The sequence below is a fragment of the Nonomuraea gerenzanensis genome, from assembly GCF_020215645.1.
Lineage (GTDB): Bacteria > Actinomycetota > Actinomycetes > Streptosporangiales > Streptosporangiaceae > Nonomuraea > Nonomuraea gerenzanensis.
In genome coordinates, this window is the sequence record NZ_CP084058.1 from 11,493,916 (window position 1) to 11,550,034 (window position 56,119).

Genomic DNA, 56,119 nt, shown 5'->3' on the forward strand with positions numbered 1-56,119 from the left:
GCCCAGCGCCAGGACCGACAGCCCCGCCAGGCGCACGAGCGCCGGCTGGTCGTCGAGGACGCGTCCCGTCCAGCGTGTGATCACGTCGACGATCGTAGGTGGCCGTCCGCCGGCGGCGGCTCCCCCAAGTGGCCTGTACGGCTCCTCCTTGTAGCCGGGCAGGCGAGCCGCCCGGCGGAAGCGGCGGCCCCGGCCCACCCGGGACAGTCGGTCACGACCATTTCGACTGACTTCGCAAGGGGGACAAAATGGAAGACGACAAGGTGCCGGTCGACAAGCTGCCAGGCGACAACGGGCGGGTCGACAACGGGCCTGAGCGGCCGGTCGGGGTGCGGCGCGGCCGGCGGGCCTTCTTCGGTCTCGCCGCCGCCGCGGCCGGTGCGGCGGGCCTGGCCGGTGCGGCGGTGATCCCGCCGTACCTGACCGGCACGCCGACGAGCGCGCCGCCCCCGGCCTCGCCGCGCGGCCGCTTCGCCGGCAAGGTCGTCCTGATCACCGGCGCCACCTCCGGCATCGGGGAGGCCACGGCCAGGGCGTTCGCCGCCGAGGGCGCGAAGGTGGGCTTCTGCGGGCGGCGTGCCGAGCTGGGCCGCCAGGTCGAGCAGGACATCCGCAAGTCAGGCGGCACCGCCCGGTACCAGCAGGCCGACGTCCGCGACCCCGACCAGTTGCGGCGCTTCGTGGACGAGACGGCCGCCGCGTTCGGACGGCTGGACGTCGCCTTCAACAACGCCGGCATCACCAGGACGGCGCCCCTGCACGAGATGACGCTCGACGACTGGGCCGACGTCCAGCACACCAACGCCAGAGGCGTCTTCCTGTCGATCAAGTACGAGGTGCCGCACATGCTGGAGAACGGCGGCGTCATCATCTGCACCGCCTCGGAGTCGCGACGCCCGGGTGGCGTGGCCTACACCTCCAGCAAGCAGGCGATCAAGGGCATCGTGGAGACCGCCGCCATGGACTACGGCCCCAAGGGCATCAGGATCAACGCCATCTCCCCCGGAACGACCGACACCGCGCTGGTGCGCCCGGCCTCCCTGCCGGACGCGATCTGGGAGGCGTTCAAGCGAGCCTGGGGTCCGTTGAACGCCCCCGGCACGCACCGGATGGCCACGCCGGAGGAGATCGCCGGCTCCGTGGTGTCCCTGGCAGGTGCCGAGTTCGCCTACATGGCCGGATCGACCGTCCTGGTCGGCGGCGGCCCGCTCGGGGGCGGCCCGATGAACATGCCGCCCGGCTTCCCCTCCAGGTGATCGCCTTGCAGGCTTCGGCTCACCGGACGGATGGCGCGCGGAGGGGTTCCGTCCTGTGCGAGGCCCCCGGACCGTGGCCTCAGCGGGCACCGGGGTGATCGGCGCCGCGGTGCAGCAGCTCCCGGGCCAGCGCCTCGGCCCACCAGCGCTCGACGCGATCGGGTGGCCAGCCGCGTTCGTCGGTGAGGGTGCGGTAGACGTCCACGTTGCACAGGCCGGCGTAGACGTCGACCGCCGTCGCCACGTCCAGGTCTTCACGCAACACACCGGCCGGCCACGCGGAGAACACCGCCAGCCGGGTCCGGTCGGCCTTGCGGCGGCCGTCGCGGTAGACCGCCGCCAGTTCGGGCTCGGCACGTCCGGCCTCGCGTAGCAGCATGATGACGTCTCCGGCACGCTCGTACAGGCGCCGGTCGAAGCCGGCCATCGCGGCCAGTTGCCGCTCGGGGTCGCCGCCCGCCGCCTCCAGCTCGGCCAGTTGGCAGGCCGGGTCGCCGGACAGATCGGCGGAGTCGGCGAGCGCCTGGGTGAGCCCGTTCTTGTTGCCGTACACGGCGTAGACCGTCGGCGCGGAGACGCCGGCCTCCCGCGCCACGTCCCGCACGGTGGTGGCGGCCCAGCCGCGGCTGACGAAGAGCCGGCGCGCGGCGTCGGCGATCTCGGCGCGCGTCCGCAGCGCTTGTGCCGTACGGCGCAGCGAGTCGTAGGTGCGCCGTTCCCCCTCTGCTCCCATGGCTTGCACCTTAGCCAGCCCGACGCTTTACACTGCTTCTATTGAATATAAGTGACGTAAATCGAGAGAGGCAGGCACGTGAAGCTTGTGATCTTCGGGGCCAACGGCCCGACCGGACGGCTCACCACCGCGCAGGCACTCGCCGAGGGCCATTTCGTCACCGCGGTCACCCGGCACCCCGAGACGTTCCCCTTGAGTGGTGCGGCGCTGCGGGTCGCCCGGGCGGACGCGCTCGACCCCGAGGCGGTGGACCGGGTGGTGGCCGGGCATGACGCCGTGATCTCGACCCTCGGCGTGCCCTACGGCTCCGAGGCGCCCACCACGTTCTCCGAGTCCGCCGAGCACATCGTCGCGGCCATGACCGCGCACGGCATCCGGCGCCTGGTGTGCGTGACCTCGACCGGCGTGCCGATGAAGCCCCCGCCAGGGGAGACCCTCCTCTACCGCAAGGTGGTCGTGCCGATGCTGCTGAAGATGGGACGCCCCCTGTACGAGGACGCCGGCCGCATGGAGGAGATCGTGGCCGGCAGCGGCCTGGACTGGACCGTCATCCGCCCCTCGGGGTTGTTCGACGGCGACCGGGTCACCCGCTACACCGTCGGCGCGCCGCAGATGGTGGGCCGGTTCACCTCTCGGCGCGACCTGGCGGACGCGCTCATCCGGGAGGCCGTCGAGGGGCGCAACCTCCGTTCCGTCGTTGAGGTCATCACCACCGAGGGCACGCCGAGCGTCTACCGCGTGTTCCTGAAGGAGGCGCTGCGCATCGGCGGGGCGCACTAGGTCCACGGCCAGCTGTCGCCGGCCTCGCAACGATCCCCGCCACGCCGCCCAAGGACGGGTGCGCCACCTGGTTCTTGCCGCCCTTGGCCCGCTGCTGCTGCTCGTCGTCCCCATGGCGCTGGTCGCGCTCATCGGCGAACGGCTGCCCGAGCAGGTGACCGTGCAGGGCTGGGCCTTCGCCACCCAGATCGACCTCACCTGGCGGGAGTGGTCGGCGCAGCCGGTGTTCGGGGTGATGGTGTGGGCGGAGGCGCTGCTGATCGTCGCGTTCCAGTCCTACTGGCATGTGCCGTCGGGCGACCGCGCGCCCGAGGGCCGGTACAAGTTGGACGACGGCAGCTGGGACGGGGTGTGGTCCACGGCAAGGGGCCGGTGCTGGCGTTGTGGCTGGCCGATGGTCGCCGGCTGGTCTATTCGACGCCGGAGGCGGACACCGGGACCGCGCTGATCAACGGCTGGCTCGACCGGATCAGGCAGCCGAAGGCCGACTGATGCTGATCACGGTGGACTTCGCCGCCGCCCGGCCGCTGTCGGAGCAGGTCGCCGACGCGGTGCGGGCCGCACTGGCCAGCGGGACGGTCAAGCCTGGAGACCGACCGCCGTCGGCCCGCAACGTGGCCTCCTCCCTGGGGATCAACCTGCACACGGTGCTGCGGGGCTATCAGCAGCTGAGCGATGAGGGGCTGGTCGAGCTGCGACGCGGCCGCACCGCGGTCATCACGGGCACGACCGACCGGCTGCGGCTGTGCCTGGAGAGCGCGGCGCGGGAGTCCGCCACAGCGGCACGCCAGGCCGGAGCCTCGGACGAGGAGGCCCTCGCCGCTGTTCAGCAGGCACTGCGCGGCACCATCTGATCGACGGACCGCGAGCCGGGGCTCCGCCATCCGGCAGCGGCTGACGAGTGATGCGGTGACGGCGGGCATTTCTGCAGCCGCGCGATGCGCGTCAAGAAAGCGAGCTGCCGGCCACCCCCGGCCGCTCTGCGCTGACCGGGCCGCACGTCCGAATGGAACGTGACAAGCATCTTGACAGCGCTATCCCTGCAGCCGATCCGTCTGCTGCCCACCCTTTCTGAGCTGGCCATTCACTGAGCGTCTCCAATGGTGACAGCGCCGTTCACGCACTATCGGCATCCGGCGCCGCGACCGCGGGTCAGACGCCACTCAGGATTCACCCACAAACATCAACCAAGCCACTGCAAATTTGACAGAACGTGGTATAGCATCCAATCGTTACAAGAGAGCCCAGCGAGACGGGAGTTCCAACGTTGTCTGGTGAGGTCCTTGACACCGCTGCTCGTCCGCGCCGTCAAGACGGAACGCGCGTCCGTCGCGTCGGCGGCCGAGTAGTACTCATCCTTGAATCCGGCGGACTGGAGCTCAATCAGACCGCGGAATCGGTCTGGATGCTGTGTACGGGCACCGCCTCCGTGGCCGACATCATCACCCAGATAACCGAGGAATACGACGCCGACGAGGAAGACATCCGTGCGGACGTGGTAGAACTCCTCGAAGAGCTGGAAAGCCTCGGCGCCCTAGAGATCGTCGCGCCCGCGTAGCCGAGACCGGTCGCGACCTCGATGGATTCCATCAGCAACGGCTTCCTCGCAGTTCTGCTCGGCCCTGACGGCGCCGGCAAGACCACGCTCACCACGCGGATGAAATCGCTCGCCCCGGAATGGCGATTCACGTCGTTGCAGCCGGAGGACCTGTATCCCATCGAGCAGCTGGAATGCTACAACTGGGCATTGCAGACGCACCCGCGCGAATATGTTCAGCATATGGCGCCCATGGTGCGGACGTCCTACTTCCTGCATATCATCGCGCTTGAGTGGGAATACCATATCCGCCCCGCCCTGGCCGAGAACCGCATCGTCCTGAGCGATTCTTACTGGTACCGGCCGGCGGCCAAGGAATTCATTCACAACCCGTCCAGCGGCTCCATCATGGACGGGCTCGCGGACCTGCTGCCGGAGCCGGATCTGATCGTCTGGCTCGATGTCCCGCTGGAAGAGGCGTGGCGGCGCAACGGCCCGCCCACCGTGTTCGAGGTGGCCGGCGACGACACGACCTATCCCGCGTTCGCGGACTTCCAGCAGCAGGTTCTGGACGACCTGCACGACCAAGTCAAAGGCATTCCACAGATGGTCCTGGACGGGACGATGGCCGCCGACGAGCTCGCCAGATCCGCGGTCGACGGCATCCGCACGATCGCGCGCAGCCGCGGCACTCGTGCGGCGGACAACCGGAAATGAGGCGGTAGTGCCTCCACGCCTCGCTCGGGTCTACCCGCCGCCACGCACGACATCCGCACCTCCTCCCATCTTCACGACGCGCACCGTCGCGCTGCCGGCGGCCGTGACACTCGGGGCGATCGTCTTCTGGGTGGCGCAGGCGCCCGCGGTGGCCACGGTGCTGGCCGCCGTGGCGACCGTCTGGGCCATGCAGTTGATCGCACCCGCCGTCCGGCGGCGAAGTCTGTCGATGGACGGCTGGGCGTCGGAGATCCTCTTCGCCTCGCCGTTCGTCCTGTTCTTCCTGCCCTACGTGGCCTGGACCGTGGTCGCCCGCCCGCCGTTGACCTGGGACTGGGTCGGCGCCGCCCTCGCCGTCGCCACCGCAGTGGCGGTGTACGCCAGCAACTGGCGGCAGCTGCGCGTCGGCTTCGACCGGGAGTTCCTCGAGATCATGCCGCCGCTGCACCTCACCACGGCGGTGCTGCGCAGCTACCAGTTGCAGGCCGCGGCGATCGGGCAGGAGCTGTTCTACCGGGGGGTGGTCTTCGAGTTCCTCAGGCCGGGCATCGGGTGGGCGGTGATCGTCGTCTCGACCGTGCTGTTCGTCGTGGAGCACCTGGGCAACCGCTGGGCCGGCGCGGTGCTCGACCGCGCCTACGTCGTCCGGATCACCGTGCTGTCCACGGCCCTGGCCACGATCATGTTCATGACGGGATCGTTGTGGGCGGCCCTGCTCGGGCACGTGGTCTACAACCTCTTCCCGGTGGCGCAGGTCGCCTGGCGCTACCACGTCAACCCCCACCGCCGCGGTGAGGCGTGATGCGGCGGTCACGGCGCGGCTCAGGCGGCGAAGTCGACCCCGAGGATCTCGGTCGCCGCCTGCTTCGGCTGCGGGCCGACCAGGTCGGCCGTCAGGAGGAACAGGTAGGAGACCGCCGACCAGTCGCCGTCCGTGCCGGCTCCCGCCGCTTCGAGGGCGTTCGCCCAGGTCAGGAGCGTGAACGTGGCCAGCTCGGCCGCGCCGACCACCCACTCCCTGCCGGTGAAGCGATCGCGCCAGGTCACGTCGGCACCGTTGCCGAGCTGGGGATAGACGAACTTGCGGTCGCAACAGCCGTACAGATGGACGGCCGACTCCGCGGCCTCGCCGATGAGCGCGCTCAGCTTCGGCCGGTCCGCCAGCTCGACCAGCGGCGCGACGAGACCGTCGGTCCCGTACACGGCGTGGCACAGGCCGGCGATGGCGACATCGTCCGAGCAGCCCCAGCTACGCAGCAGTTGCTCGGTCCCGGCCAGGTGGTCCAGCAAGGAGCGATGATGCAGCTTGATCCGCGCGGTGCCCCGTTCCTCCAGGAACTGCACGACGGCGTTTCGATCGATATTGGTCACTGCCCGACGCCTCAGATCGCCTTCAGAATGATTTCGTCACCGAACTGCAGACACCGCTGGGTCAGGGCCAAGATGTCTCCCTGGATCGGCCCGCCGATGGCTTCGCAGTCAAGGAAGTGGTCAGCGAGAGAAGTGTCGTCCGCCAGCAGCCGCCTGAGCTTCTTCCACCGCCATTTGTCGACCCGGGTGTTGGTCTCGCCGTTCGCGGCGAGATACATGTCGACGGCGGCTTCCACCCGCTGTCTGGCGACAAAGTACGCGGAGATGACGTCGCCTTCGTCGAGAAGCCCCTGAGCGTCGTCGAACAGGCCGTCGGCGCGGTTCTGGTAGAAACGCATCAGGTACTGGCGGAACTTCATGAAGTCCACGCCCCGCTGAATCTCGTCGAACCGTTCGGTGTTCGCCAGCGGCACCCCGATGCTCAGCCGGTGCACGAACTCCCGGAAGTTGTCGCTCCACGCCGTGGGGTAATCGGTCTCGCCGTTGAATGCCGTGAGGAAGCCATTTAGCGTGTCCAGCAGCTCGACCGGGACCACGGTGAGGTCTATCTTGGTGCGGCCCGGCGTGAGCGTCATGTACATCGGCGGCATGTCCGGGCCTGTCACCTGCGGTACGCCACTGGTGCGGCCCTGGTCCGGGCTGATGAGATAAAGGTCCAGGTCGGAGCGCGAATTAGCGAATCCCTCGACCCACGAACCACTCCAGAAGAACGTCTCGTCGCCATTGAGGCGCACATCTTCGACCAGTTCGGCCACGCTACTGCCGCAGCGTTCCTTGAGGAGGCCGTCGAGGAGGTCGGGGGTCGCTCGTTCCGCATTCATGGTGCGTCCTCGCTCTTACAGAAAGCCATCGCCCCCACTCGCCCAGGGGGCAGCAGTACGGGGAGCAGTGTCGCAGTTGTGACAAATGTTAGTCAAGGCACCCTCCGTAACCCCCACCGCCTCCTCGGTCACGACAGGTCACACCTTTTTGTCAACATAAGTCTGGTCATTCTGATCACACAGATATATGGTCTCTGCCAAGTGCGCCGCACTGGGCAGCAAGCCCATTCCGCAGCGGTTCAGAGAGGATCGCGAACCGAAGACGAGAGGAACTGGCGCGTGTCGGATTCAAGTCTCGACTTCCATGGGCCGCTCGCCCTGAGCGGCAAGACCTTCATCGTCACCGGCGGCGGGTCCGGCATCGGTCTGTGCACGGTCGAGCACTTACTCGCGGCGGGCTCCTCGGTCGTGGCGGTGGACGTCAACACCGACGCGGTCAAGAGCGTCGACGGAGACGTGACGGTGGTGTGCGGCGACGTGTCGCTGCCGGAGGTCGCCGCGGAGGCCTTCGAGCTGGCCATGGTCAGCGGGCGGCTCGACGGCGTGGTGTTCGCGGCCGGCACGTCCTCGACCGGTTCGATGGCCGAGCTCAGCCTGGAGGTCTTCGGCCAGGACCTGGCCCGCAACCTGAGCGTGCATCTGCCGCTCTCGCAGGCCGTGCTGCGGCACCGGACCGCGCACCGGACCGACACCCAGTGCTCGCTGGTGTACGTGGCCTCCAAGCACGCGGTGGCGCCCAGCTCGGGCTTCGGCGGCTACCCGGTGGCCAAGGGCGCGGTGCTCCAGCTGGCCCGGCTCTTCGCGCTCGAAGGGGCCAGGCTGGGCATCCGGGCGAACACCATCAATCCCGGCGCGGTCTTCGACGGCTCGAAGTTCTGGGAGGAGACCCTGTCGGCGGAGAAGGCCCAGTCACACGGGATCAGCGTGGACGAGCTGCCCGACTTCTACGCCAGGCGCACCCTCCTGGGCGTGCGCGTGACCCCGGCGGACGTCGCCAACGCGATCATGTTTCTGCTGTCCCCGCTCAGCCGAGCCACCACCGGCGCGATCATCGGTGTCGATGGAGGGCTGCCGGTCAGCTTCGCGCGGTAGGCGACCAGGAAGTGAGCACACCCCAGATGAGCGCGACCGACGCGGCGGCCGAGCCCCGCACCCCGGCGGACCTGGAGCAGTACCGGATGCTGGTGGACGGGGTCTGGCGCGACGCCGCAGGGAAGGCGACGTTCGACTCCGTCAACCCGTTCACCTCGCAGCCCTGGGCTCGCGTGCCCGCCGCGAGCGAGCAGGACATCGACGACGCCGTGCAAGCCGCGCGCCGGGCCTTCGAGACCGGCCCGTGGGCCGACTCCAGCCCGCTCCAGCGAGCCGCTCTGCTGCGCAGGCTCGGCGACCTCATCGGTGACAACGCCGACGAGCTCGCCCGGGTGCAGGTGCTGGAGAACGGAAGGCTGGTCCGCGAGGTCGGCGGACGAGCCAAGTCCCTGGCCAACCACGCCTACTTCTTCGCGGGCGTCGCCGAGAGCCCCACCGGGGAGACGCTCGCCGGCAGCGTGCCCAACATGCAGATCTTCACGGTCCGCGAGCCCATCGGCGTGGTCGCCGCCATCACGCCCTGGAACAGCCCGCTGACGCTCCTGCTCTGGAAGCTGTGCCCGGCGCTGGCCGCCGGCAACACCGTGGTGATCAAACCCTCCGAGATCACCCCCGTCTCGACGCTCGTCCTGGCCAGGCTGCTCTGCGAGGCCGGCTTCCCCGACGGTGTCGTCAACGTGGTCACCGGAGCCGGCGACGCCGGGGCGGCCCTGGCCGCGCACCCCGGGGTGGACAAGATCGCCTTCACCGGGTCCACCGAGGTCGGGAAGAAGATCGCCGGCACCGCCGCGGAGCGCCTCGCCCGCGTCTCGCTCGAACTCGGGGGCAAGTCGCCCAACCTCGTCTTCCCCGACGCCGATCTGAGCAGCGCGGTGAACGGCGTCGTCGGAGGCGTCTTCGCGGCCACCGGGCAGCTGTGCATGGCCGGCTCCCGGGTCCTGGTGCACACCGACGTCTACGACGAGTTCTGTGCCGCGCTGGTGGCCAGGACGGAGCGGATCAGGATCGGCGACCCCATGGATCCCGCCACCGAGATGGGCACCATGGCCTGCCGCGCCCAGTACGACAAGGTCCTGCACTACATCGACGTGGCCAAGCAGGACGGGGCACGGCTGGCCACCGGCGGCGACCGCCCTGACGACCCGGCGCTCGCCCGCGGCCTCTTCATCCGCCCGACGGTCTTCACGCACGTCGACAACCGCATGCGCATCGCCCGCGAGGAGGTCTTCGGGCCGGTCGCGGTCGCCATCCGCTTCTCCGACGAGGACGAGGCCGTCGCCATCGCCAACGACACCCGCTTCGGCCTGGCGGCCGGTGTCTGGACCAGGGACCTCGCCAGGGCGCACCGGATGGTCCGGCGCCTGCGGGCCGGCACCGTGTGGGTCAACAACTACCGCAGGACCAACCACGTCGCGCCCTTCGGGGGGTTCAAGGAGAGCGGCATCGGCCGCGAGAACGGCTTCCACGCGATCGAGGAGTACACCGAGCTGAAGACCGTCTGGATCGACACCGGAAACCGCATCACCGATCCGTTCAGCAAGACCTGACGCCGCCCGGGCGGTTTCCCGGCAGCCGGCGCAATCAATCCGAACTACACCGCAAGGGTCACAGCAACGCGTTTGGGGGCAGCAGTGTGCGGGATCGCAGGAGTCGTCAGCTGGGGCCGGGACACCGCTGATCTCCGGACGGTCGAACGCCTGCTGACCGCCTTCGAGCACCGCGGGCCCGACAGCCGGGGCGCCGTGTCCAGCGGGCCCGCCGCCCTCGGCGCTGTTCGCCTGTCGCTCGTGGACGTCGCCGGATCGGACCAGCCGATCTCCTGCCGGGCGGCCGACGTGCATCTCGTCTTCAACGGCGAGATCTACAACCACGCACGGCTCAGGAAGGACCTGGAGAGCGCCGGGCACCGCTTCCTGACCGACGGGGACGGGGAGGTGATCCTGGCGTCCTACCTGCGCGACCCCGGGAACTTCACCCAGCGGCTGGACGGCATGTACGCCTTCGCGATCTGGGACGCCCGCCGGGAGACTCTCACAGTCGGCCGCGACCGGATGGGGATCAAGCCGCTCTACCTGTACGCGGCTCAGGACCGGCTCGTCTTCTCCTCCGAGCTGCGCTCACTCGTGACGGATCCGCACGTCCCCGTCGAGGTGAGCCGGGACGCCGCCGCGGACTACTTCACCGTCCGGTTCTCACCACCGGCATGCAGCCCGTTGACGCACGTACGCAAGATCGAGCCGGGCACCACGGTCGTCTTCGACCGGCGGCACCCGTCAGGTCTGGTCCGCGAATCCCGCCGGCTCCGGTTCCCCGCCTTCTCCGCAGAGCAGGAGCTCCACGGTTCCCTGGCCGTGGCGCTGCGGGAATCGGTGTCGACGACGCTCCCGCCGGACGCGCCGGCCGCCGCCTTCCTCAGCGGCGGGCTCGACTCGGCGACCGTCTCCGCCCTGGCAGCGCAGCAGAGGGGCACGCTCGACGTCTTCAGCGTCGGGTACGCCGCGAACACCTGGCAGGACGAGACCGCCTACGCCGGCGAGATCGCCCGGCACCTCGGCGCCCGGCACGACCTCACGCACCTCACGGAGTCGAACGTGCAGGAGACCTTCCTGGCGACGCTCCGATCGCTGGACGAGCCGATCTACACCCCTGTGTGTCTCAGCACCCATGCCGTCAGCGCACTGGCGGCCCGAGAGCACAAGGCGGTGCTGGCAGGGGACGGCTCGGACGAGCTGCTGATGGGCTACGCGCACATGCACGAGGCGCACCAGGCCGCGCTTCGCGGCGAGCCCTGGCGCGATCAGTACTGGAACGCACTCGGGTGGTGGACCGACGACGACCGCCGGCGGGTCCTGGACGACGACATGCTCAAGCGGTGCGCCCCCGACGTCTCCCAGGAACGGTTCGGATTCGCCGGGCTCGCGGCCGGTGGGGCCGATGCGGCCGAGGTGATCCGCTGGTTCGAGGTCACGGCCAAGCTGCCCGAGTACCACCTGCCGCGGGTGGATCGGCTGTCCATGGCGCATGGGCTGGAGGTGCGCGTGCCCTTCCTCCGCGACGGCGTGGTGGACTGGGCGCTCGCGCGGCCCGCGCGCTCGCTGATGACGGGCCGCCCCAAGGAGGCGCTCCGGTCCGTGGCTCGCGGGCTCGTGCCCGCGAGCATCGTGGACCGTCCGAAGCAGAAGTTCTCCGCTCCCGCGTCGGCCTGGCTCGCCGGCCCGCTGCGCGACCTGACGCTCGATCTCCTCCACGAGGGTGCCGGCGCCGAGGAGCTCGGGCTGGAGGCCGCCGGGCTGGCCCGGCTCGCCGGCGACTTCCACCGTGACCCGTCGGCGAACACCAGGACCGTCTGGGGAATCGTGGTGCTCCTCGGCTGGTACCGGGCGCTCCAGGAGCACCTCCGCCAGGCCCGCGGTGCCGCCGCACCGTGAGGGCGCGGAAAGGCCGCTCATACGGGTGCGGGAAAGGCGACTCGTGCGGGGGGCAGAGAAAAAGCGACGCCCGGCGGCCCTGCATAAGGGGCGCCGGCCGGCACGCGGGGTCAGATGATTCGCCAGGACGAATTGTTGAGCGAATAGCCCTTCATTCGCCGGAGCCGCCGTTCGCCGGGGCCGAGCGCCGTCCTGGCGTGCAGCGCCCGGCGATTGTCGACGATGATGAGGTCGTCCGTCTCCAGTCGCACCTGCGCCGCGCACGATTCGGGCTCGGCGACCACCTGGTTGAGCACGGAAAGCGCGTGCCGATGGGCCTCGTCGAGCTCGAACCGCTCTGTCAGCTTCGTCAGAATGTCGCCGCGGTAGCGGATGCACCATTCGTCGCCGTCCGCGACCAGGATGGGCACCAGCTGAATTCCGTGACCGAACAGCGGGTCGCGCAGATAGAACGGATAAACCTGGTCGCCGAGTGCCGCCAGCGCGTCGGCGCCACCTATGGCGCGTACCCGATCCGCCACGTCCGCCGCGCGCACAATGATGGACTCGCCGCCCGAGTCGCTGTTTCGCACGCACGCCAGGGCGAGCACGTCATGGGGGACGGAGAAGAATGTGGAATCGGTGTGCAGCGGAAACTCGGCGCTGGTGCCCGACACGTCGTCCGAGCGCGACGAGCTCGGCGAGATGTCGAAGAAGAGGGTATCGCCGTTGCCCGGAGCCGAGGGGACGGCGATGAGGCCGAGAAAGGCGACGAGCTCGGCGTCCTCGCTACACGGGACGTTCTTGACCAGGGCGAAGCCGTCCTCGCGCATCCTGCGCCGCACTTCCAGCCCGATGGACCGGAGCGACTCGGACTGTCCGGCCCGATCGCGCAGGGCTTCTATGGACGGGCCATCCAGTGACCACCCCACCACGACCGACGCCACTTCAGCGAGTTCGCGCCGGTCGGCTTCACTGAGGCAGATCTCACTCAAGATGCTTCCCTCACGAGTGGACACTGAATGGACCGCCTGTTCTTTCTTTAACGACATACCTGTCGGGAACTTAGTCGATGATCACAGCACCCAGGAGGTCGATGTGACGCACGACGGGCTTCACATAGCGCTTCTTCACTGCCATTCCTTTCTCTCGTTGATCTAGGTCGAAAGGATCGTAGGCAGATCCCCGACGCCGCGTCAAGCACTCTTGTCACGTCGGTCGGACGAATACGTTCCGTGAACGACAGCGGCAATCTCACTTACCGCACGCAGTCAAGAACTCACTCTTTGTCTGACCAGCCGACCGGGAGCCCCTATTGAAGCGTTCCAACAATGGCCTCCGGCGCATCCTCAGATTCGCCTCCCATAATGGTTGCACAACGGCCTTTCTCGCTTACAATCTTGGAATCCGCCATGCCTCCCGGTGTCACCGATGGAAGGGGAGCGCCTATGGGAGTCTCCAGCGAGTTCTCCGGCGAACAGCGCGCGCTGCTGACCCGTACGTTTATCGACCCGGCATTTCGCGAAGCGCTCCGGGATGATGTGTCATCGGCCTTGCGTGCCGCCGGAATCGATCCGTCGAGCGCGCTCGGCGGGTCGATGCGCGAGGAGATCGAGGGGTTCTTCGCCCGGGGAGGCGGCGCGCGCCTGGACCGGAGCGCGACGATGAGCCTCGACATCGCCGCGGCGAACCCCACGGCGAACCACACGGCGCAGGACAGCGCCGCGTCGCCCCGCGTGGCCTTCGTGGTGATGCCGTGGGCGGAGACCCGCTGGGCGTCGATCGGAGTCTCCCTCCTGCAGTCCGCCCTCACCGCGAGCAGCATCGCCAGCGACGTCATCTACGCCAACCTCGACTTCGCCGAAGCCGTCGGGAACACGATGTACAACCGCATCGGCACCTCCTCCCCGAAGGTGGCCCTGGTCGGCGAGTGGCTGTTCACGGAGGGCCCGGTCGATGGCGCGGACGGCGGCGAGCGGTTCCTGAACGAGGTCCTGCTCGACGAGCACGGCGGGTTCGCCGACTTCGCCACGATCTTCCAGCTGGGTGAGATCAAGGCGTTGACGGCGCCGTTCCTGGACGCCCTGGCGCGTCACGAGGTCTGGGAACGCTATGACCTCGTCGGGCTGACATCGACCTTCCAGCAGAACGTCGCCGCGCTCGGGTTCGCCCGCCGGCTCAAGCAGCTGCACCCGCACATCACCGTCATCATGGGCGGCGGCAACTGCGAGGGGCCGATGGGCTCGGCGATCCTGCGCAACTACCCCGCGATCGACTACGTGTTCCGCGGCGAGGCCGAGTGGCTGATCAGCCGGTTCGTGAGCGACTTCCGCGCCGCGGGTGCCCGTCCCGGCTGGGTCGAATCGGACCCGTTCTGGAGCGCCAGGGCGGAGCCGCAGCCCGGCGGCCGGGCTGTCATCGTGGCCGGCACCGCCCCCAGCATGGACGACCTGCCGGTGCCGGAGTACCACGACTTCTACAACCGGCTCCGGGCGTCCCGGCCCGGCAGCAGCCTGCCCGTCGACACCGCCGTCCCCCTCGAGACCTCACGGGGTTGCTGGTGGGGCGAGAAGAAGCACTGCACGTTCTGCGGCCTGAACGGCATGACGATGGCGTTCAGGAGCAAGTCGGCCGCGAGAGCCTTCGACGAGCTGCGCAAGCTGGTCCACGACTACGGGCCCGGCCCGAAGCGCCGGACGAACGTGCTGGTCGTGGACAACATCCTCGACTACCGCTATTTCAACGACCTGCTGCCGATGATCGCGCAGTCGGACCTGAAGGTCTCCCTGCACTACGAGGTGAAGTCCAACCTCCGCCTCGACCAGCTCATGCTGCTGCGCGACGCGGGCGTCCACCACCTGCAGCCCGGCATCGAGTCGATGAGCAACCGGCTCCTGGAGGCCATGCGCAAGGGGACCACCAGGTTGCGGAACCTGCAGACGATGAAGTGGTGCGCCGAGCTGGGCATCGACGTGTCGTGGAACTATCTCCACGGCTTCCCGGGCGAGACCGACGACGACTACGCGGACCTGCCGCAGCTGTTCAGCCTGGTCCCCCACATGTCGCCGCCGGAGCACGTGGGCCCGGCCCGCGCGGATCGCTTCAGCCCCTTCTACGAGTCGGGCGCGGACTTCGGGATCGTCGAGCTGACGCACGAGCGGGCCTACGACCACGTGTACGCCGACCTGCCGAGCGCCGAACGCCGCGACATCGCCTACTTCTTCCGCATGCGCTGCGACGAACCCCTCGCCTCGGAGCCCGTGCTGGCCGCGATGTCGGCCGCCGCGGAGCGCTGGCGGCAGGACCACGCCGAGGCGCGGCTCGAAGCGTCCTGGGTGGACGACCACCTTCGCGTCATCGACACCCGGCCCGCCAGGCCCCGGCCCGAGACCGAGTTCGACCTCGACCCGGCGGCCAGCAGTGTCCTGCTCGCGCTCGACCAGCTCAGGTCCGCGCAGGCCATCGAGCGGGCCTTGCCCGTGCCGGTCCCCGCCACGGAGATCGCGGGTGCTCTCGACCGGCTGCTCGACGCGGGCCTCGTCGTCCGCGACGGTGACAGCTACCTCGCCCTGCCGGTCCTCAACCGGCGGCGGCTGCCGAGCGCGAAACCCGCCGTCCGGGTCCCCAGAGACCTTCCGCTGCTGACCGGCACGACCTGAGAGCCGGCTGTCACGGACGGACACGCTCCACGCTTCGAGGAAGACACAGTGACAGAAACCGCGTTCACCTTTCCGACCGACAAGAGACCCGGGCCCTTCGACCCGCCGGACGTGTTCGCCAGGGTCCGCGAGGAGCGTCCGCTCACCCCGATGACGTTCGCGGACGGGCACGAGGGCTGGCTCGCCTCCAGTCATCGCATCGTGCGGAAGATCCTCGCGGATGACCGGTTCAGCAACCGGCGCGAGCTCATGCACCTGCCCGTCGATCGGGACATCTCCAAGAAGCGGCAGCCGTCCGAGCCGGGCATGTTCATCCGCATGGACCCGCCCGAGCACACGCGCTACCGCCGGCTCCTCATCGCCCAGTTCACCGTCCACCGGATCAGGCAGCTCGAACCGAAGATCAGCGCAGTGGTGCGGAGCTGCCTGGACGCCATGGAACGCTCGGGGCCGCCCGTCGACCTGGTCGAGGAGTTCGCGGTGTCCATCCCGTCGGCGGTCATCTGCGACCTGCTGGGCATCCCGGCGAGCGAGCGAGCGGAGTTCCAGCGGGCGATGGGCGTCGCCGTCGACCTCAACACCAAGCAGGCCGACCTCATCGAGGCGTTCATCACCATGCAGAGCCTCTTCCCGCCGCTGATCGCCAGCAAGCGGGCCAGGCCGACGGACGACTTCTACAGCGACCTGATCAACAACAGCGACCTCACCGACGAGGAGCTCACCAACATCGGCTTCATGCTGTTCGGCGCCGGGTTCGAGACCACCGCCAACATGCTGGGGCTCGGCACCTTCGCCCTGCTGGAGCATCCCGCGCAGGTCGCGGCGCTGCGTCAGGACCCCTCGCTGATCGACAGCACGGTCGAGGAGCTGCTGCGCTACCTCACCATCATTCACATCGGCCCGATGCGGGCGGCCCTGGAGGACGTGGAGATCGAAGGGGTCACCATCAAGAAGGGCCAGGTGGTCTGCATGTCCCTGGCGGCGGCCAACCGGGATCCCGCGTGTTTCGACGATCCGGAGAGCCTGGACATCTCCCGGTACGCCAGGGCGGGCAAGCGGAACCTGGGCCATCTCGCCTTCGGCCACGGCATCCACCAGTGCCTCGGCCAGCAGCTCGCCCGCGCCGAGATGCGGCTGGCGTTCCCCGCCCTGTTCGAACGCTTCCCGGGCCTCCGCCTCGCCCTTCCTCCCGAGGAGGTGCCGACGAGGCAGGCCGCGGTCATCTACGGCGTCCAGCGCCTGCCGGTCACGTGGTGACCGAAGGGTGAGGTCGTCGTGGCCGAGCGCCTCGCACTCGGCCACGACGACCTCACCGCATCAGGCCTTGGCCTCCGATTCAGCCTCGGGCTCATGGGAACGGGTCCGCTCCGCCCACGCCACAGCCGCCGGCACCAGCAGTCCAGCCGCCACCATCAGCACGCCGAGGACGATCCATCCGGTGATGCCGGCTCCTCCCAGCACGAGCACCGCGAGCAGGTACGGCCCGGCCGACGCGGCCAGCCCCTGCCCGAGCCCGAAGACCCCGCTGTATTCACCCTGCAGCTGAGCGGGCGCCAGCCCGAAGCTCAGCTCGAACTCGGCAGCCGCGTAACGCAGCTCCGCCAAGGTCAGCACGACGACACCGACGATGAGCAGAACGGTCGCGACGGTCGCGGTGAGCCCTGACGCCCAGCCGAAGAGAATGAACGCCAGGAAAAGGCCGAAACTCGCGGTACGGGCCGCGCTGCCCGCCTTTATGACGCCGTTGATGCCTTTTGTCGCGCTGAGCTGAAAAAGCGCGACCAGCACCGTGTTGATGGTGACCAGAATCGCGAATATCGACCGTGGCGCCGCCGTGTTCTGCACGATCCACAGCGGTATCGCGAACGTGAGGACCGGCCCCTGCAACGCCAGGATGCCATTCAGTACGGTGACCGCCAGGAAAGGCTTGTCACGCAGCGCCACGCCCGTGGTGCTCTCCGACTTGGCACGCAGCGGATCCAGCTTCGGCAGGAGCAGGACCAGGAACACGTTCACCGCGAAACTGATCGCGTTGGCGAGGATGAGAACGGTGTAGGCGGAGCGGGTGTCGATGGTGATGACGACGCCGGCGGCCAGGGCACCGAGACTCGTGCCGACGTTGACCAGGGACCGGATCACGGCACGTAGCCGGGTCGCGCCGGCGCCGCCGATCCGGCGGAACACCGGCATGCGCGCGGTCTGGCTGGCCGCCGCCGCGAACTGGCTCGCGCACGCCATGACCACGAAGGACGGGAAGGAGTTCACGAAGAGGAAGCCGGCCATGGCGCAGGCTTCGAGCACCAGGAACATCGCCCACAGCCGGCGAGGCCCCCAGCGGTCGGCCATCCTGCCCACCGGGATCCCGGCGGCGAGCGCGGCGAAACCGGCGATCGTGAGCCCCGCGCCCACCTCCACCACGGACAGTCCGACGACGCGGGTGAAGTACAGGGCCCCGGCCGTGAGGAACAGCCCGCTGCCCGTGGTGTTCACCAGCGTCGAGATCGCCAGGACCCGCCGTGGACCCGTTTGCAGCTCGACGGACTCGAGCAGCCGGGCCCGCCATCCTTTCGATTGTTCGGTGGGCGACGACGTCATCCGCACCGGCCAGGAAACTCGGAGGCGGCCACTGAAGAATGCACGTGTGTTCCTATCTCTCACGGCCCGAGGCGGCTGAATCCACGCGGCGCAGAAATGCGCTCATCGTGCGCCGGGAACTATTCGCGCCACGCTGTCAGGTGCGCTCTGACTTTCACCCACCACTCGTGTGAATGCGGACATTCGGTCATGCTAGATGGATCTATAAAGGCTTCGCAAGGGGTTCCTGGCCGGTGCGCGGGGCCTCGGGTGAACACCCATGCTGACCTGCGCGTACACGCGTAAGAACGCACGCAGGACAGGCTGACAACACCGATTCCCTTGCGGACACGCGAGCCGACCGGAACGTTGGATCCCGTCGCTCAGGAATCGACACCCACCCCGCCCCAGGAGTCACTATGACGCTGCCCTCATGTGCTGCCGCCCTCATGCCCGCCGCCCTGTTCGCCGCGCTGCTGACCGGAGCGTCGGGGGCGCGGGCGGCCGAGGCGGCGGTCCTGCCGAGCGTCAGCATGGAGGCCACCGTCAAGGCGGCCCAGATCGACCCGCGGCGGCCCGACAGCACCCTGACCCCCGGCGCCAAGGCCGGCGTGCTGCTGGTCGAGCAGGCGCTGCGTGACCGGAGCCTGCTCGACGCGAAGTGGGTGGACGGGTACTTCGGCACCACCACCGTCGCCGCCTACGCCAAGTACCAGCGGTCGCTGGGCCTCACGGGGCTCGACGCCAACGGGCTGCCCGGCAAGGTGTCGCTCACCAAGCTGGGCGCCGGCCGCTTCAAGGTCACCGCCGTCATCGACCCGGGCGCGCGGGTCGATGACGGCGGGTTCGTCGTCAACGCCCGTACGCACGGCATGCTGACGGAGGCCGAGCGGCTGCTGGGCCGCGATCTCGCGCTGGACCAGGGCTCGTACAACCCCGGCGGCGACCCGACCTCCGCGGGCACGCACGACGGCGGCGGCGTCGTGGATGTCTCGGTGGCGGGGATGAGTGCCGCCACCCGCACCGCGGTCACCCGCGCGTTGCGCGTGGTCGGCTTCGCCGCCTGGGTGCGCAGCCCGCAGCAGGGCGACTGGCCGTGGCACGTCCACGCCGTCGCCATCAGCGACCCCAGCCTGTCCAGCCAGGCCCAGCACCAGGTCGGTGACTACTACCTCGGCCTGAACGGGCTCGCCAACCGCGGCAGGGACGACGGCCCGGCGGTGACCATCCGCACCTGGGAGGAGTACCGCCGCCGCTGACTCGTCCGTAGCTCACTCAGCCCTCGCCCACCATCCAGAACCAAGGAGAACAGCATGAGAACGTTCACCAGGATCCTCACCGCGACCACCGCCGCGCTGGCGCTCGGCGGCGGGCTGCTGGCCGCCGCGGCACCGGCCTCGGCCGCCGGCCGCGACGGCGTCTGCGACCCCGGCGAGTTCTGCTACTACTTCAACAGCAACAACCAAGGCTCGGTCTCCGACTTCACCGGCTCCATCGCCGACTACGCCACCACCCAGCCCACCTGCTACGACTTCAAAGGCCCCGGCGCCGGCAAAGGCCAATGCATCAAGAACGCCGCCGCCTCCGTCTGGAACCGCAGCAGCAAGACCGTACGCGTCTACTACAACACCGGACACGCCGGCACCTACCAGGACTTCGCCGCAGGCGCCAAGGGCAACCTGAACGCCACCCTCAAGAACCAGAACGCCTCGCACGAGTTCGGCCCGTCCTCCTCCTCGCGCACCAACATGTCGTACTCGCTCTACACGGCCGCCGGCCGGATCACCTGCGGGTTCGACGGTTACACCAACACGCCCGGCCGGCACGAGGGCATCGACATCGCCCGCGGCGTGGGCTCCAACGTGCACGCCCTGGTGGCGGGCCAGGTCATCAACGTCGTCCGCGGGGCGACCGGCAGGTCGAACCTGTCCACGATCGCCATCTACAACGCCGCGGCGAACAAGACGGTGATCTACCTGCACTCCGCCCCGCTCGCCTCGCTGCGCGTGGGCCAGCAGGTCACCCGCGGCCAGGTCATCGCCACCGAGTCGTGGCGCGGGGTGTCGAGCAGCGCGTCCGCGCACACCCACGTCGAGATGCGCATCGGACGGCAGACGCGGGCGGCCAAGAGCGTCGGCGACCCGCACCTGGAGAACCCGAACCCGACCTCGTTCTGGAACTCCCAGGGCTACAGCATCCGATAACGCACCCCATCGAGCGAAGAGGAGGACGACTGTGCTCAGGATCCGCTTGTTATCGCGGCTCGCCGCGGCGACCACCGCCGCGCTGGTGCTCGGCGGCGGGACGGTGCTCGCCACCCCGGCACCCGCCTCGGCCGCCGGCCGCGACGGCGTCTGCGACCCCGGCGAGTTCTGCTACTACTTCAACAGCAACAACCAAGGCTCGGTCTCCGACTTCACCGGCTCCATCGCCGACTACGCCACCACCCAGCCCACCTGCTACGACTTCAAAGGCCCCGGCGCCGGCAAAGGCCAATGCATCAAGAACGCCGCCGCCTCCGTCTGGAACCGCAGCAGCAAAACCGTACGCGTCTACTACAACACCGGACACGCCGGCACCTACCAGGACTTCGCCGCAGGCGCCAAGGGCAACCTGAACGCCACCCTCAAGAACCAGAACGCCTCGCACCAGTTCCTGGGCACCACCCCGCCGCCCACGTCACCGGCCGGGTGCAAGACCGACGGCACCGACACCAAGCTGCCCACGACGATCCTCGTCTACCGGGCCTCCCTGGACCGCGTGGAACGGGTGGACTTCAAGACCTATGTGAAGAACGTCCTGCCCAACGAGTGGGTGTCGAGCTGGCCGAGTGAGTCGCTGAAGGCCGGGGCGATGGCCGTGAAGAACTTCGGCTGGTACTGGGCGCTGCACTCCAACCGCAAGACGCCGAGCGGCCAGTGCTTCGACGTCTACGACCACACGTCGAGCCAGGTGTACAAGCCCGGCTCCGCCAAGGCGGTGACGAGTGCCGCGGTGGACGCGACGTGGAGCACCCGGCTGACCCGCGGCGGCAAGATCTTCCGGGCGCAGTACTGCGCCACGACGACGGCGTGCGGCAACTGGGTCGACGGCGACTGGATGTCGCAGCGCGGCTCCCGCGACAAGGCCCTGGCGGGCTGGAGCCACTCCAGCATCCTCCGGCACTACTACACGGGGATCGCGATCAGCTGAGGCGAGTTCCGCCTCCTGTTCTCCGCCGTGCCGGGCACGGCGGAGAACTAGCGTCCGTCGATGATGAGCTGGAAGTTGATCGGCCGGCTCCCGGGGAACACGATCGCCCCGGAGGCGTCCACCATCTTGAAGCGCACGTAGCACAGGCCCGGCTCGCGGGGCGTGGTGACGTCGGTCCGGATGTCGACCGTCTCGCCCGGTCGCGTGTCGGCGATGGGCACGTCGGAGATGGTCTGGCACTGGTCGGCTCGCTGCGTCACGTCGAGGCGGCGCAGCGAGTAGCCCTTCCAGGGCACCGACCCGGCGTTCCTGAGCCGCCACACCTTGGTGACGGTCTGGCCGGCGGCGACGCGGGTGCAGTCGGGGAGCGTGACGTCCTCGACGAACTCCGCCTTGTCGCCCTCGTACAGGGGCGCGGCCCAGGGCGGGTTGGTCGCGGGCACGGGGCAGTGGACCGGCGAGAACGCGACGGCGGACGAGCTGCCCGACACGCCGAGGGTCTGTCCGCCGGGCGGGGAGCCGCGGTTGACGGCGACCACCACGAGGACCGCCGCCGTCACCAGGACGACGGCGGCCGCCGCCAGCGCGGCCGGATGGGCCGGCCGGAGCCCCCGCGCGGGTGGCGGCGGCTGGGCCTCGGACGACGGCGGCGCGGGCACGGGTGCCGAGGTCTCCGGCCGGGTTTCTGCGGGACGGCCGTCCGGGAGATCCGCGTGGACGGCGGGACTCCCCGTCGACCTGACCGCCCGGTTGGCGCTCTCCCAGCGTTCGCGGTACACCGCCGGGTCCGCGCCACAAGCCTTGACGAACTCCACGGTGGTCTCCCAGCTCGGGAGCCGGTTGCCCTTCGTGGCTTCGTGCAACGTCGTGTGGGAGATCGCCCCCGACCGGCCGGACATCTCACGGAAAGGAGGGTTACCGACTGCACTGCGTAACTCTCGCAGGATCGTCGCGAAACCCTCGATCGCCTCCGCTCGTGCACGTCTGTCGTCCACCGTGCGAAGGTAACAGCACGCCTCGGCCCAGGGGCGGTGTTTGCGCCTTTCGCAAGGGACTGCCCGATCATCATACGGCGACGGCCTGCCCGGCCCGGTCGTCTCATCTGGCGGAACCGCTGGTGCGAGAGCACCCGGCGTAAGTAACGGCGTCCCTTCGCCGCGGTGCAGTCATCTGACCGATGACCGCAGGAGGAGCGCCGACCTAGCTTCGAGGCACATCGACACCACGACTCGAAGGGGGCCGAGATGCCCTACATCACCGCCGACGACGGAGCGCAGATCTTCTACAAGGACTGGGGCACCGGCGGCTCTCCGGTCCTGCTCAGCCACGGCTGGCCGCTCAACTCCGACGCCTGGGAGGCCGCCGCCCTCTTCCTCGCCGAGCACGGGCACCGTGCCATCGCCCACGACCGGCGTGGCCACGGCCGCTCCGCGCAGACCTGGCACGGCAACGAGATGGACACCTACGCCGACGACCTGGCGTGCCTGATCGAGCAGCTCGACCTGCGCGACCTCACCCTGGTCGGGCACTCGACCGGTGGCGGGGAGGTCGCCCACTACCTCGGCCGCCACGGCAGCGAGCGCGTCTCGAAGCTCGTCCTGGTGTCCGCCGTCCCGCCGCTGATGCTGCGCAGCGACGACAACCCCGAGGGCCTGCCGATCGAGGTCTTCGACGCCATCCGCGCCGGCGAGGCCGCGAACCGTTCCCAGCTCTACCGCGACCTGGCCGACGGCCCGTTCTTCGGGCACAACCGCAGGCAGGACGTCCCCCAGGGCTTCCGGGACGCGTTCTGGCTGCAGAGCATGGCGTGCGGGCACCGGGGGGCGTACGAGTGCATCGCGGCCTTCTCCGCCACCGACTTCCGGCCCGACCTGGCGAAGATCGAGGTGCCCACCCTGGTCGTCCACGGTGATGACGACCAGATCGTGCCGTTCGAGGTCGGGGGCAAGCGGTCGGCCGAGCTGATCAGCGGTGCCGTGCTGAAGGTGTACGAGGGCAGCGGGCACGCCCTGCCCGACACCGACCGCGATCGCCTGCACGCCGACCTGCTCGCCTTCGTGAGCTCCTGAGGAGCACCGGGCATGACCCCTCGCGCCGGGCCGGCGCCCCCGCCGGCCCGGTCCACCGCCGGGCTAGAGGTGGTCCCCGGTCCCGAACACGTAGCCCACGCCGGGGTGGGGCAGCCGGCGTGGTGGCGTGCCGCCGCAGTCCGGTCGGTACTCGAAGTGCCACCACTCGTTGTCGTACATGCGGTAGAGGTCGTAGCGGGCGCCGTGCTCCTCCAGCCAGCGGGCGCCCTCGTGCGGGCGCACGTCCAGGGCGATGCCCTTGACGTGGCTGGACTGCGCGGGCGGTAAGACGAGCATGCGGGCCGCGGCCGGCGAGCCGGAGCGGCGCACCTCCTCGTCGAACATCCGCTGCTGGACGACGGGGTCGCGGTAGCCCGAGGTGAGGCCGATGAGCTGGCCGTGACGCCAGAGCGCCTCGGTGCGCGCCGCGGTGAAGGCCGCCAGGGCCCCTTCGGTGAGCCCGGTGAGGTCCTCGGCGGGGAATCGCATCCCCAGCGCCCACTGGCAGGCCAGCTCGCGGGCGCGGCCGGGATGACGGACGAACGCCACGGGCAGCAGGACCACGGCCAGGACCAGCGTGACCGTGGCGTACAGCCGGTCCCGGGGCCGGGGTGGGATGGTGCGTGGTTCGCTCATGCCGACTACGATTGGCGCCGAATGTGCGTGCGCTGTCAGCCGAATGTCACCGTTTGTCGACGGCGTCGGTCGAGCGGGCCGCCGGGGTACGACTGTGACACAACCATGACATCGCGGCGACGAGGCGCTGACACGGACGGCCGACAGTGGAGGTAGTTGACCGGCGGGCGAGTTACGGAGCGTGCGGTGAAACTCGGCGGCGTGTCGCGAGTTCTGTTGATCGAGGATGACCCGGCTGTGCGGGAGGGCCTGGAGCTGGCCCTGTCCCGGCACGGGCACCGGGTGGGCGCGGTGGAGTCGGGCGAGCAGGGCCTGGAGCGGCTGCGGGCGGACGTGCCCGACGTCGTGGTGCTCGACCTGATGCTGCCCGGCATCGACGGCTTCGAGGTCTGCCGCCGCATCCGCGCCACCGGCGAGGTGCCGATCATCATGCTGACCGCGCGCGGCGACGACATGGACGTGGTGGCCGGGCTGGAGGCGGGCGCCGACGACTACGTGGTCAAGCCGGTGCAGCCCAGGGTGCTGGAGGCCCGCATCCGCGCGGTGCTCCGGCGGATCGGCCGCGACCAGGCGGAGCTGGAGCGGCACGGCGACCTGACCATCGACCGGGCCGGGCTGGTGGTCGCCAACCGCGGCGTCCCGGTCAGCCTCGCCCCGACCGAGCTGCGCCTGCTGCTGGAGCTCTCCAGCACGCCCGGCCGGGTGCACAGCCGCCAGCAACTGCTGGAGTCGGTGTGGGAGCACGGCTACTTCGGCGACTCGCGGCTGGTGGACGCGTGTGTGCAGCGGTTGCGCGCGAAGATCGAGGACGACTCGACCGCGCCCGTCTACGTGCAGACCGTGCGCGGGTTCGGCTACCGGTTCGGGCCGGTTTGAGCCTTCCCGTGACGCCTCTGCCCACTCTGGGGCTGCGAACCCGGCTGCTGCTCGCGTTCGCGCTGCTGTGCGTGGTCATCACGGCGGCGGTGGCCGGCGGGAGCTACGTCATGAGCCGCAACGCCATCCTCAAGGCGACCCAGGACGCCGCGGTGCACACGATGACCAGCCGCCTGGAGACGCTCTACCCGTTGCGCAGCTCGACGCCCGGCCGGGCCGAGCTGGCTGAGATCGCCCGCACCGTGACCGTCCCGAACACCGTCGCGGTCGCCGTCTTCCACGGGAGGCACTCGCCGGACGGCCTGGATCCCGAGCTGATCCCGCCGGAGCTGCGCCAGGCGGTGGCCGGGGGCGAGCTGGCGTGGCAACGCGTGCGCTGGGGCGACGAGCCCGTCCTGATCATGGGCACGCCGCTGATGATCGTCGAGCGGAACCGGGACCAGCGGTTGTCCGGCATCGAGGTCTACACCGCGCGCAGTCTGCGGGCCGAGCAGCGCAGCGTCGACTGGCTCGCCACGTCCGCCTGGCTCACCGGCGCGGCGGCCCTGGCGTTCGCGGTCGTGCTGGCCTCGCTGGCCACCCGTGGCGTGCTGCGCCCGGTGCGCGAGCTGGGCCGGGCCGCCCGGCTGCTGGGCGAGGGCGACCTGCGGGCCAGGGTCGCCGTCCGCGGCTCCGACGAGCTGGCCGATGTGGCGCACACGTTCAACAACACCGCCGCGGAGCTGGAGCGGCACGTCAAGCAGCTGCGCGAGATGGAGGCCGACGCCCGCCGGTTCGTCGCCGACGTCTCCCACGAGCTGCGCACCCCGCTGGCCGCGCTCACCGCGGTCGCCGACGTCCTCGACGAGGAGGCGGCCGAGCTGCCCGAGCCCGCCGGCCGGGCCGCCAGGCTGGTCAGCCAGGAGACGATCAACCTCACCGCGCTGGTGAACGACCTCATCGAGATCAGCAGGTTCGACTCCGGCGTCGCGGCCCTGGCGCCGAACGAGGTGGACGTGGCCGAGCTGGTGCACGCGACCCTGCGCGTGCGGGGCTGGTCGGAGCGGGTCGAGACCGAGCTGCCCGCCGACGTGACGGCGCGGCTGGACCCGCGCCGGGTGGACGTCGTGCTGGCGAACCTGGTCGGCAACGCCCTGCGGCACGGCGAGCCGCCGGTGTCGGTACGCCTGTCCGCCGACCCGCAGTGGATCGCCGTCGAGGTCCGCGACCATGGGCCGGGGCTGGACGAGGCGGTGCTGCCGCACGTGTTCGACCGGTTCTACAAGGCCAGCGCGGCCAGGGCCAGGTCCGAGGGCAGCGGCCTGGGCCTGGCCATCGCCCGGGAGAACGCCCGCCTGCACGGGGGTGACCTCACCGTCGCCAACGCCCAGGACGGCGGCGCCGTCTTCACGCTGCGCCTGCCACGCTGGGCACCCGATCCCGAGGGAGGTGCCGCGTGAGAGCCCGGCCTGCCCGCCGCGCGCTCGTCGCGGCCCTGGAGTCGCTGGAGTCGCTGGAGTCGCTGGTGTCGCTGGTGTCGCTGGTGTCGCTGGTGTCGCTCGTCGCCGTGGCCGGTTGCGGCGTGCGGCCCACCGGCGTCGTCCGGGCCGGCGACCCGCCGAGCGGAGCCGTGCAGCCGGCCGTGACGACCATCCTCTACCTGGTGCGGGGCGACCGGATCGCGGCGGTGGAGCGCCCCGGCGGGGCACTGTCTCCCAGCGCGGCGCTCGCGCTGCTGGCAGCCGGGGTCACCGCGGAGGAGGAGGCGCGCGGGCTCACCACCGACGTCCCCTCCGGCGCCGGCCCGTTCTCGGTGACCGCCGACCCGCCCGGCCACCTGGAGGTGGCCCTGTCCACGCCGGTCGGCGAGCTGTCGGCCCTGGCCGTCGAGCAGATCGTGTGCACGGCCGCCGACGCGACGCGGCGCGACTCCACGGAGGTCACCCTCGTCGGCGCCGGCCGGCGCCTCGGCCCCCGCACCTGCGCGGAGGCCGACCTCGCCCCGGACGATCCGCCGGAGAAACCGCCGTCGTCCTGACCCGTCACCCGGCGCCGAGCAGCGCGAGCGCCTTGGCCAGGCCGGGGTCGCGCCCGGTGGCCAGGTCCAGAGCGGTCATGGGGGCGTGGTGGTCCACCGGCACGCCCACCGTGTCGACGAGCTCGCGGTCGGGCCCGAGGTGGCGGACCTTGGGCAGGACCAGGACGCTGCCGTCGTCGAGCAGGAATCCCTCACCGGGCCCCGAGACGGCTCCGGCGGTGCGGGTCCCGACGAGGGTGCCCAGGCCGTGGTCCTTGACCGCCGCGCTGAAGTCGTCGCAGGCCGAGGCGCACCTGCGGTCGGTCAGCACGATCAGGCGCGCGCCGACCAGCGGGACGCTGTCGTCGGTCCGGTTGGGCACGCAGTCGCCCGTGGACGGGCAGAAGTAGCTGGTGACCTTCTCGTGCGCGAACGCGCCGAGCAGCCGCGTCACCTCGCGGGGCGACCCGCCGCCGTTCCCGCGCAGGTCGAGCACGACCGCCTCCGGCTTGCCCTGGAGCTTGGCGATCACCTGGTCGGCGGCGCCGGGGAAGAACCCGGGCAGCACGACGTGCACGACGCCGCCCGGCAGCGTCTTCGACGTCACCACCGGGGGCTGCCGCGTGACGGGGGCCGGCTCCAGCTCGACGGTGCGGGTCCGGCCCGTCGTGGGCCGCTTGAGCGTGAGCCGCAGCGTGCCGGGGGCGGTGATGGCCTGGACGAAGCTCTGGTTCACGGTGTCGCCGATGAAGGCGGGCACGCCGTTGGCCTTGAGCACGATGTCCCCCGGCCTGACGTCCGCCTTGGCGGCCGGGCTGCCGGGCAGGACCCGGGTGATGTACAGCGGCGGCCGGGCCGCGGGGTCGAGCTGCGGGCCGTGCTCGCCCGACACGCCCGCGATGCCCGTCCCGACCGGCTCGCCGCCGGGCGGGTCGGGCCGGACCCAGCGGGCGTGGTTGTCGTGCAGCCCGGCGACCAGGCCGGTGATCGCGGCGCGTGACGCGGCGGGGTCGCCGTCGCCGAGCACCTTGGCGAAGGCGGCCCAGTCGGTGTCGCGGTCGCCGCTCAGGGCGGGCAGCTTCAGGTCGCCGCGATCGGCGCCGCGCCGCATCAGGTCCTGGGTGTAGGCGGCCATGGCGTCGCGCAGCAGCGTCCCGTGGTTCAGTGCCGGCCCGCCGTAGTAGTTGTCCAGCACGCAGTAGTACGCCTGCCGGAGCGTGTTCACCGAGGTCGGCGGCGCGGACTGCGGCGGCGGCTCGGTGGCGGGGGCGCAGGGGGCGGCGGCCGCGGTGGAGACCGGCACGGAGACCGGCGCGGAGACCGGCGCGGAGACCGGCGCGGAGACCGGCGCGGAGACGGACAGGGAGCAGGTCGCCAGCACGGCGGCGCAGAGGGCTTTGATCATGGCCGTCAGCATGGCCGGGAGCGGATTGCACGGCCGTGAACGTGACCGTTAACGCCGTTGTAACCGCTTGTGGGATAGGAACGTCGGCATGCGGGTGCTGGTGGTGGAGGACGAGCGCGATCTGGCCGATCTCGTGGCGGTGGGGCTGCGCCGCCATGCCATGGCCGTGGACGTGGTGTACGACGGGGCCGCCGCGGTGGAGCGGCTGGCGGTGCACGACTACGACGTTCTCGTCCTGGACCGGGATCTGCCCGAGGTGCACGGCGACCGGGTGTGCCACGAGCTGGTGGCGCGCGGGAGCCGTACCCGGATCCTGATGATGACGGCGGCGGCGTCGGTGCCGGAGCGGGTGGCGGGCCTCGGGATGGGGGCCGACGACTACCTGACCAAGCCGTTCGACTACGCCGAGCTGGTCGCGCGGGTACGCGCCCTGGGCCGGCGCACCCGGCCGCAGGTCCCGCCGGTGCTGACCCGGCACGGCATCGTGCTCGACACCCACCGGCTGCAGGCGGCGCGCGACGGGCGGCACCTGCACCTGTCGCTCAAGGAGTTCGCCGTCCTGGAGGTGCTGATGAGGGCGGACGGCGCGGTCGTCAGCGCCGAACGGCTGCTCGAAGAGGCGTGGGACGAGCACGCCGACCCGTTCACCACGGTGGTGCGGGTCGTGGTCAGCCGGTTACGGGCCAAGCTGGGCGACCCGCCGTGCATCCAGACGGTGCCCGGCGCGGGATACCTGCTGTGACGACGATCCGGGTACGGCTGACGCTGATCTACTCGGGGCTGTTCCTCCTGACCTCGGTGGTGTTGCTGGTCACGGTCAACGTCCTGCTGCGTCAGGCGATGGACGCGCGGCTCGTCCAGCCGGTCGCGCAGGTGGCGGAGGTGGCGGTGCCGGCGCCGCTGGGGCCGGCCGGCCGGCCGCCGCTGCCGCCCCTGCCCCAGCTGGTGGAGGACGTGATCGGCTACCAGTGGGAGATGACCGGCCTCACGGTCGCGATCCTGACGCTGGTCTCACTGGTCGTCGGCTGGCTGGTCGCCGGCCGGCTCCTGCGGCCCGTCCACCGGATCACCGCCACCGCGCAGCGGCTGTCGCTGTCCACCCTGCACGAGCGGATCGCGCTGGCCGGGCCGAAGGACGAGCTGAAGGAGCTGGCCGACACCTTCGACGCGATGCTCGACCGGCTCGAACGCTCCGTCGCGGGGCAGCGGCGGTTCATCGCGAACGCCTCCCACGAGCTGCGGACCCCGCTGGCCGTCCAGCGGGCGGCGATCGAGATCGGGCTGCCCGAGGACATCGGCGAGATCCGCGACAAGCTCCTGCTCCACAACCGCCGCGCGGAGAGCCTCATCGACGCCCTGCTGCTCCTGGCCCAGGCGGAGCACGGCCTGGACGGCACCAGCCGGGTGGACCTGGACCAGGTGGTGCGGCTCGTCGTGGCGGAGGGGCGTACGGACGAGGTCAGCGTGACGGCGCGGTCGGAGCCGTTCGTCGTGGACGGCGACCCCGTCCTGCTGAACCGGCTCGTCACCAACCTGCTCGACAACGCGGTGCGCTACAACCGTCCGGGCGGGACGGTCGAGGTGACGCTCGCCGGCGGGATCCTGACGGTCCGCAACACCGGCCCGCACGTGCCGGAGGAACGCTTCGGCGATCTCTTCGAGCCGTTCCGGCGGCTGCACACGACCCGCGGGCAGGGCGCCGGGCTGGGGTTGTCGATCGTGGCCTCGATCGCCCGGGCGCACGGGGCCGGCGTGCACGCGAGCGCCAACCCGGGGGGCGGGCTGGAGATCGTCGTGGACTTCGCCCGCGGTGCGGAGGCGGGGCCCGCCGGAGGCTGAGCTCAGGGGGTGCCGGCGCGCCTGGCGACGACCGCCAAGGTGAGGTACGGGACGGTGAAGCCGCCGCCGAGCCGGTCGATGGCGGCTCCGACGCCGTCCAGCACCTCGGCCAGCCGGTCGGCGGGCAGCCGGGTGAGAGCGCCGGTCGTGGGCAGCAGGTCCAGCCACTCCTCACGGGTGTAGGACCGCTCCCACTCGAACCGCCACTGCTCCGGCTCGCCGAACCCGCCCGCCTCGCGGATGCCGTCGGCGAACTTGGCGAACATCGCCGCGTAGATGTCGCGGGAGTGGCCCGGCGCCTGGCCGCCGAACGGGGAGTCGGGCACCACCCGCCGGTAGACGTCGGCGTAGGCCCGCGCGATGGCCGGCGGCGCGTCGAAGACGTGCGCGAAGAGCGCCAGCGGCCCGCCGGGCCGCAGCACTCCTGCCGCCTTGGCCGCGCCCGCGACCGGATCCACCCAGTGCCAGGCCTGGCCGGCGACGACCGCGTCGAACGTGCGGCCTCGCGGGTCCCACGCCTCGAACGTGGCCGCCTCGGCCTCGACCCCGCTGCGTCTGGCGACCTCCAGCATGCGCTCGTCGGGGTCGACGCCCAGCACGGTGCAGCCGGCCGCCTGGAACTGGCGGGCCTCGATGCCGGTGCCGCAGCCGACGTCGAGCACGGCGGGGCCGGGGGCCGCCTCGGTGATGCGCCGCACCATGGCCTCGGGGTAGGGCGGGCGGGCGCGGTCGTACCGTTCGGCGTCCGTACCGAACGACTCGGCGACGTTCCTGGCCTGGTGCGGCTGGTCTGGTTGTTGTGGTGCTTGAGTGGGCATGCGCCCACCGTAGTGGGCGCATGCCCACTAGACAAGCGCGCCGTCTTCGCCGTGAGCGTACGATCAGCCCGCGAGCCGCTCCTCGGCCATCCGCCGCCGGCTGCACGGCGAACGGCCGCCGCAGCGCGACCGTGTGAAGCCGGAGACCGCACCACCTTGACCGATCGTCTTGACCGACGTATGCACGCGGTAGACGAAGATCCATGTCAAGGGTGCGCCCCCGCACCCGGCAGGCGTGAGCAGTGAAGGGAAGCCCCGATGTCACCTGACGCCCCCGGCTCGATGGTCCGCCCCACCCGCCGAACCGTCCTGGCGGGCGGCGCGGGTGCCGCCCTGGCCGCCGCGTTCGCCCCCGCCACGGCGCCACCGGCGAGCGCCGCCGCGTCGGAGCGGACCTCCGTCAGGACCGGCACCGACTTCGCCGTCGCCCTCTCACCGGACGGCCGCACGCTGGCCTTCGACCTGCTGGGCGTGCTGTGGGTCTGCTCCGCGTCCGGCGGCACCGCCCGCCGGCTCACCAGCGACCTGTACGACCTCGCCCAGCCCGACTGGTCCCCCGACGGCTCCACGATCGTGTTCCAGTCCTACCGGGACGGCGTGTTCAACCTGTGGACGATCCGCCCCGACGGGTCGGCGATCAAGCAGCTGACGAAGGGCCCGTTCGACCATCGCGAGCCCCGCTACAGCCCTGACGGCCGCACCATCGCCTACTCCTCCGACGCCGGCGGCAGCTACGGGATCCACCTGCTCGACGTCGCCACCGGAGCGTCGCGCGCCCTGGCGGACACGGCCGTCGAGGAGTACGAGCCGGCCTGGTCGCCCGACGGCGCCAAGCTCGCCTTCGTCGTCGCCGACACCAGGATCGACGTCGTGGACGTGGCCACCGGCGAGCGCCGCACCGCGGTGACGGTCCCCGCCGGCCAGGTCATCCACCAGCCGTCCTGGCTGCCGAACGGCACCGACCTGGCCTACCACCTCTTCCGCTCCGGTCAGAACGAGCTGGCGAGCACGGCCGGCCCCCTGGTCACGGGCGAGGAGGTCTTCCCGTTCCAGGCCAGGTTCGCCCCGGACGGGCGCTACGTCTACACCTCCGCCGGCGCCATCAGGACCCGCCGCCTCGGCTCCGCCTCCGCCGGCACGGTCGGCTTCGCCGCCGCGCTGACCACGACGACCCCGAAGTACAGGAAGCGGGCCCGCGTGTTCGACGCGCCCGGCTCGTTCCCCGTCGTCGGGATCGGCAGCCCGGCGGTGTCGCCGGACGGGTCCGCCGTGGCGTTCCGCGCACTCAACGACATCTACCTGATGCGCGCCGGCGACCTGCCCCGGCCGCTCTTCCGTGACCGCTGGTGGAAGGCCGACCCGGACTTCTCGCCGGACGGGCGGCGGCTGGCGTTCGTGACGGACCGCACCGGGACGCTCAACATCTGGGTCCGTGACCTGGCCACGGGCGCCGACCGGCAGCTCACCCGGCTCACCGACTCCGCCGCCCTGTCCGTCAGGTGGTCGCCCGACGGCGGCGAGCTGGCCTACCTGGACCAGGACGGCGCCCTCTGGGTGCTGGACGTGGCCACCGGCGACGTGCAGAAGATCTTCAACGCCACCTTCGAGCCGGGCCGGCCCACCTGGTCGCCCGACGGCAGGACGATCGCGCTGGCCGCCGTCGTGCCGTACTCGCGGCGCTACCGCGAGGGACTGTCGAAGATCCTGCTGGTGGACCGGGCCACCGGCGCGGGCACGTACGTGGACCCCGCGCCGCACCGCTCCCTGCAGACCCGCGGCGACGACGGCCCCGTCTGGTCACCGGACGGCACCATGCTGGCCTTCGCGATGGAGTCGGTCCTGTGGGTGCTGCCGGTGGACCGGACCGGCCGGCCCACCGGCCCCGCCCGCCAGGTCACCCGCGAGGTGTCCGACGCCCCCGTCTGGGCGGGCGACTCCGCCACCCTGCTCTACCTGAACGGCGGGCGGCTGCGCCGCGTACGCGTGACCGGCGGCTCCCCCCGCACCGTCCCGCACCACCTGACCTGGCGCAACGATCCCGGCCCCGAGCAGGTCGTGGTGCACGCCGGCCGCATGTGGGACGGAGTCTCCGCCACCGTCGCCCGCGACGTGGACATCATCGTGCGCGGCCAGCGGATCACCGCGGTCGAGCCGCACCGGGACGGCCGCCCCGGCACCCTGATCGACGCCCGCGACAGGTTCGTCATGCCGGGCCTGATCGACATCCACCACCACCGCGAGATGCAGGGTTACGCGTACGGCTCCCGCCAGGGCCCGCTGTGGCTGGCACTCGGCATCACCACGACGCGCTCACCGGGCTCGCCCGCCTACCACATGGTCGAGGAGCGCGAGTCGGTGCAGTCGGGCGCCCGGCTGGCGCCGCGTTACCTGGGCACCGGGGAGGCCATCGACGGGCCCCGCATCTACTACAACTTCATGCGGCCCACGTTCACCCACGACCAGTTGCGGCTGGAGCTGGAGCGGGCCGCCGACCTCGACTACGACGTGCTGAAGTGCTACGTGCGGCTGCCGGTCGGCTGGCACCGCGAGGTCATCGACTGGGCGCACCGCCGGGGCAAGCCGGTCACCTCGCACTACCACTACCCGGCGATCGCGATGGGCGGCGACCAGACCGAGCACGTCGGCGCCACCAGCCGGTTCGGCTATTCCCGCACCGTCACGAACGTCGGCACCGCCTACTCCGACGTCATCGCGATGTTCAACGCCTCGAAGATGGCCAGAACCCCCACCCTGTTCAACAGCAGCGCCCTCTACCGCGACGACACCTCGCTGGTCGAGGACGAGCGGGTCCGCCGCCTCTACCCGAACTGGCGGATGGCGGCGCTGCGGGCCACGGCCGCCACGGCGCAGAACGCCGACCCGGCCGCGATCCAGGTCACGCTGCGGAACCTGGCCAACCAGGTCGCCCAGCTCACGGCCATGATCCGGGGCGGCGGCGTGGTCACCGTGGGCACCGACGCGCCCATCGACCACGTCGCGGTGAGCCTGCACATGAACCTGCGCGCCATGGTCAGGTTCGGCCTCACCCCGCTGGAGACGCTCACCGCCGCGACCAGCACGTCCGGCACCTTCCTCGGCCTGCCGCTGGGCAGGATCGGCAAGGGCATGTACGCCGACCTGGCCGTCGTGGACGGCGACCCGCTCGCCCGCATCGAGGACGCCGCCAAGGTCACCGCCGTCCTCGTCGGCGGCCGGCACCACACCGTCGAGCAGCTCCTCGCCCCGTACCCGTCGTCCACCTCCACCGGCCAGGCCACCGCCGCGGCACCTTCAGGCAGGGTCAAGGACCCCGTCCCTGCGCACGCGAGCACCGCGGCCTACTGGTGGAACGACGCCGCCGAGCTGGATCGGGCCCGCGCCTCCTGCTGTGACCACCACTGACCGGCCTACGCCGACGGGGTGATGACCTCGTCGGCGACCCACCGGGCGACGCCCTCGGGGAAGGGGTCGGGCAGGCCCAGGACGAGGTGGTGGAAACCGGCGTCGATCGCCTGCGCGACCGCCTCCCGGGTGCGGGCGGGCCGCTCGTACGAGACCGGCAGGTGGATCGAGCGGACGATCGAGGCGGGGTCCCTGCCGAGCTCGGCACAGTAGCGATCCAGCAGCGCGCTGCGGGCAACGACGTCGTCGAGGTCGCCGCCCGGGATGTTCCAGACGTCGGCGTGCTCGGCGACCACGCGCAGGGTCGCCGCCGCGCGCCCGCCGATGACGATCGGCGGATGGGGCCGCTGGACGGGCTTGGGGTTTCCGTACGCCTGCTTGAGCCGGACGTGCTCGCCGTGGAAGTCGAACGGCTCGCTCTCGGTCCACAGCCGCCGGATCACCGTGCACGCCTCGGCCAGGCTGCGCACCGCGTGGGCGGCGTCGTGGTACGGCAGCCCGTGGGCGTCGTACTCGCGCCGGGCCAGGGGATGGCCGGGCCGCGAGCCGGCGCCGAGGCCGAAGTCGAGCCGGCCGCCGGAGACGAGGTCGACAGTCGTGGCGATCTTGGCCAGCATCGCGGGCGGGCGGAAGCGGTTGCTGGTCACCAGCACGCCGACGCGCAGCCGCCGGGTCTGCGCGGCCAGCGCCGAGAGCAGCGTCCAGCCTTCGAGAGCCGGCCCGCCCGGGTCACCGTGGATCGGCATGAGGTGATCGAACAGCCACGCGTGCCCGATCTCCGGGATGGTGTCGGCCTCGCGCCAGACGCGCAGGACGTCGTGGTAGCCGACCTGCGACGGGGCGGTCATGATGCCGAAGCTCGGCATGGGCTGCCTCCTTTCCTGTGTCAGCGACGCCGCAGTGACGGGTCGAGCAGGGCGGGCGGGGTGTCGAACTTCTCGTCCGGGGCCAGGTCGACACCGGGCGCGACGATCTCGTCGATGGCGTCGAGGACGTCGGCGGGCAGCACCGTATCGGCGGCGGCGAGCTGCGAGCGCAGGTGGTCCAGCGTGCGCGGGCCGATGAGGGCGCTGGTGACGGCCGGGTGCGCGGTGACGAAGCCGAGCGCGAGCTGGATCAGTGTCAGGCCGGCCGCGTCGGCGAGCTTCGCCAGCCGCTCGACCGCGTCGAGCCTGACCCGGTTCGCCGGGAGGGACAGGTCGAAGCGCGCGGGCAGGAACGCCGAGCGGTGGGTGGTGATCTCCCGGTCCGCGCGCACCGCGCCCGACAACCAGCCCGAGGCGAGCGGGCTCCAGGCCAGCACGCCGAGCCCGTACTGCTCGGTCACGGGCAGGACGTGCGCCTCGATGCCGCGCTGCAGGATCGAGTAGCTGGGCTGCTCGGTGACGTAACGGCCGAGGCGGGCCTGCTCGGCGGCCCACTGGGCCTGGACGATGCGGTAGGCGGGGAAGGTGGAGGAGCCGAAGTAGCGGATCTTGCCCGCGGCCCGCAGGTCGGTCAGGGCCGACAGCGTCTCCTCGTCGCTGGTCGCCGGGTCCCAGCGGTGCAGCTGGTAGAGATCGACGTGGTCCACGCCGAGCCGGCGCAGGCTGTCGTCCAGCGCGGTGACCAGCCAGCGGCGGGAGCCGCCCCGGTGGTTGCGCTCCTCGCTCATCGGCATGCCCGCCTTCGTGGCCAGCACGAGGTCGTCGCGGCGACCGGCGATGGCCTTGCCGACCAGCTCCTCCGACTCGCCGGTGCCGTACATGTCGGCGGTGTCGATGAGGTTGATCCCGGCTTCCAGGGCGGCGTCCACGATGGCGGTGGCCTCGTCCTGGGTGGTCCGCCCGATGGCGCCGAAGTTCATCGCGCCGAGGGCGAGGGAGCTGACCTGGACGCCGGTGGTGCCCAGAGTGCGGTACTGCATGATTGCGTTCCTGACGTCGTGGAAGAGATGCTGCTCTGGCATCATGGATAAACGGAACCGGGTTCCGATAACCTCGACGATACGGAACCGTGTTCCGTTTGGCAAGCGCGAGCAGAGGAGGCAACGGCGCGTGAAGGAGAGCGACGAGGGCACGGAGCGGGCGGCGCCGCGCAAGCGGGCCGACGCCAGGCGCAACGAGAGGACGCTGCTCGACGCCGCCGCGGCGGTCTTCGTGGCCTCGGGCGTCGAGGCGCCGATCCGCGACATCGCGGCCAGGGCCGGGGTGGGGGTGGCCACGATCTACCGCCACTTCCCGACGCGCGCGGACCTCATCATCGCCGTCTACCGGCACCAGATCGAGTCCTGCGCCGAGGCCGGGCCCGTGCTGCTGGAGACCTGCCCGACCGCGCACGCCGCGCTGGGGCGGTGGATCAACCTGTTCGTCGACTTCCTGGTCACCAAGCACGGGCTCGCCGCCGTGCTGCAGTCCGACGAGGCGGGCTTCCAGCAGTTGCACGCCTACTTCCTGGACCGGCTGCTGCCCGTGTGCGCCCGGCTCGTCGAGGCCGCCGCCGCCGCGGGGGAGATCCGTACGGACCTGGAGGCGTACGAGCTGATGCGCGGCGTCGGCAACCTCTGCATCGGCGCGGAGACCGACCCCCGCTACGACGCGCGCCGGCTGGTCGGGATGCTCATCGACGGGCTGCGTGTCTAACGGCTGACCGGAATCACGTTCCGGAAGTGGCCGGGTCCCGCGCCTTCGCGTCGAAGAGCCGCTTGCGCTAGCGCGCCGGCTTGCCGATCGGCTCGCCCGCCCGCCAGCCCCGGTAGGTGGTCGTGAAGACGGACTCGTAGGTGCCGGTGCCGCTCACCGGCACCTTCCAGGTGAGGCTGAACTTCGTCGGCCGGTTGTTCGCGTCGATCGTGAGCCGGTAGTTGAGGTAGGACGCGCCGCTCTCCTCGCTCACGTCAGCGCCCAGCCACGAGGCCAGCAACATCCGCAGCCGGCCGCCCGTGGCGCTCGCGGGCAGGACGCCGGTGTAGGTGCGGCCCGCCGGGTGGATGTCGCTGGTGTTCAGCACGACCTGCTGGATCACGGACGGGCCCGCCGTGCCGGCGACCATGAGCGCGTACCAGTCGGCGCTGTCGGGGTTCTGATCGGCGAGCACCGTGCCGGCGGCTCCCGGCCGGTCGGGGCGGAGCAGCCCGTCGGTGACGACGTAGCGGCCGGCGCGCTCCTCGTAAGGCTTGATCGACATCGCGAAGTCGTCCTCGGACCTGGCGTCGCCGCTCAGCAGGCGGCCGGTCGCCTTGGCGCCGGCGCTGCTCTGGGTGAAGCCGCCCTCGAAGGTGAAGTCGGCGGTGGGCGTCACGCTGAGCGACAGGTCCAGGGCCGCCGCCAGATCGACCGCGGTCCGCGGCGCCGCGGACGCCGACGGGCGGCCCGCCACGGGGGTCCCGCTGAGCGTGGACGACGGCGGGGCCGAGGCTCCGGTGCCGCTCTTCTCGCCGGAGGGCAGGTTGACCAGGATGACCGCGGTGCTCCCGACGGCCGCCGCACCGGCGATCACCGGCCACAGGCGCCGCACGAGGCCCCGGCGCGGCGGGTCCGCCGGCTCCTGCGGCCAGGCGGCGGCGTCCTCCTGGTGCACGTGCCAGACGCGGTTCAGGCGGGCCGTCACGTCCAGTGCCGGGTCCCCGGGCCTGTCCCCCGTCTCGCCGTGCTGCTCGCGCCAGGCGGCGGCCACCGCCGCGAGCACCTCGTCCATCGACGGGCGCGAGCCCGGCGACTTGGCCAGGGCGGCGTCCACCGTCGGCCGCAGCGCCCGCGGCACCGCGCCGGTGTCCACGGCGTCGTTCATGACGCGGTAGGAGAGCACCTCCGGCCGGCCCATCCCGTACGGCAGGCTGCCGGTCGCCGCGAAGACGACGACCAGCGCCCAGCCGTACACGTCGGCGGCCGGGCCGGTCGGCCCGCCCAGGTACTCCTCCGGGCTCACCCAGCCGGGAGAGCCGATCACCAGGCCGGTGCCGGTGAGCGAGGTGCCGTCGAGCGAGCGGGCGATGCCGAAGTCCACGAGCCGGGGGCCCGCCGGCGACAACATCACGTTGGCGGCCTTGAGATCCCGGTGCACGACCTCCGCGGCGTGCACGGCGACCAGGGCCTCCGCGAGCCCGGCGGCGAGCCCGAACAGCTCGTCGCCGGTCAGCGGGCCGCGGGCCTTGACGTGCTCGTCCAGCGTGCGCCCGTCGATGAACTCCGTCGCCAGCCAGGGCAACTCGGCCTCGGCGTCCGCCGCGAGGATCCGTACGCAGCAGGCGCCATGAACGCGGCGCAACATCGCCACCTCGCGCCGGAACCGGACCCTGAACTCGTGGTTGGCGGCGTAGGTGTCGTGGATGAGCTTGACCGCGGCGCGCTGCCCGGCGGCGTCCACGCCCGCGTAGACGATGCCCATGCCACCGGCCCCGAGCCGCCCGACGATCCGGTACGGCCCCACCTTCGCCGGATCCTGCGGGCGCGGAGGGATGGTCACGAGGTTCCACTTCGGCTGAGTGTCAGTGATCGCCCAGTGATTATGCCAGCCGGCCCGCGCGGGCCCGCTCGTTCGCCTCGACGACCGCCTCCGTGTCCACGAGCCGGCCCAGGACGCCGGCGAGAGCGCGGGTCGTCCGGCGACGATCGGCCCCGCGACTGATCCGGCGCTACCACGGCGCTGACAACCCCCTGCCTGTACGCGCGGACCGGATCAGCGCCCGCTGCCCGGCCAGTCGCGGTAGTGGATGCGGCCCAGGGTGGCGCCCTCGCCCGGCACCAGCGCCCGCTCGCTCACCTCGGTGCCGAAGTAGCGCGCGTGCGGGTCGCCGACAACCTCGCGCGGGTCGCCCATCGCGGCCAGCGCCTCCCGGAAGAACTCGTCCATCCGGAACTCCTCGGGCCCGGCCACCTCGACCCCGCCGTTCAGCGGCCGCCCCACCGCGACCCGGCCGACCGCCCGCGCCACGTCGTCGCCCGCGATGGGCCGGAAGCGGACGGGCGCGATGCGGACCCGGCCGTCCTGGGTGGACTCGTCGGCGATGCCGCGAACGAACTCGAAGAACTGCGTGGCGTGCACGATCGAGAACGGGATGCCCGCCTTCTCGATGAGCTGCTCCTGCGCGCGCTTGGCGGTGAAGTAGGCGTTCGTGGGCGTGCGCTCGGTGCCCACCACCGACAGCGCCACGTGGTGGCCCACGCCGGCCTCGGCCTCGGCCGCGAGCAGGTTGCGGGTGGAGGTCTCGAAGAACTCCAGCACCTGCGCGGCCTCGAACGACGGCGAGTTCGACACGTCGATCACCACGTCGGCGCCCGCCAGCGCCTCGGCCAGCCCCTCTCCGGTGAGGGAGTTCACGCCGGTCCTGGGCGAGGCCGCCACCGCCTCGTGCCCCTGCGCCTCCAGCCAGGCCACCACCTTCGACCCGATCAGCCCGGTCCCACCGATTACCACGATCTTCATGACGGCGCCTCCTCTTTCACTAGAGATTAGGCAGCTCGGCACGCCCCGGACATCCGGCGGGAAGGAATATTCGCGATAGCTTTCCCGGAAGACAAGATGATGCCTGACCTGGGCTTACTCTAAGCATTCGCTCAGGTTGACCCCCTAGCGTGACCGGGTGTCCATCAACCTGGCAGACCTGAGAGCCGACGGCGGGCCGCGGGCCGGCGTCCCGGCGCAACCGCCCCCGTCCACCCGCAGGCACACCTGGCTGGACGCCCTGCGCGGCGTGGCCGTGCTCGCCGTGCTCTTCGAGCACCTGCTGGACCCGCTCTTCCCCGAGGTCCGCTCGGCCGTCAGCCCGTGGTTCGACTTCGGACAGTACGGCGTGATGGTGTTCTTCCTGGTCAGCGGCTACGTGGTGCCGGCGTCGCTGGAGCGGCGCGGCAGCGTCGGCGGGTTCTGGCTGGGCCGGTTGTTCCGCCTGTACCCGCTGTGGATCCTCGTGGCGGTCGCCGGGACCCTCTTCGGCCTGCTGCCCGTGTACACGGAGCTGCCCGCGCAGCTCGCCGGGCAGCCGGTGACGGCCGGGCTGGCCCACCTGACCATGCTGCAGGACTTCCTGCAGCTGCCCAGCGTCGTCAACGTGTTCTGGACACTCTCCTACGAGATGGTGTTCTACCTCCTCGTGACGGCGATCTTCGTCTGCGCGCCGCACCGGCCGCGCACCACCGGCACCCTCGTCGTGGTGACGGCGGCCGTGCTCGCAGGCGGGCTGCTGCCCGCCGGCGCCCTGTCACGCGGCCTCGGCGTCGAGGCCGTCGTGCTGATCGCCACCACCGTGCTGGTGGCCGGGCTCGCCGCGGTCCTGGTAGGCGGCCGGCGCGTACGGCTGGCCGGCGCGGTCGCCCTGGCCGTACCGGCCGTCGTGCTGATCGGCTGCAACAGCCGGATCGGAGCGTGGCAGAGCCTGGCCATCGTGGCCACCATGTTCGCGGGGACGGCGCTGCACCGGCTGGACCAGGGGCAGCTGCCCCGCAACGCGAGGTGGGCGGTCGGGCTGGTGCCTGTGGTGTGCGTCGCCGCCGCGCTGTGGTTCGGCCCCGGGTGGGGGATGCCGCAGGAGCAGGCGCTGGCGTTCCGGTGGAGCTGGTCGGCGGCCGTGGTGGCGGCCTGGCTGACCTTCGTGGCCTTCCGGCTGCTGCCGGTCGCCCTGCCCCGCCTGCTCGTGCGGCTCGGGCTGATCAGCTACTCCGTCTACCTGCTGCATCCGCTGGCCGTGCAGGTGTTGCGGCGGCTGGTCCCGTACCCGGGGCTGGTCTCACTGCCGGCGCGGGTCGCCTGGTCGATGGGGCTGGCGGGCGTGGTCGTCGCCGTCGGCACCCTGAGCTACCGGTGCGTCGAGCTGCCGGCGCAGGGGGTGGGCCGCCGCCTGATCCGCGCCAGGACACGGCCGCGTGCGTGATCGTCAGCCTGCCAGGCCGGTGGCGGTGGCGACCAGGCCGCCGTCGATGATCAGGTCCTGGCCGTTGACGTACGCGGCCTCGTCCGAGGCGAGGAAGGCCATCGCGGCGGCGACGTCCTCCGCGGTGCCGAGGCGGCCCGCGGGCACGGCGGCCAGCACGGCGGTCGCGGCCTCGGCGGAGATGTTGTCGTGGTACATCGGGGTCTCGATGTAGCCGGGGCTGACCGAGTTGACCCTGATCCGCCTGGGCGCCAGGTCGGCCGCGAGCGTGTGCGCCAGGTTGTGCACCGCCGCCTTGGTCGCCGCGTAGATCGAGGCGCCGGGCAGGCCGCGGTGCAGCGTCCACGACGCGTTGATCACGATCGCCCCGCCGTCCGCCAGCAGCGGCAACGTCTTGTGGACGGTGAAGAACACGCCCTTGAAGTTGATCGTCACGATGCGGTCGAACTCGGCCTCGGTGACCTCGCCGAACGAGGCGACGCCCGCGTTGGCGAACACCACGTCCAGCCGCCCGTACCGGTCGCGGATCGTGGCGGTCAGCTCGTCCAGGCCGGCGAGGTCCGCGACGTCGCCGCGCACCGCCAGCACGCGGTCGCTCGCGCCCAGTTCGTCCAGTGCGGCGTCCAGCCGCGTCTTGTCCCTGCCCGTGATGACCACGTGCGCGCCCTCGCCGAGGAGCCGGCGCGCGGCGGCCAGCCCCATGCCGCTGGTGCCGCCGGTGATGAGTGCGATCTTGCCGTCGAAACGTGCGTTCGTCATGGGGATCAGCCTGCCGACCCGCGCCCGGGCGAGACAGTGCGTGCTCAGCCTGGGTCTGACACCACCACCTTGGCCAGGCGGTCGCCGGTGCCGGGCAGCGGGTTGTACAGCTCCAGGTGCCAGTCGGGCCGGTCGGCCACGGTCAGCGTCGTCATCTCGAAGAACAGGTCCCCGGCGGCGGGGTGACGCACCGCCTTCACCGCCTGGACGGGGGCGCCCACCTGGTGCCGGGCCCAGAGCTCGGCGAACTCGGGGCTGACCGAGCTGAGGTCGTCCACCAGCCGGCCGAACTCGGGGTCGCCGGGCGCGTGCCCCGCGTCGGCGCGGAAGGCGGCGACCACGGCGGGCGCGACCGCGTCCCACTGCACGTGCATGCCGCGGTAGCGGGCGTTGGTGAAGAACGAGACCAGGCAGTTGTGATCGAGGTCGTCGTAGCCGAACACCGCGCGCGTCGCCTCGTTGACCGCCAGCAGGTTCCAGCGGCTGTCGCGCAGGATCGCCGGCCGTGGCGTCCACGCGTCGAGCAGGCGGCGCAGCTCCGGGGTGACCTCCGCGCCCGGGCCCTCGGCGGCGCGCGGCGGGTTGAGCCCGGCCAGCAGGTACAGGTGCGCGCGCTCCGGCTCGGTCAGCCGCAGCGCCCGCCCGACGGCGTCGAGCACCTCGGCGGAGACGTTGATGTCGCGGCCCTGCTCCAGCCACGTGTACCAGGACACGCCGACCCCCGCCAGCACGGCGACCTCCTCGCGCCGCAGCCCGGGTGTCCTGCGCCGGCCCGCGGTCACCATGCCGACGTCGCCGGGGGCGACCCGCGCCCGGCAGGCACGCAGGAAGTCGCGGAGCTGCTCGCGGCGCCGCTGCCGCGCCTCAGGGGACTCTCTGGTCATACGCCACGGTAATCGTCGCCGGGTTATAGTCAGGACACTTTCCATCTTCCAGGCGAAGGTGACGGGCATGTCGCTGGGCGAGCTGTACGAACCGCTGCACAAGCACCACGCCGATCCTTACCCCTTCTACGAGCGGGCCCGCCGTGAGGAGCCGCTGTTCTACTCCCCGGTGATCGGGGCCTGGGTCGTGACGAAGATGGCCGACGTACGCCGGATCCTGCGTGACGACAACCGGTACTCCTCGGCCAACACGCTGCGGCCGTACTCGCCGTTCCCGCCGGCGCTCCTCGCGGAGCTGGAGAAGGGCTTTCCGAACCTCGGCTCGTACATCACGATGGACGGCGAGGAGCACCGGCGGCTGCGGGCCCCCGCGGCGGCGGCGCTCAGCCCCGAACGGGTGGCCGCGGCCGAGCCGTACATCACCGAACGCGCCTCCCAGCTCATCGACGGCTTCGCCAAGGACGGCGAGGTCGAGTTCATGGCCGGGTACGCCAACCGGCTGCCGGTGGACGTGATCGCCCGGCTGGTCGGGTTCGCCGAAGAAGACGCCGTGGCGTTCGGTGACGACAGCCGGGCGGCGGCGGCCGTCGGGATGGGGCACCGGTTCAGCTCGGAGGCGGAGCAGGTCGCGTGCGCCCAGGCGTGGGTGCGCTTCCAACGGCTCATCGAGCGGTACGTGCTCGACCGCCGCGCCGCGCCCAGGAACGACCTGATCAGCGACTACCTCGCCGCGTTCGCCCCCGGTGACCGGCCGCTCGCCTTCGAGGAGATGGCCGAGCTGGTCGGCCTGGTGCTGAGCGTCGCCCTGCCGGGCCACATCACCACCTCGGCGCTGCTCGGCAACGGCCTGCTGCGGCTGCTGTCCGAGCCGGACCAGTGGCGGCTGCTGTGCGAGCGGCCCGACCTCGCGCCAAACGCGGCCGAGGAGATCGCCCGCTTCGACACCCCCACCCACCTCTTCCTGCGGGTCTCCACCACCGACACCAGCGTCGGCGGGCGGGACTTCCCGGCCGGCACCGAGTTCGCCCTGTGCCTGGCCTCCGCCAACCGGGACGAGGACGCCTTCGACCGGGCCGAGACCTTCGACATCACCCGGCCGCCGCACGCCAACGTGGTCTTCGGCCAGGGGCCGCACTACTGCCCCGGGGCGGGCCTGGCGCGCCGCCAGATCGAGATCTCGCTGCGGCTGCTCGCCGAGCGCCTGCCCGGGCTCCGCCTCGTCCCGGGGCAGCGGATCGAGTACCGCGGCACGCTGGACCACCGGGGGCCGCTCGCGCTCAAGCTCCAGTGGTGAGGGGGCGGGTCAGGGCTTGCGGGCCACGCCGCCCGCGATGCAGTTGCCCGCCAGGTCGAGTGGGCGCTTGACGGGCCCCTCCGGGCGCCACTCCGGCAGGTGCACCACGCCGGGCTCGACCAGCTCCAGCCCGTCGAAGAAGCGGGTGATCTCCTCCAGGTCGCGGGCCCGGCCGGTGCCCAGCATGGACAGCAGCACCCCTTCCAGCGCCCGCACCTCGGGCGCGCACGAGCAGAAGTGGGTGAGCTGCAGGTAGCTGCCCGGGGCCAGGCACGCCTTGTAGGTGTCCACCAGCTCCGCCGGGCCCTCGTCGTCGCCGAGGTGGTGCACCACGGCGACCAGCAGCAGCCCGATCGGGCGGGAGAAGTCGAGGAAGCCCGCCACCTTGGGGTGGTTGAAGATGGCGTCGGGCTCGCGCATGTCGGCGGTGATGACCCGGGTGTCGGCGTTGGTCTGCAGGAGCGCGCGGGCGTGGGCGAGCACGATGGGATCGTTGTCGACGTAGACGACGCGGGCGGCCGGGTTGATCCGCTGGGCGACCGAGTGCGTGTTGTCCATCGTGGGCAGGCCGGAGCCGACATCGAGGAACTGGTCGATGCCCTGCTCCGTCATGAACTTGACGCCCCTGAACAACATCGCCCGGTTGTTCCGCGCGCCACCGCCGCCGTCGGGGAAGTGCTTCATCCCCTCCGCCGCGATCGCCCGGTCCACCGCGAAGTTGTCCTTGCCGCCCAGGAAGGCGTCGTAGACGCGGGCGATGCTGGGTTTGCTGGTGTCGATCTCCGGAGGCAGGTAGTCCGGGTCCTGATGGGTCCAGATCCGCTCAGTGGACGCCTCGCTCATGGTCACCTTCCGCCGTGGCCCAGTGATCGGCATCGATGCGTGCGGCGAGCATAGCGAGCATGCCCCGAATGCACAGCTTCACGTGAAACTTTCACCCCGCAGGGCACACGCCGATCTCTTGCGCGCGGGTTGATCATTCTCCTAAGTTAGGGGCCGTAACTTAGGGGAGGATCACCCAGTGAAGACGGGCGGGCGCACGGCCAGCTTCACGCGCGAGGACGTGATCGAGGCCGGCACCCGCATCGGCCTCGTCCGGCTCAGCATGCAGAGCGTCGCCGACGCGCTCGGCGTCACGACGGCGGCGCTCTACCGGCACGTGTCCAGCCGCTCCGAGCTGGAGACCCTGGTCGGCGAGGCGATTCTGGCCGAGCTGACGCTCGTCGACGACCCCGCCGACCCACCCGCAGCCCACCTGGCCGGCTTCGCCATGCAGTTGCGGCGCTTCACGCTCGGCCATCCGGGCACGGCGCAGTACCTGCAGCGGCTGTTCCCGCGCGGGCCGTCGGGCCTGCGGCTGCTGGAGCATCAGATCCTCGCCCTGGGCCGGCGCGGCTACGACCCGGCCGCGGCCGTCGCGCTCTCCTCAGCGATGGCCACCATGGCCATCGGTGCCACCGTGGCCGAGCAGGATCGGGCGAGCCTGCTCGACACGCCGGCCGCCGAGCAGGCGCTGGCGGTGATGGCCGGCTCCGAGCTGCTGCGGCAGGCCCGCGTCGGCATCCCCGAGCACACCGCGGAGGACTACTTCATGTTCATCATCTCAGCGGCCGCCGAGGGGCTGGTCGCCCGGCTCCCACCCGGCCATCCGATCCCGAGGCTGGCGCCCTGAACGCCGCCGGGCACGACGCGGGAGCTCCGATGCCCGAGCCCATGAGCCTGCCCGACGCGGAGGAGCTCCGATGCCCGAGCCCATGAGCCTGCTACCCGACGACCCCGCCGAGGTCGGGCCGTACCGGCTGGAGGGCCGGCTCGGCGCCGGCGGGCAGGGCACGGTCTACACGGCGCGCGGCCCCGGCAGCGCGCTCGTCGCGGTCAAGCTGCTGCACTCGCACCTGATCGCCGACGACGAGGCCAGGAACCGGTTCCTGCGCGAGGTCCAGACGGCCAAGCGGGTGGCGCCGTTCTGCACGGCACAGCTGCTCGACTCCGGCTTCGCGGGCGTCAGGCCGTACATCGTCAGCGAGTACGTGGACGGGCCGTCACTGCAGGACTCCGTCAGGGAGAGCGGGCCGCGCGGCGCGGCGGCGCTGCAGCGGCTGGCGATCAACACCGCGACGGCGCTTGCCGCCATCCACGCGGCCGGGGTGGTGCACAGGGACTTCAAGCCGGGCAACGTGCTGCTGGGTCCCGACGGGCCGGTGGTGATCGACTTCGGCATCGCCAAGGCCCTGGACCTGAGCCAGTCGGTCGTCAGCAGCCAGCCCATCGGGAGCCCCGCGTACATGGCGCCCGAGCAGATCGCCGACGAGGACGTGGGGCCTGCCGCCGACCTGTTCGCCTGGGCCGCGACCATGTACTACGCGGCCACCGGGCGGCGAGCCTTCCCCGGCGACTCCATTCCCGCGACCCTGCACTCCGTGTTGCGGAGCGAGCCTGATCTGGGTGGGGTGGAGGGGCGGTTGCGGCGGCTGCTGGAGGAGTGCCTGGCCAAGGACCAGGCCCTGCGGCCCACGGCCGCCCAGGTGGTCGAACGCCTGCGCGCCCTGCCCGCGCCCACGTGGCAGAGCGTCCCGCCCTCCGGACTCGCAGGATCGCCCGCACCAGCTGAACCCGCGGGATCCTTCAGCCCCGCCGGATATTCCGATCCGCTCGGGCACGGCGGGCACGGCGGGCACGGCGCGCATACCGGGCCGGGCGGGCACCTCGTGAGCGGGCAGGTTCCCGTTCAGGACACGCTCGCGGGCAACCGGGCCCACCGTCGCGGGCTCGCCCTCGGTGCGGCGAGCGCGGCGCTGATCGTCGCCGCCGGCGCAGGCATCGGCGTGTACGCCCTGGCGCCCGCCACCGCCCAGCGGCAGACCGCACAGCAGGCACCGTCCGCCTCGGCCCCGCCCTCGCCCCCCGCGTCCACCCCCTCACCCGAGCCCACCGCGTACGAACTGCTCGCCACGAAGAAGCCCGCCAAGACCACGGACCCCACTCCCGCGTCCCCCACCAGGACGCCCCGAAAGTCCGCCTCCCCCACCCGCGACACCGACTCCACGCCGGGCAGCAGCCCCACCGCCTCGACCAAGAAACCCAGGACGACGCCCAAGCCCACCCGCACATCACCCACCACCAGCCGGCCGCCCTCCCCCAAGCCGTCGCTCCAGCCCTCCACGGGCACGGTCACCTGGAACGACGCCAGCGCGTACTGCACGGCGCAGGGGCAGACGATCATGTACAGCGCCGGCTGGTCCGGCATGAAGTGCTCGGGCGGGCGGGAGTTCTCGGTGTCGGAGTTGTGCGCCTGGAAGTACCCGGGCTACGAGCAGGCGGTGGGCGTGCCGCCGGAGAATCCGTGGCTGCTGACGGCCACCTGCAACCTGTCCTGATGATTCACCCGTTTAGTCCCGTTCTGGTGCGGTAGGGGCCGCTTGCTGGCGAAACGTGAACGAGGCGGTCGCATCGGTATGGCCGCCCGGCGCCACAGCAGGAGGTGACGATCATCCTCGCGGCATTGGCCATCCCGGTGGCGGCTCTGCTCGGTCTGATGCTCATGCAACTGCTGGAGGACGTGCTCCTCGCTCCTCCCGCGAACTCCCGAAAACCCGACGCCGCCGAGCAGGCGCCCGCCACCGAGCCGGCGCCCGCCGCGGCATCCACTGCATCCATGGCGCCCACTGCGTCCACTGCGTCCACGGCTGTGATCCTCACTCTGCCCGTGCGCCCCTACGCCTCCGGTCGCGGACGCCCGGCCACGCGACGACCACGGAGCCGCACGCGCGTCGCCGTGTCCGGGGACAACCCCAGGTGCGCCGCGTCGCGGACCCGTCATCCCCTGACGCGTTCGGCCTGAGCGCGGGCGCAGAGCGGGACGAGCGCGGCACCGAGAGCGTCGCGGTGCAGGCGGTCCAGACCGGTACGCGTCTCCACGGCGAGCTTGGCGGCGGCCAGACCGGTCCAGCAGCGGCCGGCGGACGCGCGTACCGGTGCGGTCTCCTTGAGCAGGCGCAGCAGCGGCGGCGTGAGCCGGTCGAGCCGCGGGCGGAGGTCGGTGGCCAGATCGGGGTGGTGGCGGGGGCGCAGCTCCGGATGCGCCCGCCAGCGTGCGTGCAACCCGCGCTGCACCCTCTTGCCCGCCTCGATCTGCGCCCGGAAGAAGCGCACCCCGGCCTCCGGCGCCAGTCCGGCCCGCGCCGACTGGGCGGCGACCGCCTCCAGCAACTGCCGCTCGCGTGCGGGATCGGAGATCGGGCGCCCGTCGGCGAACTTGGCCGCCGCCACCTCATCGGCCAGCAGCAGCCGCTGTACGGTCAGGTCCACCAGCTCCATCAGGCCCGCGGGAGCGCCCACCGCCGACCAGCCGAGCCCACCACGGGCTCCGTCGGCAGGCACCGCGGCCAAGGGGCCCGCGACGGGCACCGTGCGAGCGTCTGCGGCCGATTCGGCGGCGAGCAGCACCATCGGCACCATCGCCACCACCGCCAGAGACGCGGGTCTCACTACACCGGGCATGACCTTCCCGCCCCCACTAAGAGTCACGCGACAGTCACAGAATGACACAGACACAGCAGGGGCCGACGCGGAAACGACGAGACGGCGGCTCCGCCCGCGACAAGGGCGAAGGCCGCCGCCTTAGGGCTGTGGCGCCAGTTACATCGACATGGCCGACGAGCCGCCGGACAGCTGCGACAGGTTCGCCCTCAGGCGCTCGGCCCGGTCGCGGATGTCCTGCGGCACGTCCTGACGGTCGACGGCCTGCTGGAGAAAGTCGTTGATCGAGCTCACCACGTTCTGGACGCCATCGTTCTGAGCCATCTTTGCCCCCACCTCTCGACTACTTACCGTTATGCACCATAACCCGAGAGTGGGCGGATCACCCCGGGCGACGCGCGGTCAAAAAGGGATGTGTAATATCCCGGTTATGCAGATGGGCGAAGGGGTCGAGTGGGGGTTGCACTGCTGTGTGACCCTGGGGTGGCTCCAGGACGAGGGGCCGGTGTCGATCCGCAGGCTCGCCGCCTGGTTCGACCTCCCGCAGGAATACCTCAAGAAGCGGCTCCAGGCTCTGGCCAAGGCCGGGATCCTCACCTCCGTCCCCGGCGCCAGGGGCGGCTTCGCGCTGGCCAGGCCGCCCGAGCAGATCACGATGATGGACGTGGTGACGGCGCTGGAGGGGCCGGCCGAAGCGTTCCGCTGTGTCGAGATCCGGCAGCGCGGCGTCGGCGCGGAGGGCGGGCAGTTCCGCCGCCCCTGCGGGATCTCCATGGCGATGCGGCAGGCCGAGCTGGCCTGGCGGCGCCAGCTGGCCCGGCGGACGATCGCCGACCTCATGGAGGGCGCGTCCACCTCGGGCGAGCGCACCCGGCGCAACTACGCGCGCATGCGCGGCTGACCTCAGCACGGGCGTATGCGCCGCTGACCGACCCCCGACGCCGCACCCGTGGCCCCTTTCAGGACAGGAATGAGGATGTCTCGTATCCCGGTCAGAATCCTGGTGCTGGGACTCGGCACGTTCGCCGTCGGCACCGACGCGTACGTGGTGGCCGGTTTCCTGCCGGCGATGGCCGGGTCGTTGCAGGTGTCGGAGAGCACCGCAGGGCAGTCGGCCACCGTGTTCGCCGTGGCGTACGCGATGTTGTCCCCCGTGCTGGCCACGATCACGGCGCGGATGCCGCGCCGGGCGCTGCTGACCACCGCGCTCGTCGTGCTGGCGCTGGCCAACCTCGGCTCCGCGCTGGCGCCGAACTACCCGGTGCTGATGGTCACCCGGGTGCTGGCCGCCGCCGGGGCCGCCGCGTTCACCCCCAACGCCGGCGCCGTGGCCGCCTCCATGGCCGCCCCCCACCAGCGGGCCCGCGCGCTGGCCGTGGTGGTCGGCGGGCTGACCGTGGCCACCGCGCTCGGCGTGCCGCTCGGGAACCTGGCCGACAGGACGCTGAACTGGCGGGTCGCGCTCGGCCTGGTCGCCGCGCTGTGCGCGCTGTGCGCCGCCGGCGTGATCGCCGTCCTGCCGCGCCTGCCGGGCAGCCCGAGCGTGCCGCTGCGGGCCAGGCTCGCCGCCCTGCGCCACCCGGGCGTTCTCGCGGTGCTGCCGCTGACCGTGCTCGGCATGATGGCCAGCTACGGCCTGTACGCCTACGCCGTCCCCCTCCTGCACGCGCTGGGCGCCACGCCGGCGTCCGAGATGTGGTTGTTGTTCCTGTACGGCGTGGGCGCCTTCGCCGGCAACCTGATCGCGGGCAGCGCCGCCGACCGGTACGGGCCCATCCGGGTGCTGGCCGTGGGGTACGCGGCGCTCACCCTCACCCTGGGCGCCTTCACCTGGGCCACCGGCGCCGGGTCGCACGCACTGCCCGTGGCCGCGCTGCTCATGGCGGCATGGGGGGCGAGCACCTGGTTCCAGACCCCGGCGCAGCAGCTGCGGCTGATCTCCGCCGCACCCCAGGAGACCGCCGTGGTGGTGGGGCTGAACGGCTCCGCGCTCTACCTCGGCATCGCCCTGGGCACGGCGCTCGGCGGGCTGCTCCTGCCGGTGGGGGCGCCGGTCGCGCTCGGCGTGAGCGCCGCGCTGGCCGCCGGGTGCCTGCTCTATCTGGCCGCCACCCGGCGCGCTGGTAGTCGGATGAGGTGACATTCCATTTCTTGCAAGAAAAGCCCGTCTGACCGTTTCATGAAAAGAAAGATTTCCGGTTTGTGAAGTGAGCGCGGGCCGCCTGTAGCCTGTCGCCATGCGAACCATCGGCCTCATCGGCGGATTAAGCTGGGAATCGACGGTCATTTACTACCAGATCATCAACCAACGCATACGCGAGGAGCTGGGCGGCAGCCATTCCGCGAACAGCCTGATCTGGTCCGTCGACTACACGACGGTGGAGGACCTCATCTTCGCCGATCAGTGGGACGACGTGGCCAAACTGCTGGCGGACGCGGGCGCCAAACTGGAGCACATGGGCGCCGAGCTGCTGCTCATCTGCAGCAACACCTTCAACCGGGTGTGTGACGAGGTGGCGCAGAACACGGGCGTGCCGGTGCTGCACATCGCCGACGCCGTGGGCGCGGAGGTGGTGTCCAGGGGCTGGCGCAAGGTCGGGCTGCTGGGCACCCGGTTCACCATGGAGGAGCCGTTCCTGCGGGACCGGCTGGCCGCGTACGGCTTCGAGGTGGTCGTGCCGGGGCGTGACAGGCGGGAGCTGGTCCATCGCATCATCTTCGACGAGCTGGTGCGGGGGGTGCTCCGGCCGTCCTCGAAGGCGGCCTACGTGGACATCGTGGCCGAGCTGGCAGCCGAGGGGGCCGAGGGGGTGATCCTCGGCTGCACCGAGATCGAGCTGCTGATCAGCGACGGGGACACCGCCGTCCCGGTGCTGCCGAGCGCCCGGCTGCACGCAGAGGCGGCTGCCAGGCTCGCCCTGGAAGGCTGACCACCCGGCAGCACCTCAACGCGCGTGGGAGCGCCTCACCCCGCAGCCAGCTCGCGTGCGCAGGCCCCCAGCCCGTACTCGCTGGACGCCTTGACGAACACCACGTCCCCAGGCTCGATCAGCTCGACCGCCAGCCGGGTCGCCTGGCCGACCTCGTCGACCGGGTGCACCCGCACGCCCGCGCCCGCGTCCTGGGCCTCCCGCGCCATGGCCCGCTGCCCCACGTCGTCGCCGACCGTGATCAGCACGTCGATGCCCAGCGTGGCCACCAGCTCGCCCATCTCGGCGTGCCTGGCCTGCGAGGCCTCGGCCTGCTGGCCCATCCCGCCGAGCACGGCGATGGTCCGGCGCCCGCCGGCCAGCGCCTTGAACGCGTGCAGCCCGGCCCGCATCGACTCCGGGTTGGCGTTGTAGGCGTCGTTGATGACCGTCACGCCGTCGGGCCGCTCGGTGATCTCGAACCGGCCCGGCGACCGGCGCGTGGCCGTGCTCAGCCCGGCCGCGATCTCGCCGGCGGACATCCCGAGCGCGACGGCCACGGCCGCGGCGCCCAGCGCGTTGGCCACCTGGTGGGCGCCGACGAGACCCAGCTCGACCCTGGCCCGCCCCGAGGGCGTGACCAGGTCGAACGCGGCCCTGGCAGCCTCGTCCAGCGTGACGTCCTCGGCCCGTACGACGGCGTCCGCCGACCGGCCGTACAGCACGACCTCGGCCTTGGTGCGCGACGCCATGCCCAGGACGTACGGGTCGTCGGCGTTGAGCAGCGCGTACCCGTCCGGCGGCAGCGCCTCGACCAGCTCCCCCTTGGCCTCGGCCACGTCCGCGAGCCCGCCGCCCATGCGCGAGACGTGCGCGGCGCCGACGTTGAGCACCAGGCTCAGGTGCGGCGGCGCGATCCTGGTCAGGTACGTCAGGTCCCCCTTCCTGCCCGCGCCCATCTCCAGCACCAGGTAACGGGTGCCGGCGTCGGCCCTGAGCACGGTGAGCGGCAGCCCCAGCTCGTTGTTGAACGAGCGGTCGGTCGCGATCGTCGGCGCCTTCGGTTCGAGGAGCTGGGCCAGCAGGTCCTTGGTCGTGGTCTTGCCCACGGAGCCCGTCAGGGCGATCACGGTCGGGTCGAGGCGGGAGAGCACGTGCCGGGCGAGCGTGCCTAGTGCCGTCTGTACGTCCTCGACCACGATCGCGGGCACCCCCACCGGGCGGGCGGCCAGCACGGCCACCGCCCCTGACGCCACGGCCCCGGCCGCGAAGTCGTGGCCGTCGGCGCGGGCGCCGGGGGTGGCGGCGAACAGGCCACCGGACAGCACCTCGCGCGAGTCGACCACGGGCGGCGCCGTCACCACCGCCTCCGGGTCGGGCACGTCGTGCAGGCCGGCGTCCAGCACCCGGGCGATCTCGGCCAGCGTCATCGCGATCATGAGCCACTCCTGGCGAGCGCCAGGTCGATGAGGCGGGTCAGCAGGTCCGGATACGGAACCCCGCTGGCCCCCCACGCCCTGGCATAGACGGAACGAGGGGTGAAACCGGGCATGGTGTTGATCTCCAGCACGTACAGGCGGCCCGTGTCCTCCTCGTAGAGGAAGTCCACCCTGGACAGCCCGTAGCCGCCGATCGCCCGGTAGGCGCGCAGCGACAACTCGCGCACCTCCTCCGACACCCATGCGGGCAAGGTGGCGGGAATAGTGGCGATCTCCGCGTGGCTGAGGTATTTGGCCTCGTAGTCGAGCCACTCGCCGTGGACGTTGAGCTCACCCGTCACCGAGGCCTCGGGGGTGTCATGGTCGCCGAGCACGCCGCAGATCAGCTCGCGGGCTGTCACGCCCTGCTCGACGATCGCCACCCGGTCATAGGTGAACGCCAGCTCGACCGCCTCCCGCAGCTCCTCGACCGAGGTGACGCGGGAGATGCCGATGGACGAGCCCATGTTGGCCGGTTTGACGTACATCGGCCAGTCGAGCGACTTCACCAGGCCCCACCGGTCGGTCGTGCTGCGCCACTCGTGCTCGCTGAACCAGACGTGCGGGGTGACCGGGATGCCCTCCGCCAGGAAGGCCCGGCGCATCGCCGTCTTGTCCATCGCCACGGCCGAGGCCAGCACGCCGCAACCCACGTACGGCAGGCCCAGCGTCTCCAAGTGGCCCTGGATGACGCCGTCCTCGCCGAACGGGCCGTGCATCACGGGGAAGACCACGTCCGCCACGCCCTTGCGCAACTCCAGCGGCCACCTGCCCTGCCGGTCGATGACGACCGGAAACGGGTCGAATCGTTGTTTCGGCATCGCGTCCAGCACCGCCTGCGCCGACTGCAGCGAGACCTCGTGCTCAGGGGACGGCCCACCTGCCAAGACAGCAACGCGTAAGCGTTCATTCATGTTGATCAGCCTTACTCACCGGGAGTGGACCCGGAGATTGCGGGATGTGTGGTTGATCACTTTTCCAAGCCATCGGCTGCCCATTTCTGCCCGGAAGAATAGTGACAAATGATTGAAGGGGACGAAGAATGCGTGCTGTCTGGTTGAGAAACTTCGGCGGACCCGAGGTCCTGCGGGTGGAGGAGACACCGGATCCGGTGCCGGGTGCGGGACAGGTCCTGATCGAGACCGCGGCGATCGGGATCACGTACGTGGAGACGCAGGTACGGTCGGGCTCCGCGCCCATGCCGCTGCCCGCGCTGCCGATCATCCCCGGCAACGGCGTGGCGGGCACGGTCGTGGCGGCGGGCCCCGGCGTGGACGCCGCGCTGGTCGGGCAGCGGGTGGCCACCACGACCGGCGGCTCGGGCGGCTACGCCGAGCTGGTGGCGGTCGACGCGTCCCTGCTGATCCCCATCCCCGACGGGCTGGGCTTCCGCGACGCGGCCGGCCTGCTGAACGACGGGCGCACCGCCCTGGGCATCGCGCGAGCCGTCGCGCCCGTGGCCGGGGAGTGGGTGCTGATCGGGGCCGCGGCCAGCGGGGTGAGCAGCCTGCTGATCCAGCTCGCCACGCAGGCGGGCGCGCGGGTGATCGCCGCCGCCAGCTCGCGGCCCAAGCTCGACCTCGCCCAGAGCCGGGGCGCCGAGGTGGGCGTGGACTACACCCGGCCCGGCTGGGCCGAGCAGGTCCGCGAGGCGACGGGCGGCGCGGGCGTGGACGTGGCCTGCGACCCGGCGGGCGGCGCCGTCGGGCGGGCGGCGTTCGAGCTGGTCCGCGAGGGCGGGCGGTTCCTCGCGTTCGGGGCGGGCAGCGGGTCGATGACGGTGGTCGCGGAGGAGGAGGCGGCCGGGCGCGGCGTCACGCTGGTGCCGATGGGCGCGGTCTTCTCCTCCCCCGAGGCCATCAGGGAGCTGTCGGTGCGGGCGCTGGCCGAAGGGGCCGCCGACCGGCTGCGGCCGGTGATCGGTCAGACGTTCCCGCTGGAGCGGGCCGCCGACGCGCACGCGGCCATCGCCAAGCGCGCCACGCTGGGCAAGACGCTGCTGATCCCTTGACGCCGCTGATCCCTTGACGTCGTTGATCCCCTGCCGCTGCCGATCCCCTGCCGCTGCTGTCCCCTGGCGCCGCTGATCCCCTGGCGCCGTCATCCTCCATTCCGGTGGGGCCGAAACAGTTGCGCCCGGCGATTGTCCGGTACTTTGGCAGAGTGGTGCGGTGTAGGCATAGCGAGGTCTCCCCATGGCAGGAATCCCCGCGGCACTGCGGCGGCGAAGAAGCCCCTTCATCGGCCCGCGGCCGTTCACCGCTCATGACGAGAGCCTCTTCTTCGGCCGCTCCGACGAGACCCGGGTGCTGCTGGAGCTGTGGCGGCGCAACCGGCTGACGATCCTGCACTCCGACGCCGCCGCGGGCAAGACCTCGCTGCTGCGCGCGGGCCTGATCCCGGCGCTGCGCGCGGACGACGCCAACGTGCTGCCGCTCGGCCGGGCGACCTCCTGCCAGGTCTGGCCGGCCCCCGCCCTGCCGGGCTCCAACCCGTACGTGCTGACCCTGTTGTCCTCCTGGGATCCCGAGGAGTCGCCAGGACGGCTGGCGGCGCTGTCGATCAGCGAGTTCGTCCGCGGCAGGCAGACGCACGGCGGCGACGGCCGGCCCGCCCCGCTCTTCGCCGCCGTGGACCAGGCGGAGACGTTCCTGCGCCGGCCGGAGCGCGACAGGGGGCACCGCCGCCGGCTGCTGGACGAGCTCTTCCAGGCCCTGGTCAGCCGCCCGGACCTGCGCCTGCTCCTGGCCGTACGCTCCGACTACCTCGACGACCTGCGCCACGTGGTGAAGGACGCCGACTCCCCCGAATGCGTCGAGTACCACCTCGGGCCCCTCACGCCCGAGGCCGCCGCCGTCGTCGTGAGCCGTTCGGCCCAGGCCATGCGGCTGCACTTCCCGGCCGCCGAGGTGGAGGAGCTGCTGGAGGAGCTGCGGACGATCAGGGACGAGAGCGGCCGGGCCACCCGGCTGACCCGCGCGATCGACCCCCTGCTCTTACAGGTCGCCGGCGCGCACCTGTGGCGCGATCCGCCCGGCCAGGACCACTCCGGCTCTCCCCGCCTGCGAGGGGAGGTCGACCAGGCGCTCGCCGGCTGGTGCGGCAGGACGCTCGCGGCGGCCGCGGCCGAGCACGAGCTGCCGCCGCGCGAGCTGGACGGCTGGCTGCGGCGCACGCTCCTGCACCGGGGCACGAGCGGCCCGGCCCCCGCGGCGAAGCTCAGCGACGCCTTCCTGCACTCGCTGGAGGACCGCCACCTCATCACGGACGCCCGGCACAACGCCGGCCC

Annotated in this window: 53 protein-coding genes (2 of these 53 running past the window's edge); 32 read left to right on the forward strand and 21 right to left on the reverse strand. The window is 71.5% G+C overall.

Translation table 11 applies throughout. The annotated features are described in order from the left end of the window. Positions 1-84, reverse strand: partial view of a sensor histidine kinase gene (locus LCN96_RS53610; protein ID WP_225270066.1) — the beginning only. 1,098 nt of this gene lie to the left of the window's left edge; only the first 84 of its 1,182 coding nucleotides appear in the window; it begins with the start codon at positions 82-84; the stop codon falls past the left edge of the window. A 164-nt stretch (positions 85-248) separates the two neighbouring features. Here LCN96_RS53610 and LCN96_RS53615 point away from each other — a divergent pair, with 164 nt between their 5' ends. Further along, on the forward strand, positions 249-1,256 hold the full coding sequence (locus tag LCN96_RS53615; protein WP_225270067.1) for an SDR family NAD(P)-dependent oxidoreductase: 1,008 nt from the start codon (positions 249-251) through the stop codon (positions 1,254-1,256). A gap of 79 nt (positions 1,257-1,335) precedes the next feature. Here LCN96_RS53615 and LCN96_RS53620 read toward each other — a convergent pair whose 3' ends face one another. Then, complete coding sequence (locus LCN96_RS53620) at positions 1,336-1,989, reverse strand: TetR/AcrR family transcriptional regulator (protein ID WP_225270068.1); 654 nt, start codon at positions 1,987-1,989, stop codon at positions 1,336-1,338. 78 nt (positions 1,990-2,067) lie between these two features. On the opposite strand from LCN96_RS53620, the gene LCN96_RS53625 reads away from it, so the two are divergent. The 6 genes from LCN96_RS53625 to LCN96_RS53650 all read left to right on the forward strand — a co-directional run bounded on the left by LCN96_RS53625 (position 2,068) and on the right by LCN96_RS53650 (position 5,825). Beyond that, complete coding sequence (locus tag LCN96_RS53625) at positions 2,068-2,769, forward strand: NAD(P)-dependent oxidoreductase (protein ID WP_225270069.1); 702 nt, start codon at positions 2,068-2,070, stop codon at positions 2,767-2,769. Between the two features lie 58 nt (positions 2,770-2,827). Then, positions 2,828-3,217 (forward strand): hypothetical protein, encoded by a 390-nt coding sequence (locus tag LCN96_RS53630; RefSeq protein ID WP_225270070.1) that lies wholly within the window; start codon positions 2,828-2,830, stop codon positions 3,215-3,217. A gap of 43 nt (positions 3,218-3,260) precedes the next feature. Then, entirely contained in the window at positions 3,261-3,623 is a 363-nt protein-coding gene (locus LCN96_RS53635; RefSeq protein ID WP_225270071.1) for a GntR family transcriptional regulator, read from the forward strand. A gap of 413 nt (positions 3,624-4,036) precedes the next feature. After that, complete coding sequence (locus LCN96_RS53640) at positions 4,037-4,327, forward strand: PqqD family protein (RefSeq protein WP_225270072.1); 291 nt, start codon at positions 4,037-4,039, stop codon at positions 4,325-4,327. Between the two features lie 21 nt (positions 4,328-4,348). Beyond that, a complete protein-coding gene (locus LCN96_RS53645; protein WP_225270073.1) occupies positions 4,349-5,023 on the forward strand; it encodes a nucleoside/nucleotide kinase family protein in 675 nt (224 codons plus the stop codon). Between the two features lie 7 nt (positions 5,024-5,030). Then, on the forward strand, positions 5,031-5,825 hold the full coding sequence (locus LCN96_RS53650) for a CPBP family intramembrane glutamic endopeptidase (RefSeq protein ID WP_225270074.1): 795 nt from the start codon (positions 5,031-5,033) through the stop codon (positions 5,823-5,825). A 20-nt stretch (positions 5,826-5,845) separates the two neighbouring features. Here LCN96_RS53650 and LCN96_RS53655 read toward each other — a convergent pair whose 3' ends face one another. Together LCN96_RS53655 and LCN96_RS53660 are read right to left on the reverse strand one after the other, a co-directional pair. Beyond that, positions 5,846-6,394 carry a DUF6817 domain-containing protein gene (locus tag LCN96_RS53655; protein ID WP_225270075.1) on the reverse strand — a complete coding sequence of 183 codons (549 nt, stop codon included), beginning with the start codon at positions 6,392-6,394 and terminating at the stop codon, positions 5,846-5,848. Positions 6,395-6,405: 11 nt separating this feature from the next. Then, a complete protein-coding gene (locus LCN96_RS53660; RefSeq protein WP_225270076.1) occupies positions 6,406-7,215 on the reverse strand; it encodes a hypothetical protein in 810 nt (269 codons plus the stop codon). Between the two features lie 279 nt (positions 7,216-7,494). Here LCN96_RS53660 and LCN96_RS53665 point away from each other — a divergent pair, with 279 nt between their 5' ends. The 3 genes from LCN96_RS53665 to asnB all read left to right on the forward strand — a co-directional run bounded on the left by LCN96_RS53665 (position 7,495) and on the right by asnB (position 11,735). Continuing rightward, the gene (locus tag LCN96_RS53665; protein ID WP_225270077.1) at positions 7,495-8,307 is read left to right on the forward strand and encodes an SDR family oxidoreductase; all 813 of its coding nucleotides are present in this window, start codon (positions 7,495-7,497) and stop codon (positions 8,305-8,307) included. Between the two features lie 26 nt (positions 8,308-8,333). Beyond that, positions 8,334-9,854 carry an aldehyde dehydrogenase gene (locus LCN96_RS53670; RefSeq protein ID WP_225270078.1) on the forward strand — a complete coding sequence of 507 codons (1,521 nt, stop codon included), beginning with the start codon at positions 8,334-8,336 and terminating at the stop codon, positions 9,852-9,854. Positions 9,855-9,938: 84 nt separating this feature from the next. After that, entirely contained in the window at positions 9,939-11,735 is a 1,797-nt protein-coding gene (asnB, locus tag LCN96_RS53675; protein ID WP_225270079.1) for an asparagine synthase (glutamine-hydrolyzing), read from the forward strand. Between the two features lie 110 nt (positions 11,736-11,845). Here asnB and LCN96_RS53680 read toward each other — a convergent pair whose 3' ends face one another. Beyond that, positions 11,846-12,709: a TauD/TfdA family dioxygenase gene (locus tag LCN96_RS53680; protein ID WP_225270080.1), complete on the reverse strand. Its 864-nt coding sequence runs from the start codon at positions 12,707-12,709 to the stop codon at positions 11,846-11,848. A gap of 558 nt (positions 12,710-13,267) precedes the next feature. Here LCN96_RS53680 and LCN96_RS53685 point away from each other — a divergent pair. Further along, positions 13,268-15,373, forward strand: coding sequence for a RiPP maturation radical SAM C-methyltransferase (locus LCN96_RS53685; protein ID WP_225270081.1), 2,106 nt, complete (start codon positions 13,268-13,270; stop codon positions 15,371-15,373). Between the two features lie 48 nt (positions 15,374-15,421). Continuing rightward, entirely contained in the window at positions 15,422-16,630 is a 1,209-nt protein-coding gene (locus LCN96_RS53690) for a cytochrome P450 (protein ID WP_225270082.1), read from the forward strand. A gap of 60 nt (positions 16,631-16,690) precedes the next feature. Here the strand turns inward: LCN96_RS53690 and LCN96_RS53695 are convergent, their stop codons facing one another. Continuing rightward, on the reverse strand, positions 16,691-17,968 hold the full coding sequence (locus LCN96_RS53695) for an MFS transporter (protein ID WP_225276262.1): 1,278 nt from the start codon (positions 17,966-17,968) through the stop codon (positions 16,691-16,693). A 398-nt stretch (positions 17,969-18,366) separates the two neighbouring features. Here LCN96_RS53695 and LCN96_RS53700 point away from each other — a divergent pair, with 398 nt between their 5' ends. From LCN96_RS53700 to LCN96_RS53710, 3 genes are read left to right on the forward strand one after another with little or no spacing between them, the layout of a single operon-like run. Continuing rightward, the gene (locus tag LCN96_RS53700; protein ID WP_225270083.1) at positions 18,367-19,206 is read left to right on the forward strand and encodes a peptidoglycan-binding domain-containing protein; all 840 of its coding nucleotides are present in this window, start codon (positions 18,367-18,369) and stop codon (positions 19,204-19,206) included. 54 nt (positions 19,207-19,260) lie between these two features. Next, positions 19,261-20,151: a peptidase inhibitor family I36 protein gene (locus tag LCN96_RS53705; RefSeq protein ID WP_225270084.1), complete on the forward strand. Its 891-nt coding sequence runs from the start codon at positions 19,261-19,263 to the stop codon at positions 20,149-20,151. A gap of 31 nt (positions 20,152-20,182) precedes the next feature. Beyond that, entirely contained in the window at positions 20,183-21,139 is a 957-nt protein-coding gene (locus LCN96_RS53710) for a SpoIID/LytB domain-containing protein (RefSeq protein ID WP_225270085.1), read from the forward strand. Positions 21,140-21,186: 47 nt separating this feature from the next. On the opposite strand, the gene LCN96_RS53715 is transcribed toward LCN96_RS53710, so the two are convergent. After that, the gene (locus LCN96_RS53715; protein ID WP_225270086.1) at positions 21,187-22,038 is read right to left on the reverse strand and encodes an NBR1-Ig-like domain-containing protein; all 852 of its coding nucleotides are present in this window, start codon (positions 22,036-22,038) and stop codon (positions 21,187-21,189) included. A gap of 345 nt (positions 22,039-22,383) precedes the next feature. On the opposite strand from LCN96_RS53715, the gene LCN96_RS53720 reads away from it, so the two are divergent. Beyond that, positions 22,384-23,208, forward strand: a complete 825-nt coding sequence (locus LCN96_RS53720; RefSeq protein WP_225270087.1) for an alpha/beta fold hydrolase — start codon at positions 22,384-22,386, stop codon at positions 23,206-23,208. A gap of 63 nt (positions 23,209-23,271) precedes the next feature. On the opposite strand, the gene vanY-N is transcribed toward LCN96_RS53720, so the two are convergent. Next, positions 23,272-23,844, reverse strand: coding sequence for a D,D-peptidase/D,D-carboxypeptidase VanY-N (gene vanY-N, locus LCN96_RS53725; protein WP_225270088.1), 573 nt, complete (start codon positions 23,842-23,844; stop codon positions 23,272-23,274). A 201-nt stretch (positions 23,845-24,045) separates the two neighbouring features. Between vanY-N and LCN96_RS53730 the strand changes: the two genes are divergently transcribed. From LCN96_RS53730 to LCN96_RS53740, 3 genes are read left to right on the forward strand one after another with little or no spacing between them, the layout of a single operon-like run. Then, positions 24,046-24,720, forward strand: coding sequence for a response regulator transcription factor (locus LCN96_RS53730; RefSeq protein WP_225270089.1), 675 nt, complete (start codon positions 24,046-24,048; stop codon positions 24,718-24,720). 8 nt (positions 24,721-24,728) lie between these two features. Beyond that, positions 24,729-26,159, forward strand: a complete 1,431-nt coding sequence (locus LCN96_RS53735; RefSeq protein WP_225270090.1) for a sensor histidine kinase — start codon at positions 24,729-24,731, stop codon at positions 26,157-26,159. Continuing rightward, a complete protein-coding gene (locus LCN96_RS53740) occupies positions 26,156-26,737 on the forward strand; it encodes a hypothetical protein (protein WP_225270091.1) in 582 nt (193 codons plus the stop codon). The genes LCN96_RS53735 and LCN96_RS53740 overlap by 4 nt, the downstream gene beginning before the upstream one ends. A gap of 4 nt (positions 26,738-26,741) precedes the next feature. Here the strand turns inward: LCN96_RS53740 and LCN96_RS53745 are convergent, their stop codons facing one another. Continuing rightward, positions 26,742-28,121: a S41 family peptidase gene (locus LCN96_RS53745; RefSeq protein ID WP_225270092.1), complete on the reverse strand. Its 1,380-nt coding sequence runs from the start codon at positions 28,119-28,121 to the stop codon at positions 26,742-26,744. An 88-nt stretch (positions 28,122-28,209) separates the two neighbouring features. On the opposite strand from LCN96_RS53745, the gene LCN96_RS53750 reads away from it, so the two are divergent. Continuing rightward, positions 28,210-28,863 carry a response regulator transcription factor gene (locus LCN96_RS53750; RefSeq protein WP_225270093.1) on the forward strand — a complete coding sequence of 218 codons (654 nt, stop codon included), beginning with the start codon at positions 28,210-28,212 and terminating at the stop codon, positions 28,861-28,863. Then, positions 28,860-29,960, forward strand: coding sequence for a sensor histidine kinase (locus tag LCN96_RS53755; RefSeq protein WP_225270094.1), 1,101 nt, complete (start codon positions 28,860-28,862; stop codon positions 29,958-29,960). The genes LCN96_RS53750 and LCN96_RS53755 overlap by 4 nt, the downstream gene beginning before the upstream one ends. A 2-nt stretch (positions 29,961-29,962) precedes the next feature. Here LCN96_RS53755 and LCN96_RS53760 read toward each other — a convergent pair whose 3' ends face one another. Further along, positions 29,963-30,778, reverse strand: a complete 816-nt coding sequence (locus LCN96_RS53760; protein ID WP_225270095.1) for a class I SAM-dependent methyltransferase — start codon at positions 30,776-30,778, stop codon at positions 29,963-29,965. A 258-nt stretch (positions 30,779-31,036) separates the two neighbouring features. Here LCN96_RS53760 and LCN96_RS53765 point away from each other — a divergent pair, with 258 nt between their 5' ends. Then, positions 31,037-34,180 (forward strand): amidohydrolase family protein, encoded by a 3,144-nt coding sequence (locus LCN96_RS53765; protein ID WP_225270096.1) that lies wholly within the window; start codon positions 31,037-31,039, stop codon positions 34,178-34,180. Positions 34,181-34,185: 5 nt separating this feature from the next. Here LCN96_RS53765 and LCN96_RS53770 read toward each other — a convergent pair whose 3' ends face one another. Continuing rightward, on the reverse strand, positions 34,186-35,046 hold the full coding sequence (locus LCN96_RS53770; protein ID WP_225270097.1) for an LLM class flavin-dependent oxidoreductase: 861 nt from the start codon (positions 35,044-35,046) through the stop codon (positions 34,186-34,188). A 20-nt stretch (positions 35,047-35,066) separates the two neighbouring features. Beyond that, positions 35,067-36,086, reverse strand: a complete 1,020-nt coding sequence (locus LCN96_RS53775; RefSeq protein WP_225270098.1) for an aldo/keto reductase — start codon at positions 36,084-36,086, stop codon at positions 35,067-35,069. Between the two features lie 130 nt (positions 36,087-36,216). Here LCN96_RS53775 and LCN96_RS53780 point away from each other — a divergent pair, with 130 nt between their 5' ends. Then, the gene (locus LCN96_RS53780) at positions 36,217-36,801 is read left to right on the forward strand and encodes a TetR/AcrR family transcriptional regulator (RefSeq protein ID WP_225270099.1); all 585 of its coding nucleotides are present in this window, start codon (positions 36,217-36,219) and stop codon (positions 36,799-36,801) included. A 67-nt stretch (positions 36,802-36,868) separates the two neighbouring features. Here the strand turns inward: LCN96_RS53780 and LCN96_RS53785 are convergent, their stop codons facing one another. Further along, entirely contained in the window at positions 36,869-38,623 is a 1,755-nt protein-coding gene (locus tag LCN96_RS53785) for a serine/threonine-protein kinase (RefSeq protein WP_225270100.1), read from the reverse strand. A gap of 213 nt (positions 38,624-38,836) precedes the next feature. Beyond that, positions 38,837-39,583, reverse strand: a complete 747-nt coding sequence (locus LCN96_RS53790; protein WP_225270101.1) for an SDR family oxidoreductase — start codon at positions 39,581-39,583, stop codon at positions 38,837-38,839. Positions 39,584-39,740: 157 nt separating this feature from the next. On the opposite strand from LCN96_RS53790, the gene LCN96_RS53795 reads away from it, so the two are divergent. Next, positions 39,741-41,027, forward strand: coding sequence for an acyltransferase family protein (locus LCN96_RS53795; RefSeq protein ID WP_225270102.1), 1,287 nt, complete (start codon positions 39,741-39,743; stop codon positions 41,025-41,027). 3 nt (positions 41,028-41,030) lie between these two features. Here the strand turns inward: LCN96_RS53795 and LCN96_RS53800 are convergent, their stop codons facing one another. Together LCN96_RS53800 and LCN96_RS53805 are read right to left on the reverse strand one after the other, a co-directional pair. Next, positions 41,031-41,786, reverse strand: coding sequence for a glucose 1-dehydrogenase (locus LCN96_RS53800; RefSeq protein WP_225270103.1), 756 nt, complete (start codon positions 41,784-41,786; stop codon positions 41,031-41,033). Positions 41,787-41,830: 44 nt separating this feature from the next. Beyond that, positions 41,831-42,670 (reverse strand): helix-turn-helix transcriptional regulator, encoded by an 840-nt coding sequence (locus tag LCN96_RS53805; RefSeq protein WP_225270104.1) that lies wholly within the window; start codon positions 42,668-42,670, stop codon positions 41,831-41,833. A gap of 67 nt (positions 42,671-42,737) precedes the next feature. On the opposite strand from LCN96_RS53805, the gene LCN96_RS53810 reads away from it, so the two are divergent. Continuing rightward, a complete protein-coding gene (locus LCN96_RS53810) occupies positions 42,738-43,964 on the forward strand; it encodes a cytochrome P450 (RefSeq protein WP_225270105.1) in 1,227 nt (408 codons plus the stop codon). A 9-nt stretch (positions 43,965-43,973) separates the two neighbouring features. On the opposite strand, the gene LCN96_RS53815 is transcribed toward LCN96_RS53810, so the two are convergent. Next, the gene (locus LCN96_RS53815; protein WP_225270106.1) at positions 43,974-44,807 is read right to left on the reverse strand and encodes an SAM-dependent methyltransferase; all 834 of its coding nucleotides are present in this window, start codon (positions 44,805-44,807) and stop codon (positions 43,974-43,976) included. A gap of 178 nt (positions 44,808-44,985) precedes the next feature. On the opposite strand from LCN96_RS53815, the gene LCN96_RS53820 reads away from it, so the two are divergent. Beyond that, positions 44,986-45,636, forward strand: a complete 651-nt coding sequence (locus LCN96_RS53820) for a TetR/AcrR family transcriptional regulator (RefSeq protein WP_225270107.1) — start codon at positions 44,986-44,988, stop codon at positions 45,634-45,636. 70 nt (positions 45,637-45,706) lie between these two features. Continuing rightward, positions 45,707-47,341 carry a serine/threonine protein kinase gene (locus LCN96_RS53825; RefSeq protein WP_225270108.1) on the forward strand — a complete coding sequence of 545 codons (1,635 nt, stop codon included), beginning with the start codon at positions 45,707-45,709 and terminating at the stop codon, positions 47,339-47,341. A 439-nt stretch (positions 47,342-47,780) separates the two neighbouring features. On the opposite strand, the gene aroQ is transcribed toward LCN96_RS53825, so the two are convergent. Beyond that, positions 47,781-48,452 (reverse strand): gamma subclass chorismate mutase AroQ, encoded by a 672-nt coding sequence (gene aroQ, locus LCN96_RS53830; RefSeq protein ID WP_225270109.1) that lies wholly within the window; start codon positions 48,450-48,452, stop codon positions 47,781-47,783. A 150-nt stretch (positions 48,453-48,602) separates the two neighbouring features. Continuing rightward, a complete protein-coding gene (locus tag LCN96_RS53835; protein WP_225270110.1) occupies positions 48,603-48,767 on the reverse strand; it encodes a glycerol-3-phosphate dehydrogenase/oxidase in 165 nt (54 codons plus the stop codon). A gap of 106 nt (positions 48,768-48,873) precedes the next feature. On the opposite strand from LCN96_RS53835, the gene LCN96_RS53840 reads away from it, so the two are divergent. The 3 genes from LCN96_RS53840 to LCN96_RS53850 all read left to right on the forward strand — a co-directional run bounded on the left by LCN96_RS53840 (position 48,874) and on the right by LCN96_RS53850 (position 51,373). Beyond that, positions 48,874-49,344: an RrF2 family transcriptional regulator gene (locus LCN96_RS53840; RefSeq protein WP_225270111.1), complete on the forward strand. Its 471-nt coding sequence runs from the start codon at positions 48,874-48,876 to the stop codon at positions 49,342-49,344. 75 nt (positions 49,345-49,419) lie between these two features. Next, positions 49,420-50,583 (forward strand): MFS transporter, encoded by a 1,164-nt coding sequence (locus LCN96_RS53845; RefSeq protein ID WP_225270112.1) that lies wholly within the window; start codon positions 49,420-49,422, stop codon positions 50,581-50,583. Positions 50,584-50,680: 97 nt separating this feature from the next. Continuing rightward, positions 50,681-51,373, forward strand: a complete 693-nt coding sequence (locus LCN96_RS53850) for an aspartate/glutamate racemase family protein (protein ID WP_225270113.1) — start codon at positions 50,681-50,683, stop codon at positions 51,371-51,373. Positions 51,374-51,408: 35 nt separating this feature from the next. Here the strand turns inward: LCN96_RS53850 and LCN96_RS53855 are convergent, their stop codons facing one another. Both LCN96_RS53855 and LCN96_RS53860 read right to left on the reverse strand, forming a co-directional pair. Continuing rightward, a complete protein-coding gene (locus LCN96_RS53855) occupies positions 51,409-52,791 on the reverse strand; it encodes a UDP-N-acetylmuramoyl-tripeptide--D-alanyl-D-alanine ligase (RefSeq protein ID WP_225270114.1) in 1,383 nt (460 codons plus the stop codon). Next, a complete protein-coding gene (locus LCN96_RS53860; RefSeq protein ID WP_225270115.1) occupies positions 52,788-53,744 on the reverse strand; it encodes a D-alanine--D-alanine ligase family protein in 957 nt (318 codons plus the stop codon). The genes LCN96_RS53855 and LCN96_RS53860 overlap by 4 nt, the downstream gene beginning before the upstream one ends. Positions 53,745-53,872: 128 nt before the next feature. Between LCN96_RS53860 and LCN96_RS53865 the strand changes: the two genes are divergently transcribed. After that, positions 53,873-54,841 (forward strand): zinc-binding dehydrogenase, encoded by a 969-nt coding sequence (locus tag LCN96_RS53865; RefSeq protein ID WP_225270116.1) that lies wholly within the window; start codon positions 53,873-53,875, stop codon positions 54,839-54,841. 184 nt (positions 54,842-55,025) lie between these two features. Next, positions 55,026-56,119: the 5' portion of a tetratricopeptide repeat protein gene (locus LCN96_RS53870; protein WP_225270117.1), read on the forward strand. The gene runs 580 nt beyond the window's last position; the window shows 1,094 of its 1,674 coding nt (coding positions 1-1,094); its start codon is at positions 55,026-55,028; its stop codon lies beyond the right edge, outside the window.

Excerpts from the sequence above, each read along its gene's own strand:
- LCN96_RS53845 (WP_225270112.1), top strand. The coding sequence starts at position 49,420 with ATGTCTCGTATCCCGGTCAGAATCCTGGTGCTGGGACTCGGCACGTTC.
- LCN96_RS53695 (WP_225276262.1), bottom strand. The coding sequence starts at position 17,968 with ATGACGTCGTCGCCCACCGAACAATCGAAAGGATGGCGGGCCCGGCTG.
- LCN96_RS53810 (WP_225270105.1), top strand. The coding sequence starts at position 42,738 with ATGTCGCTGGGCGAGCTGTACGAACCGCTGCACAAGCACCACGCCGAT.
- LCN96_RS53835 (WP_225270110.1), bottom strand. The coding sequence starts at position 48,767 with ATGGCTCAGAACGATGGCGTCCAGAACGTGGTGAGCTCGATCAACGAC.
- LCN96_RS53775 (WP_225270098.1), bottom strand. The coding sequence starts at position 36,086 with ATGCAGTACCGCACTCTGGGCACCACCGGCGTCCAGGTCAGCTCCCTC.
- LCN96_RS53790 (WP_225270101.1), bottom strand. The coding sequence starts at position 39,583 with ATGAAGATCGTGGTAATCGGTGGGACCGGGCTGATCGGGTCGAAGGTG.
- LCN96_RS53645 (WP_225270073.1), top strand. The coding sequence starts at position 4,349 with ATGGATTCCATCAGCAACGGCTTCCTCGCAGTTCTGCTCGGCCCTGAC.
- LCN96_RS53765 (WP_225270096.1), top strand. The coding sequence starts at position 31,037 with ATGTCACCTGACGCCCCCGGCTCGATGGTCCGCCCCACCCGCCGAACC.
- LCN96_RS53670 (WP_225270078.1), top strand. The coding sequence starts at position 8,334 with ATGAGCGCGACCGACGCGGCGGCCGAGCCCCGCACCCCGGCGGACCTG.
- vanY-N (WP_225270088.1), bottom strand. The coding sequence starts at position 23,844 with ATGAGCGAACCACGCACCATCCCACCCCGGCCCCGGGACCGGCTGTAC.
- LCN96_RS53855 (WP_225270114.1), bottom strand. The coding sequence starts at position 52,791 with ATGATCGCGATGACGCTGGCCGAGATCGCCCGGGTGCTGGACGCCGGC.
- LCN96_RS53770 (WP_225270097.1), bottom strand. The coding sequence starts at position 35,046 with ATGCCGAGCTTCGGCATCATGACCGCCCCGTCGCAGGTCGGCTACCAC.
- LCN96_RS53745 (WP_225270092.1), bottom strand. The coding sequence starts at position 28,121 with ATGATCAAAGCCCTCTGCGCCGCCGTGCTGGCGACCTGCTCCCTGTCC.
- LCN96_RS53720 (WP_225270087.1), top strand. The coding sequence starts at position 22,384 with ATGCCCTACATCACCGCCGACGACGGAGCGCAGATCTTCTACAAGGAC.
- LCN96_RS53750 (WP_225270093.1), top strand. The coding sequence starts at position 28,210 with ATGCGGGTGCTGGTGGTGGAGGACGAGCGCGATCTGGCCGATCTCGTG.
- LCN96_RS53840 (WP_225270111.1), top strand. The coding sequence starts at position 48,874 with ATGCAGATGGGCGAAGGGGTCGAGTGGGGGTTGCACTGCTGTGTGACC.
- LCN96_RS53700 (WP_225270083.1), top strand. The coding sequence starts at position 18,367 with ATGACGCTGCCCTCATGTGCTGCCGCCCTCATGCCCGCCGCCCTGTTC.
- LCN96_RS53705 (WP_225270084.1), top strand. The coding sequence starts at position 19,261 with ATGAGAACGTTCACCAGGATCCTCACCGCGACCACCGCCGCGCTGGCG.
- LCN96_RS53825 (WP_225270108.1), top strand. The coding sequence starts at position 45,707 with ATGCCCGAGCCCATGAGCCTGCTACCCGACGACCCCGCCGAGGTCGGG.
- LCN96_RS53635 (WP_225270071.1), top strand. The coding sequence starts at position 3,261 with ATGCTGATCACGGTGGACTTCGCCGCCGCCCGGCCGCTGTCGGAGCAG.
- LCN96_RS53860 (WP_225270115.1), bottom strand. The coding sequence starts at position 53,744 with ATGAATGAACGCTTACGCGTTGCTGTCTTGGCAGGTGGGCCGTCCCCT.
- LCN96_RS53620 (WP_225270068.1), bottom strand. The coding sequence starts at position 1,989 with ATGGGAGCAGAGGGGGAACGGCGCACCTACGACTCGCTGCGCCGTACG.
- LCN96_RS53805 (WP_225270104.1), bottom strand. The coding sequence starts at position 42,670 with ATGACCAGAGAGTCCCCTGAGGCGCGGCAGCGGCGCCGCGAGCAGCTC.
- LCN96_RS53850 (WP_225270113.1), top strand. The coding sequence starts at position 50,681 with ATGCGAACCATCGGCCTCATCGGCGGATTAAGCTGGGAATCGACGGTC.
- LCN96_RS53660 (WP_225270076.1), bottom strand. The coding sequence starts at position 7,215 with ATGAATGCGGAACGAGCGACCCCCGACCTCCTCGACGGCCTCCTCAAG.
- LCN96_RS53815 (WP_225270106.1), bottom strand. The coding sequence starts at position 44,807 with ATGAGCGAGGCGTCCACTGAGCGGATCTGGACCCATCAGGACCCGGAC.
- LCN96_RS53715 (WP_225270086.1), bottom strand. The coding sequence starts at position 22,038 with ATGTCCGGCCGGTCGGGGGCGATCTCCCACACGACGTTGCACGAAGCC.
- LCN96_RS53760 (WP_225270095.1), bottom strand. The coding sequence starts at position 30,778 with ATGCCCACTCAAGCACCACAACAACCAGACCAGCCGCACCAGGCCAGG.
- LCN96_RS53615 (WP_225270067.1), top strand. The coding sequence starts at position 249 with ATGGAAGACGACAAGGTGCCGGTCGACAAGCTGCCAGGCGACAACGGG.
- LCN96_RS53865 (WP_225270116.1), top strand. The coding sequence starts at position 53,873 with ATGCGTGCTGTCTGGTTGAGAAACTTCGGCGGACCCGAGGTCCTGCGG.
- LCN96_RS53800 (WP_225270103.1), bottom strand. The coding sequence starts at position 41,786 with ATGACGAACGCACGTTTCGACGGCAAGATCGCACTCATCACCGGCGGC.